General features: G+C 47.7%; 41 protein-coding genes and 1 tRNA gene (1 of these 42 only partly in view). 27 read left to right on the top strand and 15 right to left on the bottom strand.

What is annotated here, in order from left to right:
* Positions 1 to 101 precede the first annotated feature (101 nt).
* The 8 genes from Tanf_RS11335 (at position 102) to rpiB (ending at position 9,269) form a co-directional block, all read left to right on the top strand.
* A complete protein-coding gene (locus Tanf_RS11335) occupies positions 102 to 734 on the top strand; it encodes a hypothetical protein (protein ID WP_046825935.1) in 633 nt (210 codons plus the stop codon).
* Between the two features lie 32 nt (positions 735 to 766).
* Positions 767 to 1,702 (top strand): DUF4249 family protein, encoded by a 936-nt coding sequence (locus Tanf_RS11330; protein WP_046825934.1) that lies wholly within the window; start codon positions 767 to 769, stop codon positions 1,700 to 1,702.
* Entirely contained in the window at positions 1,693 to 3,822 is a 2,130-nt protein-coding gene (locus Tanf_RS11325) for a TonB-dependent receptor plug domain-containing protein (protein ID WP_046825933.1), read from the top strand. The genes Tanf_RS11330 and Tanf_RS11325 overlap by 10 nt, the downstream gene beginning before the upstream one ends.
* A 374-nt stretch (positions 3,823 to 4,196) precedes the next feature.
* Positions 4,197 to 4,270: transfer RNA gene (locus Tanf_RS11320), tRNA-Pro, on the top strand.
* Between the two features lie 239 nt (positions 4,271 to 4,509).
* Positions 4,510 to 5,172, top strand: a complete 663-nt coding sequence (locus Tanf_RS11315; protein WP_014223871.1) for an HAD family hydrolase — start codon at positions 4,510 to 4,512, stop codon at positions 5,170 to 5,172.
* A gap of 60 nt (positions 5,173 to 5,232) precedes the next feature.
* Positions 5,233 to 6,726: a butyryl-CoA:acetate CoA transferase gene (locus Tanf_RS11310; protein WP_046825932.1), complete on the top strand. Its 1,494-nt coding sequence runs from the start codon at positions 5,233 to 5,235 to the stop codon at positions 6,724 to 6,726.
* A 55-nt stretch (positions 6,727 to 6,781) separates the two neighbouring features.
* Positions 6,782 to 8,815 (top strand): transketolase family protein, encoded by a 2,034-nt coding sequence (locus tag Tanf_RS11305; protein ID WP_014223869.1) that lies wholly within the window; start codon positions 6,782 to 6,784, stop codon positions 8,813 to 8,815.
* Positions 8,816 to 8,825: 10 nt separating this feature from the next.
* Positions 8,826 to 9,269 carry a ribose 5-phosphate isomerase B gene (gene rpiB / locus Tanf_RS11300; protein WP_014223868.1) on the top strand — a complete coding sequence of 148 codons (444 nt, stop codon included), beginning with the start codon at positions 8,826 to 8,828 and terminating at the stop codon, positions 9,267 to 9,269.
* 115 nt (positions 9,270 to 9,384) lie between these two features.
* Here rpiB and glsB read toward each other — a convergent pair whose 3' ends face one another.
* Positions 9,385 to 10,362 (bottom strand): glycine N(alpha)-acyltransferase GlsB, encoded by a 978-nt coding sequence (gene glsB / locus Tanf_RS11295; RefSeq protein WP_014223867.1) that lies wholly within the window; start codon positions 10,360 to 10,362, stop codon positions 9,385 to 9,387.
* A gap of 4 nt (positions 10,363 to 10,366) precedes the next feature.
* Positions 10,367 to 11,194, bottom strand: coding sequence for a lyso-glycine lipid O-acyltransferase GlsA (glsA, locus tag Tanf_RS11290; RefSeq protein WP_046825931.1), 828 nt, complete (start codon positions 11,192 to 11,194; stop codon positions 10,367 to 10,369).
* Positions 11,195 to 11,459: 265 nt separating this feature from the next.
* Between glsA and rsmH the strand changes: the two genes are divergently transcribed.
* Genes rsmH through Tanf_RS11225 form a run of 13 tightly spaced genes read left to right on the top strand, consistent with a single transcriptional unit; the run spans position 11,460 to position 26,758 of the window.
* Positions 11,460 to 12,374, top strand: coding sequence for a 16S rRNA (cytosine(1402)-N(4))-methyltransferase RsmH (rsmH, locus tag Tanf_RS11285; RefSeq protein ID WP_014223865.1), 915 nt, complete (start codon positions 11,460 to 11,462; stop codon positions 12,372 to 12,374).
* Between the two features lie 13 nt (positions 12,375 to 12,387).
* Positions 12,388 to 12,735 (top strand): FtsL-like putative cell division protein, encoded by a 348-nt coding sequence (locus Tanf_RS11280; RefSeq protein WP_014223864.1) that lies wholly within the window; start codon positions 12,388 to 12,390, stop codon positions 12,733 to 12,735.
* Positions 12,736 to 12,741: 6 nt separating this feature from the next.
* A complete protein-coding gene (locus Tanf_RS11275) occupies positions 12,742 to 14,952 on the top strand; it encodes a PASTA domain-containing penicillin-binding protein (protein ID WP_014223863.1) in 2,211 nt (736 codons plus the stop codon).
* Between the two features lie 12 nt (positions 14,953 to 14,964).
* On the top strand, positions 14,965 to 16,428 hold the full coding sequence (locus tag Tanf_RS11270) for a UDP-N-acetylmuramoyl-L-alanyl-D-glutamate--2,6-diaminopimelate ligase (protein ID WP_046825930.1): 1,464 nt from the start codon (positions 14,965 to 14,967) through the stop codon (positions 16,426 to 16,428).
* A gap of 7 nt (positions 16,429 to 16,435) precedes the next feature.
* On the top strand, positions 16,436 to 17,701 hold the full coding sequence (gene mraY / locus Tanf_RS11265; RefSeq protein ID WP_046825929.1) for a phospho-N-acetylmuramoyl-pentapeptide-transferase: 1,266 nt from the start codon (positions 16,436 to 16,438) through the stop codon (positions 17,699 to 17,701).
* Positions 17,702 to 17,703: 2 nt separating this feature from the next.
* Positions 17,704 to 19,041 (top strand): UDP-N-acetylmuramoyl-L-alanine--D-glutamate ligase, encoded by a 1,338-nt coding sequence (murD, locus tag Tanf_RS11260; RefSeq protein ID WP_046825928.1) that lies wholly within the window; start codon positions 17,704 to 17,706, stop codon positions 19,039 to 19,041.
* A gap of 13 nt (positions 19,042 to 19,054) precedes the next feature.
* Positions 19,055 to 20,359: an FtsW/RodA/SpoVE family cell cycle protein gene (locus tag Tanf_RS11255; RefSeq protein ID WP_046825927.1), complete on the top strand. Its 1,305-nt coding sequence runs from the start codon at positions 19,055 to 19,057 to the stop codon at positions 20,357 to 20,359.
* Entirely contained in the window at positions 20,346 to 21,461 is a 1,116-nt protein-coding gene (gene murG, locus Tanf_RS11250) for an undecaprenyldiphospho-muramoylpentapeptide beta-N-acetylglucosaminyltransferase (protein WP_046825926.1), read from the top strand. Before Tanf_RS11255 ends, murG begins: the two co-directional genes overlap by 14 nt.
* Positions 21,458 to 22,837 carry a UDP-N-acetylmuramate--L-alanine ligase gene (murC, locus tag Tanf_RS11245; protein WP_046825925.1) on the top strand — a complete coding sequence of 460 codons (1,380 nt, stop codon included), beginning with the start codon at positions 21,458 to 21,460 and terminating at the stop codon, positions 22,835 to 22,837. The genes murG and murC overlap by 4 nt, the downstream gene beginning before the upstream one ends.
* Entirely contained in the window at positions 22,834 to 23,562 is a 729-nt protein-coding gene (locus Tanf_RS11240) for a cell division protein FtsQ/DivIB (RefSeq protein WP_046825924.1), read from the top strand. The genes murC and Tanf_RS11240 overlap by 4 nt, the downstream gene beginning before the upstream one ends.
* Before the next feature lie 4 nt (positions 23,563 to 23,566).
* Positions 23,567 to 24,889, top strand: a complete 1,323-nt coding sequence (ftsA, locus tag Tanf_RS11235) for a cell division protein FtsA (protein WP_046825923.1) — start codon at positions 23,567 to 23,569, stop codon at positions 24,887 to 24,889.
* Positions 24,890 to 24,913: 24 nt separating this feature from the next.
* A complete protein-coding gene (ftsZ, locus tag Tanf_RS11230) occupies positions 24,914 to 26,275 on the top strand; it encodes a cell division protein FtsZ (RefSeq protein WP_046825959.1) in 1,362 nt (453 codons plus the stop codon).
* A 33-nt stretch (positions 26,276 to 26,308) separates the two neighbouring features.
* Entirely contained in the window at positions 26,309 to 26,758 is a 450-nt protein-coding gene (locus Tanf_RS11225) for a GatB/YqeY domain-containing protein (protein WP_046825922.1), read from the top strand.
* A 204-nt stretch (positions 26,759 to 26,962) separates the two neighbouring features.
* Here Tanf_RS11225 and Tanf_RS11220 read toward each other — a convergent pair whose 3' ends face one another.
* The gene (locus tag Tanf_RS11220; RefSeq protein ID WP_046825921.1) at positions 26,963 to 28,723 is read right to left on the bottom strand and encodes a RagB/SusD family nutrient uptake outer membrane protein; all 1,761 of its coding nucleotides are present in this window, start codon (positions 28,721 to 28,723) and stop codon (positions 26,963 to 26,965) included.
* Positions 28,724 to 28,755: 32 nt separating this feature from the next.
* On the bottom strand, positions 28,756 to 32,031 hold the full coding sequence (locus tag Tanf_RS11215; protein WP_046825920.1) for a SusC/RagA family TonB-linked outer membrane protein: 3,276 nt from the start codon (positions 32,029 to 32,031) through the stop codon (positions 28,756 to 28,758).
* 281 nt (positions 32,032 to 32,312) lie between these two features.
* On the opposite strand from Tanf_RS11215, the gene Tanf_RS11210 reads away from it, so the two are divergent.
* A complete protein-coding gene (locus Tanf_RS11210; RefSeq protein ID WP_014223850.1) occupies positions 32,313 to 32,945 on the top strand; it encodes a trimeric intracellular cation channel family protein in 633 nt (210 codons plus the stop codon).
* A 174-nt stretch (positions 32,946 to 33,119) separates the two neighbouring features.
* Here Tanf_RS11210 and Tanf_RS11205 read toward each other — a convergent pair whose 3' ends face one another.
* The 11 genes from Tanf_RS11205 to Tanf_RS11140 form a co-directional block, all read right to left on the bottom strand.
* Positions 33,120 to 35,165 (bottom strand): TonB-dependent receptor, encoded by a 2,046-nt coding sequence (locus Tanf_RS11205; protein ID WP_046825919.1) that lies wholly within the window; start codon positions 35,163 to 35,165, stop codon positions 33,120 to 33,122.
* 10 nt (positions 35,166 to 35,175) lie between these two features.
* Positions 35,176 to 36,021 carry a GLPGLI family protein gene (locus Tanf_RS11200; RefSeq protein WP_046825918.1) on the bottom strand — a complete coding sequence of 282 codons (846 nt, stop codon included), beginning with the start codon at positions 36,019 to 36,021 and terminating at the stop codon, positions 35,176 to 35,178.
* A gap of 427 nt (positions 36,022 to 36,448) precedes the next feature.
* Complete coding sequence (locus Tanf_RS11190) at positions 36,449 to 39,625, bottom strand: efflux RND transporter permease subunit (RefSeq protein ID WP_046825916.1); 3,177 nt, start codon at positions 39,623 to 39,625, stop codon at positions 36,449 to 36,451.
* 33 nt (positions 39,626 to 39,658) lie between these two features.
* A complete protein-coding gene (locus Tanf_RS11185) occupies positions 39,659 to 40,795 on the bottom strand; it encodes a BF3164 family lipoprotein (RefSeq protein WP_161794965.1) in 1,137 nt (378 codons plus the stop codon).
* A 39-nt stretch (positions 40,796 to 40,834) separates the two neighbouring features.
* Complete coding sequence (locus Tanf_RS11180; protein ID WP_080948628.1) at positions 40,835 to 42,358, bottom strand: TolC family protein; 1,524 nt, start codon at positions 42,356 to 42,358, stop codon at positions 40,835 to 40,837.
* 9 nt (positions 42,359 to 42,367) lie between these two features.
* Complete coding sequence (locus Tanf_RS11175) at positions 42,368 to 45,460, bottom strand: efflux RND transporter permease subunit (RefSeq protein WP_046825915.1); 3,093 nt, start codon at positions 45,458 to 45,460, stop codon at positions 42,368 to 42,370.
* 172 nt (positions 45,461 to 45,632) lie between these two features.
* The gene (locus Tanf_RS11165) at positions 45,633 to 46,079 is read right to left on the bottom strand and encodes a transposase (RefSeq protein WP_046825913.1); all 447 of its coding nucleotides are present in this window, start codon (positions 46,077 to 46,079) and stop codon (positions 45,633 to 45,635) included.
* A gap of 15 nt (positions 46,080 to 46,094) precedes the next feature.
* Positions 46,095 to 47,195 carry a hypothetical protein gene (locus tag Tanf_RS11160; protein ID WP_046825912.1) on the bottom strand — a complete coding sequence of 367 codons (1,101 nt, stop codon included), beginning with the start codon at positions 47,193 to 47,195 and terminating at the stop codon, positions 46,095 to 46,097.
* Between the two features lie 44 nt (positions 47,196 to 47,239).
* Positions 47,240 to 48,409 (bottom strand): DUF4934 domain-containing protein, encoded by a 1,170-nt coding sequence (locus Tanf_RS11155; protein ID WP_046825911.1) that lies wholly within the window; start codon positions 48,407 to 48,409, stop codon positions 47,240 to 47,242.
* A 321-nt stretch (positions 48,410 to 48,730) separates the two neighbouring features.
* A complete protein-coding gene (locus Tanf_RS11145) occupies positions 48,731 to 49,897 on the bottom strand; it encodes a DUF4934 domain-containing protein (protein WP_046825909.1) in 1,167 nt (388 codons plus the stop codon).
* A 45-nt stretch (positions 49,898 to 49,942) separates the two neighbouring features.
* Entirely contained in the window at positions 49,943 to 51,007 is a 1,065-nt protein-coding gene (locus Tanf_RS11140; protein ID WP_046825908.1) for an efflux RND transporter periplasmic adaptor subunit, read from the bottom strand.
* Between the two features lie 369 nt (positions 51,008 to 51,376).
* Between Tanf_RS11140 and ruvB the strand changes: the two genes are divergently transcribed.
* The 5 genes in view from ruvB to Tanf_RS11115 are tightly spaced (at most 16 nt apart) and all read left to right on the top strand, a layout consistent with a single transcriptional unit that may run on beyond the window.
* Complete coding sequence (gene ruvB, locus Tanf_RS11135; protein WP_046825907.1) at positions 51,377 to 52,408, top strand: Holliday junction branch migration DNA helicase RuvB; 1,032 nt, start codon at positions 51,377 to 51,379, stop codon at positions 52,406 to 52,408.
* 5 nt (positions 52,409 to 52,413) lie between these two features.
* Positions 52,414 to 53,928, top strand: coding sequence for an oligosaccharide flippase family protein (locus Tanf_RS11130; RefSeq protein WP_046825906.1), 1,515 nt, complete (start codon positions 52,414 to 52,416; stop codon positions 53,926 to 53,928).
* On the top strand, positions 53,925 to 55,289 hold the full coding sequence (locus Tanf_RS11125; protein WP_046825905.1) for a TIGR00341 family protein: 1,365 nt from the start codon (positions 53,925 to 53,927) through the stop codon (positions 55,287 to 55,289). The genes Tanf_RS11130 and Tanf_RS11125 overlap by 4 nt, the downstream gene beginning before the upstream one ends.
* On the top strand, positions 55,286 to 57,436 hold the full coding sequence (dpp7, locus tag Tanf_RS11120) for a dipeptidyl-peptidase Dpp7 (RefSeq protein ID WP_046825904.1): 2,151 nt from the start codon (positions 55,286 to 55,288) through the stop codon (positions 57,434 to 57,436). Before Tanf_RS11125 ends, dpp7 begins: the two co-directional genes overlap by 4 nt.
* 16 nt (positions 57,437 to 57,452) lie before the next feature.
* Positions 57,453 to 57,671 carry the 5' portion of a glycosyltransferase family 2 protein gene (locus tag Tanf_RS11115; RefSeq protein WP_046825903.1) on the top strand. Its footprint extends 774 nt past the window's final position, so only the first 219 of its 993 coding nucleotides appear in the window; its start codon is at positions 57,453 to 57,455; its stop codon lies off the right edge, out of view.

The following is a 57,671-nucleotide window of genomic DNA, read 5'->3' as shown; positions in this document are numbered from 1 at the left end:
TTTTCATATCGTATGCATATCTATTCTCAAAATTTGGAATGCAAGGTCTTTGTATTACTTTTGTTCTTTTATTTGCAAAAATGTATCTATTTTGAATTATCATGATAAAAATAAAAACAACTCTTCTCTTCCTCTTTCTTCTTTTTTTATCCTTGCCTGTTGGAGCGCAGACGCAGACCGGCTTGTTGGTGGGAGGAGGTTCGGGCAGTTTCAGTTATGGCGGTATCAAGGCAAGATATGAGAATATGACCCTTAGAGACGTCGATTACAAACTGAACGGATTCGTAGGTTATCGCTTTCGTTTGCATCCGTTTACTTCGTGTAAGGCATTTGTCGATCTGGATGCTTCCGTCGGGGTAAAATCATGGGATTACCTGTATCGCCCGATTCTAAAGCAGCAACCGTCCGACAACCCGCAGGTCGGTGGAATCTATTTTCTATCATCGTCCGCCTATGCCTGTTTCGCTTCATTGGGAGGAACTATCAACTATCCTGTTTATAAAGGATTGAGTGTGGGGGCAGGTGTGGAGCCGGTCTACTATTTCGCAGGTTATGAAAAGGAGGATATGAAGCATCCGTTCGATGTGCTGTTTGTCGGAAAAATAGCATATAACTTAAAATTCATGGAGTTAGGGATCAGCTATAAACACGGTCTTTCGAATGTCATCGAGACGAAAGACTTCACCTCCGGGAAATTCCGTGACTGGCAGGTGTCCGTATGGATTCCCTTCTAAGTCACCACACCGATTCATTGCATAAAATAAAAATGAGAGAGAACCTTTTTTGGGGCCTGATCGGACTGTTTGTGAGCGCCTGTTCGGTGAATTACGATATACCGCCGTCGTCGGTGACGGAGGCGGAGCGTATCATTGTAAACAGCTATCTGAATCCGTCGGACTCGATTCGGGTGAGGCTGCACAAATTAACACATTCGGAGAAAGGCTATGCCATACACGCTTTGACGGGAGCGCATATCGTTTTGCAAGAAAACGATGCGCTACTGTTCGATGCCGTCTGTACGGATTCCGTGTTGCTGTTGCCCAGGCATCCGCAGGCGGGAGCGACTTATTCGATCCGGGTAGCTTATGCCGGTCTGCCGGAGGTCCGGGCGCATACCCGTGTGCCGGCTTCAATCCGCTGTACGGCCGCATATTCGTCCGGAGGTTACAGACAACTTGTCCGCTTGACCTCTTTCGATATCGCCCGGTGCGAAGACGAGAGTCTTTGGATAACCGCCTACCGGCAACGGCAGGATACGGTGATCGATCAATACTCCGATTTATATGCCAATAACGGATTGATCGACATGGTGAACCGTCAGGTCGGTACGGGCATGATCAACGAGCAAGTGGGCGCGATGTATCATATCGGCTTTCTGCGAGTCAAGCATAAGAATCTGTCGGCTCTGACCGAGCTTGTCTTTGCTCCGGTCTATGCGTCGAGCGGAAGGGATACCGTCCGGAGGCCCGAACCGGACAGAATACGGGTCAAGTTAATCACGGCAACTCCCGAATACGACCGGTATAACAAAACGCTGTATGAACAAAAAACGATGATCGTTACGGAAGACGATATCTCATCGATTTTTTACAAGCCTCAGCCCGTATACGGCAATGTGGAACAGGGGCTCGGTATATTTGCGGGCATGAACGAAGAGAATTACGTATTTGATTTGCCTAAGAGGGAAACGATATGGCCATGAAAAGAATCGGTTTGTTTTTTCTTCATAGTATCGTGTCCGGTTTTGTCTCGGCGCAACAACCTGTCGTTCCGACCGACAGCACGGCGGCGTCAGAAATCAGAAGGCAGGTCTTGCTCGATGAGGTAGTGGTGGAAGCGCGAAGCAGGAACATCGACAGTCGGGGATTGGGCAATATGCGAATCAATACGAATCTGCTGAAGGTCGCTCCGCTTTTTCTCGGCGAGCGCGACGTGATCAAGACATTGCAATTTCTTCCCGGCGTGTCGGCGGGTATGGAGGGCTCTTCCCAACTGAACATCCGCGGAGGCACGAACGATCAGACGCTCTACCTGACAGACGATGTGCCGATATATAATCAGAATCATACGTTTGGCCTCTTTTCCATCTTCAATGCGGATGCCATCCGTACGGCAGAAATCTATAAGGGAGGTATTCCGGCACATTATGGCGATAAGTTGTCGGGGGTGGTTTCGGTCGATGCGAAAGAAGGAGACTTCGGGAAGTACCGGCATTCGGTATCGTTGGGGCTTCTTGCCGGTACGGCAGCCTCCGAAGGTCCGATCGTCAAAGACCGGTTGAGTTATCTGATTGCGGGCCGACGTTCTTTTCTCGATTTGCTGCTTAACGGTTTGATGTCGGTCATCGATCAACGTCAAGCCGGCTATCCGATGGTTTCTTTTGCCGACTTGAACGGTAAACTTACCTGGAAACTCAACGACAGCCATCAACTATCGTGGCTCTTTTATTACGGTTACGATGATATGGGAGGAACGAATAAGAAACATAAAAAATATTCGGAAGAGAGTTCTTGGGAGAAGTTCGGCTATGGCTGGAAGACGCTCACCACATCGCTCCGTTATCAGGCGCGGCTCAAACAAGGTCTGTCATTATCCGGTCACACCTATTACACCGGACTGAACAACTTCAATTATTACAGGAACAAACAAGAATCTCCGGAATCGAAACAGGAGCTGAAAAATGAAAATGCCTCGCGTATGAACGAATTGGGGGCGAGGTTCTTGTTAAAGCATGAGATCGCGGACCATCACACGTTTTTTTACGGATGGGAAGGGGCTTATCAACGATATATGCCGGATTACGTATATAAATCGCTCAACAAGCACAAATCCGTATATCATAGCGATCATCTGACACTTTTTAAAACATCGGCCTATGTGTACGATGAGTTCAAGTACCGGAAATGGCTTTTCAGCGCAGGGCTTCGCGCCTCGTTGTATCGCAGCGAAAACATCAGTCGGTTTGCTTGGGAGCCGAGGTTGAAAATAAACACATTTATCGGCGAGAAGGACAAACTGATGCTGGCTTACGACCGAATGTATCAGCCCGTACATACGATCAATGAGATCGATTATAATGCAAAGACGGACTACTGGGTGCCATTTCGCGAAAATATTTTGCCGCAATCCGACCAAATATCCGTCGGCTGGAAAAATTATACGAACGAGCATCTGACGCTCTCGATTGAGGCTTACTACAAAAGCATGCGGAATCTTCTGTTGATCAGAAACCTGGAATATTATTTGGACGCTCATTCGGATTATGCACAGGGAAAAGGCGTTTCGATGGGGGTAGAGTTTATGGCCGAATATGGTCGAGGGGCGTTTACCGGATGGGTGTCGTATACCTTGTCACGATCGCGACGCACGTTTGGAGGTCGTTCGTATCCGTTTAAATACGATGCGCCTCACGACTTATCGGCTTTTGCCGGATACGTAGTACGCAGGAAGCCCACGAATACCCATACGCTATCCCTGCAAATGCAGTTTAAAAGCGGTTATCCCTATTATGTTCCCGAAGTATCTTACCCGGGTATGGGCTTACCTACGTTCCCGAACGGATACATCGAAACGAATGGAGATTTGTTTGAAGTTCATCATGTTCCGCCTTATCCGAATATCCGGCTGAAAAACTATTTCAGGGCCGATATCAATTATACGGTCGAAAGGAAATTGAAACACGGCGGGCTGACGTGGCAGTTTTCGTTGTTGAACGTAACGAACCGCGCTAATCCGTATGCCGTCTATAAAAAAGACGGGAGGTATAAGGCTTTCGTGTTGATACCTGTCCTCCCGTCCATATCGGTCAAAAGAAGCTTTTGAATTTTTATTAGGTTCCGATGGGTTGCTTTCGTATTGCGTTTTTCTATTGCCGAAATAGCGTCCATACATGCCCTCGGATGCCAAGCCGAGACCTGTACCGTGAGCATGCAGATCGTTCATGTCGTCTGTATAACCGGAAGAAAAGCAGCATCTTCCAAGAACGAAAAACCTCGCTGTGATAAAACGGCTTCGCGAGATGAAGAGAAAGACGTAGGATACTGTTGGGAAAAGCGTGATGTAATCGCCGAGAGCGGTCATCCATTTCGGCTTGTTAAGGCAGGATTTATACGGGAACACGAATTTTTGATTATCGGAAAAGAGAAAAAAATTTTGCAGGTTGTGAAATCTTTGTACCTTTGCAGCCGAAAAAAATACGGGATGTAGCACAGTTGGCTAGCGCGCCACGTTCGGGACGTGGAGGTCGGACGTTCGAGTCGTCTCATCCCGACTATTTAAGGGGCTGTTTCAAAATGAGGCAGCTTTTTTTTATGATGAAGATAGTTCTCGTTATGGTTTCCGGACGATCGTCTGCTTTTGATTGTAAATGGTATTTATGATGTTCGATTAGTCGTATGCAAGTCTGTTCAAATGGAGCCGAGCAGCCTGAAACTGGCGGGAGAGTCGACCGTTAAAAAAGATGATCACGTACCTTTGGCCGGTAAAAAAATCAAACGATAATAGTTATATATGAGAAGAATACAATCGGTTATATTCGATCTTGACGGTACATTGCTGAATACGGTTGCAGACCTTGCATACAGTACGAATTATGCTCTTCGGCAGAGGGGGTTCCCGACACACCCAGTTGAAGCCTACAAATCTTTTGTGGGGAATGGCATCAACAAACTGTTTGAGCGTGCACTGCCCGAAGGGGAAAAGACGCAGGACAATATTCTGCGTGTCCGCGAAGTTTTTCTCCCTTATTACGATGAACACAATGCGGACTATACGTCTCCTTACGATGGCATCTCATACCTGCTTAAGGCTTTGCAGGAGCAAGGCATCATACTGTCGGTCGCATCGAACAAGTATCAGCGTGCAACGGAAAAGCTTGTACGTACTTATTTCCCGGACATCCGTTTTGCAACCGTTTTCGGTCAACGTCAAGGGGTGCCGGTCAAGCCCGACCCGACGATTGTGCACGATATTTTGAAAATCACCGGCCGGTCGGCAGCCGAGACGCTTTATGTGGGGGATTCGGGGGTGGATATGCAAACAGCAGCAAACGCCGGGGTGACGTCCGTGGGCGTGACATGGGGATTCCGTCCTCTTAGCGAGTTGAATGCGTGTGGCGCACAGCATGTGGCAGACACGGTAGAAGAAATCCTCCGGATCATTGCCCCGGTCTGATATTATTGCTATCTTTGCCCCCATAAGAACATTAACCCATAAATAATAAAGAAGAATATCATGTCATTTAAATTCATCACGGCCGAAGAGGCTGCCTCGTATGTAAACAACGACGACCATGTCGGATTCAGCGGATTTACGCCTGCAGGCTGTCCGAAAGTTATTCCGGAAGCCATTGCCCAAAGAGCGGAAGAAGAGCATCGTAAAGGAAATCCTTTTCAGATCGGTATGTTTACCGGTGCATCGACCGGCGACCACCTTGACGGAGCCTTGGCACGTGCCCGCGCCGTTAAGTTCCGTACCCCTTATCAGTCGAATAAGGATATGCGCGCTCTGCTTAATGCCGGCGGCGCTCACTATTTCGACATGCATCTTTCCGAGTTGGCGCAGTCGCTGCGTTACGGGTTCTTAGGCAAAGTGGACGTGGCGATTGTAGAGGCTGCCGAAGTGACCGAAGATGGTGAAATCATCCCCACCGAAGGGGTCGGGATTGTCCCGACCGTCTGCCGTCTGGCCGATAAGATTTTGATTGAGTTGAACCGGTTTCATCCGAAAGAAATCCGTGGGATGCATGACATTTATGAGCCGGCTGACCCGCCGATGCGCCGCGAGATTCCGATCTATCAACCCTCCGACCGTATCGGCAAACCGTATGTTAAGGTTGACCCGAAAAAGATTGTCGGGATTGTCGAGACGAAGAACGAGCCGGACGGAAGTACTTTTGCCCCGCTGGATGACGTGACATTAGCCATCGGACGTAACGTGTCGAACTTTTTAGTGAACGAAATGAAAGCCGGACGTATCCCGGCATCGTTCCTGCCCCTGCAGAGTGGGGTCGGCAATGTAGCGAATGCCGTACTCGGATGCATGGGAGAGAATAAGGAAATTCCCGCATTTAATATTTATACGGAGGTGATTCAGGATGCCGTAATCAAGTTGATGGAGGAAGGACGTGTCATGTTTGCAAGCGGCTGTTCGTTGAGTGTCAGCAAGGAAGCTTTGAAAGAAATCTATTCGCGCCTTGACTTCTTCAAGGATAAGCTTCTGCTCCGTCCCGAGGAGATTTCAAACAATCCGGAGCTCGTGCGCCGTATGGGATTGATCACGATCAATACCGCACTCGAAGCCGATATCTTCGGAAATATTAATTCGACCCACGTACTGGGTACGAAGATGATGAACGGGATTGGCGGGTCGGGAGACTTCACGCGCTCGGCATACCTTTCGATCTTTACTACGCCTTCGACGGCGAAGGATGGAAAAATCAGTGCTTTTGTGCCGATGGTTTCGCACCTCGATCATAGTGAACACTCTGTGAAAATTATGATTTCCGAATACGGGGTGGCCGACCTGCGCGGCAAGTCGCCGATACAGCGTGCACACGAAATCATCGACAACTGTGTACATCCCGACTATCGCCCGCTGCTGAATGATTATCTCAACATGGGCATAAAAGGACATACGCCGCAGAATCTCGACTGTTGCTTTGCATTCCATAAAGAGTTTGCAAAAAGCGGAGACATGCGTAACGTGAAGTGGACATCGTATATCTGATAAAAATAACCTATCTTTGCCATGCAGTTCTTCATAACGAATCGACCAAAGAATCATGAACGAAATTAAAAACATGAATCGTGCGGCAGACAACATCCGTATTCTTGCCGCTTCGATGGTAGAAAAAGCAAAGTCCGGACATCCCGGCGGCGCAATGGGCGGAGCCGATTTTATAAACGTACTCTTCGCCGAGTTTCTCAATTATCATCCGGATCAGCCGGACTATCCCTATCGTGACCGATTTTTTCTCGATCCCGGGCATATGTCTCCCATGTTGTATGGAGTTCTGGCACTGGCGGGACTGATGCCTGCCGCAGAACTGGAGAATTTTCGCCAGTGGGGGAGTCAGACTCCCGGTCATCCCGAAGTAGATGTGCTTCACGGGATTGAGAACACCTCCGGACCGCTCGGTCAAGGCCATGCGATGGCGCTCGGCGCGGCGATTGCCGAACGTTTTATGACAGCACGCTTCGGTGAGTGGATGGCGCATAAGACCTACGTTTATATTTCCGATGGAGGGATTCAGGAAGAAGTGTCGCAGGGGGTAGGGCGAGTAGCCGGACATCTCGGACTGCATCATTTCATCATGTATTATGACGCAAACAATATCCAGCTTTCGACCAAAGTCGAGGAGGTGACTTCGGAGGATATTGCCGCCAAGTATCGCGCATGGAATTGGAATGTTCTCTCTATCGACGGTAGTTCGGTCGAAGAAATCCGCAAAGCATTGCAAGCGGCGAATGCCGAAAAAGAACGTCCGACGCTGATTATCGGTCATACGGTAATGGGTAAAGGGGCTGTCGATGCTAAGGGAGCAAGCTATGAAGATAAAGTATCGACTCACGGTCAGCCGCTCTCGGCTGCCGGCGCCGACATCGATGCGACGATCAGAAATCTTGGAGGGAATCCTGCGAAGCCGTTTGCGATCTTTCCCGAAGTGCAAAAAATCTATGCCCATCGCAAGGAAGAACTCCGCACATGGTTTTTGGCACGTCAGAAGAAGGAAGAAAAATTTCGCAAAGGCCATCCGGAATTATCGGCTAAATTAGACCTTTTCCTTAGCGGAAAGCTTCCGAAGATCAACTATTCATCGATCAAGATGAAAGAACATATTGCGACGCGTGCCGCATCTTCTACGATGCTCGGGCTCTATGCACAGCAGATTGGAAATATGGTCGTTGCATCGGCCGATCTGAGTAATTCGGACAAGACCGACGGGTTTCTGAAGCATACGCATGCTTTCCGGAAAGGGGATTTCTCCGGACAGTTTTTACAAATGGGAGTCAGTGAGTTGACCATGGCCTGCATCATGAACGGTATGGCGCTGCATGGCGGAATCATCCCCGTTTGTGGCACTTTCTTTGTCTTTTCCGACTATATGAAGCCCGCCGTCCGGTTGGCTGCACTGATGCAACTGCATGTTATTTATGTCTGGACGCATGACTCGTTTCGTGTTGGCGAAGACGGACCTACTCATCAGCCGGTTGAGCACGAAGCGCAACTACGCCTGCTGGAGCATCTGCACAATCACAAGGGGAAACGCGCTATGGTTGTTTTGCGTCCGGCCGACGCCGAAGAAACGATTTATGCATGGAAAATTGCCCTCGAAGAGAATCGCCCGACGGCGCTCATTCTCTCTCGTCAGGGTATCGTCAACCTGCCTGCCGCAAGCGGTGATCGCCGTAAAGAAGCGCGCCGGATCGTGAAAGGCGGATATATTGTCAGCGACTGTGAAGGCCAGCCTGACGTGGTGATGCTGGCCAGCGGATCGGAAGTAGCTACCCTCGTGGAAGGGGCGGCTAAACTGGCGAAAGCAGGTATTAAGACGCGTGTCGTGTCGGTACCGTCCGAAGGACTGTTCCGCGATCAGAAAGCCGATTACAGGGAGCATGTGTTACCTAAAGGTGTTCGGCGGTTCGGCCTCACTTCGGGATTGCCTGTTACATTACAAGGGCTGGTTGGTGATAACGGGGTTGTTCACGGGCTGTCCGAATTCGGTTACTCGGCGCCTTACAAGGTGCTCGACAGGAAACTGGGCTATACGGGTGAGAATGTATGCCGGCTGGTGAAAAAGATGCTGAACAGGTAACGTCGTAAGGATGGAGATAAAGACGATCGGATTTGCAAGCGACCATGCGGGATTTGCCCTTAAAAACACACTGTTGAATTACATGGTAGCTAAAGGATATGTATGTCATGACTTCGGAACTTATTCGGAAGAGAGTTGTGACTATCCCGATTATGCGCATTTGCTGGCCAGAGCGGTCGAGGGGGCGCAGGTAGACCGCGGGATAGCCCTTTGCGGTACGGGGAACGGGATTGCCATGGCACTGAACAAGCATCAGGGGATTCGCGCTGCCATTAGCTGGAACGAAGAGATGGCACGGCTGGTCCGGGCACACAACGATGCTAACATTCTGGTGCTGCCGGCACGCTTCATCACCTCCGACGAAGCTAAAACCATGGTCGATATCTTTTTCTCGACCTCATTCGACGGCGGACGACATCAACGACGTATCGATAAAATTCCGGAACCGTTTTAAGACAAACATAAGAGAACGGGGAGCTCTTGCCCCCAAACAACTGATGACATAAACGTCACAGAGGTGCTTATTGTCTTGGAAACAATAGTGGCAGGGGGGGGGGACCGTACCGTCCTTAATCCATATCCGAAGTCGAATCATCTTGCCGGGCCTTGCGGTGGGTCATTTCCTTCAGATACGTTTCAATATGGCGTTTTTTCTTTTCTTCCAGAATCTCGTCGGTGGCAATTAGGATTCCCGTTTCCTCAACATTGCCGAATTCACGGTTGATGGCTGTGCCGAACGTACGCATCTTGGGCGAAAGGCTCATATATGCACTTATCAGGGGAGGAACATTGATGCCGTATTTCCTCACCTCTTGATTTAACACTCTGAGGTTGTCTTTAAAGTGATCGTGGCAGAAGAGCTGTTTCATCTTTTCTTCGTCCATTCCCGTCTGCAGCGGGGCAATCGGCTCAACCAGCTTGTCGGGGTCCGGGAAATGCAGGCGGAGGAAGTATAGAATCATATCCCGTGCTTCCACGTTGTAAGTCGTATACATCGTGACTTTTCCGTAGAAGTATTTCATGGCCGGATCGATGACTGTCAGCGCTCCTAATCCGTCCCACAAGTTATCAAGTACAAAAATGCCTTTGCTTCGTCCGAGCGTTGCCTGATAATCGAGCGAAACGAACGAGCGTCCTAACTCGACCGTATATGGCAGGTAATCGTTCAGAAAGTGTTTCGAAAAATGAAACAGATGTGCCGTAGCCAGTATGGGCCTTCCCTGCGTATCGTATTGTACATCCGACCCGATGAGAAAACGATAGCCTCCCAGTATTTGCTCGTCTTCCGGACTCCAGACAATCAGTTGACGGTAACCGCGCTCCATGGTGTCAAACTCGTCGATGTCGATAGCTCTTCCGGTACCTCCGCCGTAATGACGAAAAGCGATCTCTCGTTGACGCCCGATTTCGCGCATGACGTTCGGAGAGTCATGCGCCGTCACAATGTAGATTTCGTTGTCCGATTTATTCGTTCGCCGCAATCGTTTTTCCGGTGTCAGTTCTTTTTTCAGTAAGGCCGTTTCGACCGGCCGGATAATTTTTTGCATACGTTTATTTTTCGCTCAACTGATATACTTTCTGTTTGACCCATTCAGCCCATTTTGCGGGTTTCCTCCCCCCGTCGAAAGTTTTCCAGGAAATAGGTTTTCCTATATAAACATGAAATGTTTTATGTTTGTTTCGAAACATCTCGTCGGGTAAATAAAGCATCTCGATATTTAATTTGATGCCCAGCTGCTTGCGGATATGTGCCAGCCGATAGAAGAAGTCGGAGTTACGTCCTTCGAAGAAGACGGGCACCACATCTCGATGGTATTTGACGGCATTTCGCACAAACGATTTTTTCCATTCCGTGTCTTCGATATGCCCGTTTTGTTTGCGTGAACAGAGGCCGGCAGGGAAAGTGAGCACCTGACAATCGGAAGCAAAGACCTCATCAAGCCGTACGGCCGCTTCTTTCGTTTGGGCTCCGTGCTTGTTGATCGGGATAAAAATGGAGCGCAGATTCGGGATAAACAGGAGCAGGTCGTTGACGAGACAACGGACTTGTTCTCCATATCGTTGGCCTATCAGTGCCGTCAGACAAATCCCGTCCAGCCCGCCTAACGGATGGTTCGACACGAACAGGTAGCGTCCCTCCGGGGACGGCAGATGTTCTTCGCCGGTGAGGCGTAGGGTCAGATCGAATTCGCGGATCAGTGCTTCCATGAATGCGACACCGTCGAGGGCGGCGTGGCATTGGAGGATACGGTTCAGTTCGTCCTGATGAATCGTGCGAATCAGATAATTCACGATACATGCAGGAATCTTTTTCGATATTCGGGGCGCTTTCTCACGTAAGACTTTGCGCACATCGATGATTGGTGTTTGTGCTTCCATCGGTCCACAAAGATAAGCAGAAGCCGTTTATAAATACGTTTTTTCGCGATTTTTTTGTGTCTTTTTTGGGGATGAGAAAGTAAAGTCCGCAGGGAAAGGCGTTAAAATTTGTGCGACGACGTCATACGACGAAACCATTTGCCGGAGAAAAACGGGGGTGTTGAAAACTTTCCTTCTCAAACGGTTAGCAAATTCTTGAGAATGTGTACTTTTACGCCTTGTTAAGCATGCTTGCAAAGCGATTGTTGACGGAAAGATATTGAAAATGAATAAAAAAGAAGGCGTTTATCATATTCCGGCTTTGTTGGATGAAAGTCTGGACGGATTAGCCGTCCGGCTCTCGGGTATTTACGTCGATGTCACCTTGGGTGGCGGCGGGCACAGCCTCGGTATTTTGAACCGTTTGGGGGATGAGGGGAGACTCTACGGGTTTGATCAGGATGCCGATGCGGAAGCAAATATTCCGGACGATCACCGTTTTGTCTTTATTCGCAGTAACTTCCGTTATTTATCCAACTTTCTTCGTTATCACAGCATATTGCAGGTTGATGGGATTTTGGCCGACCTTGGCGTATCGTCACATCACTTCGACAACGAGGCGCGAGGGTTTTCTTTTCGCTTCGACCGGACATTGGATATGCGGATGAACAATCGTGCGGGACAAACGGCTTTTGATATTCTCAATACGTATCCGGAAGAGAAACTAAGCGATCTGCTGCATCACTACGGTGAGTTGAAGGAGGCGCGAAAAATAGCGTCACTCATTGTGCGGTCGCGTGATGTGCAACCGATTTTGTCGAGTGGGACGTTGATCGAGCTGCTGCAACCGTTCGTTCGTAAAGGGAAAGAAAATAAGTTTTTAGCGCAGTTTTTTCAAGCCTTACGTATTGAGGTGAACGATGAAATGAATGCTTTGCGGGAGATGTTGCAGCAGGCGTTAGAGGTTCTGAAACCGGGCGGGCGACTGGTCATCATCACGTATCATTCGCTTGAAGACCGGTTAGTGAAACATTTTATGCGTAGCGGAAATTTTGAGGGAGAGAGCCAACAAGACTTTTTCGGTAACAGACTTAGCCCTTTTCTCTTGATAAATAATAAAGTGATCACTCCCTCGAAGACAGAGATCGACAAAAATCCTCGCGTCCGGAGTGCGAAATTACGGATTGCAGAAAAAAAATAAACACCGCATGCGCATGAATGAAACAAACAAAATACGACAGAAAAAGAAACGGCACTTATCTCCGCTCTATATTCTGGGAGGAGGTATTCTGAAAGAAGATTTTATTGTCCGGCATACGAAATTGATTGTACTAATCGTCGGTTTGATGCTTATGTTTATCAGCAATCGCTATACGTGTTTGTTGAAACTGCGCGAAATCGATAAGTTGCAACAGGAACTGAAAGATGTGAAATATGAGTCACTGGCCGTTTCGGGGCAACTGATCGGGAATAATCGCCTGTCACAGATTGAACTGTTGGTGAGAGAAAAAGGGCTGGACCTGGAAAGTCCTCAGACACCTCCTTATATCATACAGAAATAACACCGTATGGCGAGTTTTGAGAAAGAAGAAATGGAAGAAAAAGAATCGGGCGACGGACATGTTTTGGCACGTTACCTGATGGTGATGTTACTGCTTCTACCGGTCGTCATCGGGATTCTTTTCTTTACTTTCAAAATTGCTTTTGCCGAAAAAGACCAATGGAACAAGGTGGCCGAGAGCCAGAAAAAACCCAATCGGTTGGTGAACCCTAACCGCGGAAATATTTATTCGGCCGACGGAAAACTGTTAGCAACCAGTGTGCCCCGATATTACCTGTACATGGATTTTCAGGCCAGTGGGTTTCAAAAAGGAACCGGAAAATCGAAAGCCTCCATCGATACGTTCATGCATTCGTCGCGCAACGGAATCGATTCCCTTGCTTACCGTCTTTCACGCAAACTTAAAAACCGATCGGCAGCAGGTTATAAAGCCCATTTGCTGCGTGGACTCAAGTCGAAAAGCCGTCAATATCCGGTGTACGAAGGACGTGTTTCATATACTGATCTAAAGGAAATTCGCCAATATCCCTTTTTCCGGCTCGGCCGGAATGTGAGCGGACTTTACGAAAAAGAGATGGTACAACGACAGAAGTTGTTCGGTACGTTAGCTTCGCGTACTATCGGCGACATCTACAACGAGATAGAGACGGGGGGACTCTCAAAAGGTAAAAATGGTCTTGAACTCGAATACGATACGCTGCTGCACGGTCAGGTGGGTTATAACTCCGTGATGCGCGTGGGTGGCCGGTGGACCAATGTGATTGCTCAGGAGCCGGTCGATGGGTTGGATATCCAAACAACCATCGACACGCATATACAAGACTTGACTGAGAAGGCCCTGGTGAATAAGCTGAAAGAATTGGATGCGGCTTCCGGCATCGCTGTGGTCATGGAGGTGCAGACCGGTGAAATCAAGGCGATATCCAATATGGAGCGCGTACGTCCCGGTGTCTATACCGAAACGAAAAACCATGCCGTGGCCGACGAAATCGAACCCGGCTCGACCTTCAAGGTTGCCGCCATGATGGTAGCCGTTGAAGACGAGATATGTACTCCCGGAACGCCGATTGATGTCGGAAGCGGAACCTACACCATCAACGGACGCACCATCAGAGATCATAACGCTCATCGAGGAGGATACGGAACGATCACGGCGGCTCAAAGTATCTGGTACTCTTCCAATGTGGGAATTGCTAAAGTGGTGTTGAAAGGTTACGGAAGCCACCCGAAAAAATTTACGGATGGCCTCAAACGAACGGGAATAGACGCCGATCTCCGTTTGGAAATACCGGGAGCGGGACGTGCCAAGATACGTACACCGGAGAGCCCGAACTGGTCGAAACTGACCTTGCCGTGGATGTCGTTCGGCTACGAAGTGCAAATCCCCCCGATCAACACCCTGACTTTTTTCAACGCCATAGCGAACAACGGTAAGATGGTACGCCCCATGTTTGTGAAGAGTGTCACGCACAACGGTAAAGAAGTCCAATCTTTCTCGACCGAAGTCATCCGTCCGTCTATCTGTTCTCCCCGTACCCTGAAAATAATACAGGAGATGCTTTACAATGTTGTGAATTACAAAGACCCTGACGGGCGTCGTGACGGTACGGGCAAACCGGCCGGATCGGACGTCGTAACCATAGCCGGAAAAACAGGTACGGCACAGATTGCCGCGTCGAGCACGGCGCATAATGTGTCGTTTTGCGGATACTTCCCTTACGAAAACCCGAAGTATTCGTGTATTGTCGTTGTCTCGAGACCGCGTAACGGATCGCCTTCGGGCGGGTTGATGGCCGGCACGATCTTCAAAGAGATTGCGGAAAAAACATACTCGTATCAGATCACATTGAACCTTCGTGCCATGACGAAAGAGGCAGGCTGTGTGGCGGTACCTGCCGTGAAGAACGGCGATGCACGCGCCGCAAAGTATGTGATAGAGGAACTGGATATTCACGCATCGTCGAAGCGAATCGCTTCCGAATATGCCATTTACGGATGTAGTGCCGGAAAAGATACGCTTCGGGTAAGAGAACTGACAGTCCGCAAGGGATTGGTGCCGTATGTCGTGGGTATGGGAGCCAGAGATGCCGTATATGCATTGGAGAAATCAGGGCTTCGTGTCAGTCTTTCGGGCAGAGGACAGGTCGTTTCGCAGTCTGTTGCGCCCGGTCAGCGAGTCGTGAAAGGACAAACGGTCGAAATCGTATTAAAAGATTAAAGAAACAGAACAATGAAATTAAAAACATTAATAAAGCACTTACCTATAAAGCGCATTCAGGGCGATGACGTTTGCGAAATATCGGGTATTCATTCCGACTCGCGCCAAATAAGTAAAGGTATGCTCTTTGTCGCTGTCAGCGGAACGACTGTTGACGGACATGATTATATCGGAAAGGCCATAGAAAAAGGGGCGGGGGCGATTGTATGCGAGAAAATACCGGAACAGCTCGGGACATGCGACGTGCCGTTCGTTGTCGTTCCCGATACGGCGCAAGCCCTCGGCATGCTGTTGGATACATGGTATGACCATCCGTCGTCGAAGCTGACATTGATCGGGGTAACCGGAACAAATGGAAAAACAACCGTCGCAACGTTGCTCTATCATTTATTCGGTCGCTTGGGATACAAGTGCGGACTGATCTCTACGGTATGCAACTATATAGGCCAAGAAGCGATACCGACAACTCATACCACCCCCGATGCCGTGACGCTGCATGCGCTCGTGGCACAGATGGCTAAAGCCGGGTGCACCTATGTGTTCATGGAGGTCAGCTCACATGCCATCGACCAGCAACGTATCAGTGGACTGACATATCGGGGAGGTGTTTTTACAAACCTCTCCCGCGATCATTTGGACTATCATAAAACGGTTGAACATTATCTGAAAGCGAAAAAAAGATTCTTCGACGATCTGCCGGCTGCCGCATTTGCCTTAACGAATGCTGACGAGAAATCCGGGATGGTGATGCTGCAAAATACGGCCGCAACGAAACGAACGTATTCATTGCAGACCGTCGCCGATTTCAAAGGGAAAATACTGGAGACACATTTCGAAGGGACAGAGCTTCTGATTAACGATAGAGAGGTTGCCGTTCATTTTGTCGGGCGTTTCAATGCCTCGAATCTGCTGGCCGTCTACGGTACGGCCGTCACTTTGGGACAAGATCCGGAGGCGGTGCTCGTGGTACTGAGTGATCTGCGCCCCGTCACCGGACGTTTCGAGACCATCCCTTCCCTTCTCGGATATACGGCGATTGTCGACTATGCGCACACACCGGATGCTTTGACCAATGTATTGAACAGTATTCACGATGTACTACGCGGTAACGGACGCGTTATAACGGTCGTTGGCGCCGGAGGAAACCGGGACAAAGGCAAGCGTCCGCTGATGGCCAAAGAAGCCGCAAAACATAGCGACCAACTGATTCTTACCTCCGATAATCCGCGTTTCGAAGATCCGGATGCTATCATAGAAGAGATGCTGGCAGGATTGTCACCTGTCGATTCGGAGCATACGCTTTGCATTACCGATCGTAAGCAGGCTATCAAAACCGCCGTTTGTTTAGCGAAGAAAGGCGATGTGATTCTGGTAGCCGGCAAAGGTCATGAAGACTATCAGGAAATCAACGGGATAAAACATCACTTCGACGATCGCGAGATTTTACGAACTATTTTTGCAACTCAACATCCATAATATCACCATGCTTTACGAACTGTTTAACTATCTCGATCAACTTGATATTCCCGGAGCCGGCGTATTCAAATACGTCTCGTTCCGCTCCGTGATGGCGTTTATTTTGGCCTTGTTTATCTCGACAACTATCGGACGCCGGATCATCGACAAACTACAAAAATTGCAAATCGGAGAGGTCGTTCGCAATCTCGGTCTTGAAGGGCAGATGAGTAAGAAAGGTACTCCGACGATGGGAGGAATTATTATCATCATTGCGATCATTATCCCGATCCTGCTGTTTGCACGGCTTAATAATATCTATCTCATTATTATGCTGATCACGACCATGTGGCTGGGGGCTTTAGGCTTTGCCGACGATTACATCAAAGTCTTCAAAAAAGATAAAGAAGGGTTGCACGGGCGGTTTAAGATCGTTGCGCAGGTCGGTCTGGGGCTGATCGTCGGGCTGACGCTCTATTTCAGTCCGGACGCGGTGATCCGGGAAAATATGGAGATACGCAGTGCTTCGGAAAACACCCTCGAAGAAGTACGGTTTCACCCCGATATGATCAAGTCGACCAAGACGACCATTCCGTTTGTCAAAAACAATAATTTCGATTATGCTGTTTTGGCAGAGTGGGTCGGAGATTACAAAACGGAAGTGACATGGATCATTTTTATCCTGATTACCATCTTTGTCGTAACGGCTGTTTCGAATGGTACGAACCTGACTGACGGTCTTGATGGTCTGGCGGCCGGCAGCTCCGCCATCATCGGGGTGGCGCTTGGTATATTGGCATATACTTCTTCGCATTTCGAGTTTGCCTCGTTCCTGAATATCATGTTTATCCCCGGAGCGGAGGAATTGGTGATCTTTGCTTCGGCATTTATCGGAGCGACAATCGGTTTCCTTTGGTACAATGCTTACCCTGCTCAGGTGTTTATGGGAGATACGGGAAGCTTGACTTTGGGGGGAATCATCGCGGTCTTTGCCATCATTATCCATAAGGAGTTGCTTATCCCGATCCTTTGTGGCGTGTTCTTCGCCGAAACGCTCTCGGTCATGATTCAGGTAGCCTATTTCAAGTATACGAAAAAGCGATACGGCGAAGGAAGACGAGTATTTAAAATGACTCCCTTGCATCATCATTTCCAGAAACCGGGAAAGAGCGGCATACAAGCGCTGATACAAAAGCCGTATAATGTTATTCCCGAGTCTAAAATCGTTGTCCGATTCTGGCTCATCGGAATTATTTTGGCAGCTGTCGCTATCATTACGTTAAAAGTGCGGTAATCATGAAAAAGCGAATGGTTATATTGGGAGCGGGAGAGAGCGGAGCGGGAGCTTCGGTGCTGGCTAAGGCGAAAGGTTACGATGTGTTTGTTTCGGACTACGGAAGCATCTTGCCGAAATATAAACAGATCATGGATGAACGTGGGATTCTTTGGGAAGAGGGCGGACACACTGAGTCGGCCATCCTCAACGCGGATGAGATCATTAAGAGTCCCGGTATTCCGGATAAGGCACCTGTCGTGAAGAAAGCGATGGAGAGAGGTATCCCGATCATTTCCGAAATTGAATTTGCCGGGCGTTATACGGATGCGACGATGATCTGTATCACCGGAAGCAACGGCAAGACAACAACGACCTTACTTACCTACCATATCCTCAAAGAAGCCGGGCTGGACGTAGGGTTAGCAGGGAATGTCGGGAACAGTCTGGCGTTTCAGGTGGCTGAATCGCCGCACGCGTATTATGTAATAGAATTGAGCAGTTTTCAGTTGGACAACATGTATGAGTTCAAGGCCGATATTGCCGTATTGCTGAATATCACGCCCGACCATTTAGATCGCTATCAGCATTGTATGCAAAACTACATCGATGCTAAATTTCGTATTCTCCGTAATCAGACAGAGAAAGATGCGTTTATTTATTGGAACGATGACCCCATCATCCGAAAGGAAATGGAGCGGCATCGTCCGAAAGCAACAACGTATCCGTTCTCCGATACGTTTCATCCGGAGTTGAAAGGCTATATCAAAGAAAAACAAATGATAATCCAAACGTTAAACGGAACATTCACTATGGATCAAGAAGCAATCGCCCTCAGAGGAACGCATAACCTTTATAATACGATGGCTGCCGGCATCGCCGCGAAGATTCTGGACATCCGCGACGAGAAGATCAGAGCGTCTCTGAGCGGTTTCCCCGGTGTGGCGCATCGTCTGGAGATGGTTGCACGTATACGAGGCGTCGATTACATCAACGACTCGAAAGCGACCAACGTCAATTCGTGCTGGTATGCCTTGCAGAGCATCAATACCAGGATGGTGCTTATTTTGGGAGGTACGGATAAAGGCAACGATTATTCCGAGATTGAAGCGCTTGTATTAAAAAAAGTGCGTGCATTGATTTTTCTGGGAGTAGACAATCGGAAACTGCACGCCTTCTTCGATGGAAAGATCGCCCGGATAGAGGATGCCGGCTCGATGGAAGAGGCTGTTAACAAGGCTTACCGCTTAGCCGAGAAAGGTGATACCGTACTGCTTTCGCCATGCTGTGCCAGCTTCGATTTGTTCGATAATTACGAGGATCGCGGCGATCAATTCAAGAAGTGTGTACGTAACTTGTAATTCGTCAAGCAGGATGGCGCAAACGAATCTGACTAAAAAAGTGTTTCATGGTGACACATCGGTATGGATTATTTTCCTGCTGCTCTGTTGCTTTTCGCTCGTCGAAGTATTCAGTGCGACGAGTACACTCGCATATAAAACGTCGAACATCTGGATTCCGATCGTGAGGCATGCCTCTTTTCTCTTGGCAGGCTTTTTGATGATTCTGGGCATGGTACGTATTCATTACAGGTACTATTCTCTTGCGATCCTGCTGATGCCCCTCTCTATCCTGATGCTGGTGGCTACTCCCATCATCGGAGTTAGCGCCAACGACGCTTCGCGATGGCTGGAGATCTTCGGCGTACAGTTCCAGCCGTCCGAATTCGGGAAGCTTGCCTGCATTGTCTATGTGGCTTTTCTGCTTAGCAAGCGCGGAAAATTTTCCGAGAAGGCGATCTTCCAATGGATTGTTGTCGGAGTCGGTATCATTTGCTTTCTGATTCTTCTCTACAATTTTTCAACTGCTTTTCTGTTGGGCATGGTGTGTCTGCTGATGATGTTTATCGGACAGATTTCGCTTGTTAGAATCGGGAAGCTGTTGTTATATTTACTTTTGGGTGGCGTGGTGCTTATCGCGGTTGCAACCATCGCACCGAGAACGGTGGAAAAGTTCTTACCGCGTTTGGAAACGTGGAGCAATCGTCTGATCAAACATGCCGATGAAAGAGGAGAGGCAGAGAAAGAACAGACGGATAAAACGTATGTGATCACCGACGAAAACTATCAGGTTACACATGCCAAGATCGCAATTGCACGGGGCGGTCTCTTCGGTAAGATGCCCGGACGCAGCGTGCAGCGCGATTTTCTGCCGCAGGCTTATTCCGACTTTATCTTCGCCATCATCATCGAGGAACTGGGGGTTGTCGGCGGGATTGTCGTATTGCTGTTGTATATCATGCTGATGATTCGTGTCGGGATCATTGCCCGACGATGTGAAAAACTGTTCCCCAAATATTTGGTGATCGGTTGCGGGTTGCTGATCGTTATTCAGGCATTGACGAACATGGCGGTTGCCGTTAATCTGATTCCTGTTACCGGTCAGCCGCTGCCGTTAATCAGCCGTGGAGGAACGTCGACCATGCTGACATGTATCTACATAGGAATTATTCTTAGTGTAAGTCATTTTGGTGCAGGCATGGGACCGGAAGAAGAGGATGAGGAAGAGGAAGAAGAAACGGATACGGAGGAATATGTAGAAAGCTCGTCGGAAAATCCTATATTCGCTGTCGAAACGATAGAACAAACAGGGGGACAGAGAGAGTATGAACAACTATAAAATCATCGTCAGCGGAGGAGGCACGGGAGGCCATATTTTTCCGGCCATATCGATTGCCAATACGTTGAAGCAACGTTTTCCGGAAGCGGAAATACGTTTTGTCGGGGCAGACAACCGGATGGAAATGGAACGTGTACCGGCTGCCGGATATTCCATTGTCGGGTTACCGATTTGTGGCTTTGACAGGGCGCATTTGTGGAAGAATATAGAAGTGGTACGCAAATTGTTCAAAAGCCTTCGGATGGCTAAGAAGATTATTCGTGAGTTCCGTCCCGACATTGCTATCGGCGTCGGCGGTTACGCCAGCGGACCGCTACTTTGGGCGGCAGCTTCGGCAGGTATACCGACCCTTATCCAGGAGCAGAACTCGTATGCCGGCGTCACGAATAAGCTGTTAAGCAAACGCGCCTCTAAAATATGCGTGGCCTACGAAGGCATGGAGCGTTTCTTCCCTGCGGAAAAGATTGTTTTGACCGGCAACCCGGTACGGAAAGACCTTGAACACGGTCTCGAAAAAAGAGAAGAAGCATTCGGTTTCTTCCGGTTGAATCCTGCCAAACCAACCGTCTTGATGATCGGTGGAAGCCTTGGTGCACGTACGATGAATACCGGCATGCTGTACGGTCTGGACGATCTGATCGCTTCCGGTATTCAGCCCATTTGGCAAACCGGACGATATTACTACGAAGATATTAAGCGACAATTAGTGGGGAAAGATACGCGGGGGCTGCTTTGGTATTCCGACTTTATATCGCGGATGGATTATGCTTATGCCGCTGCCGACCTCGTCGTATCACGGGCCGGTGCCGGTACGATATCCGAGCTGTGTCTGCTCAAGAAACCGGCCATTCTCATCCCTTCTCCCAACGTGGCGGAAGATCATCAGACGAAAAATGCGTTGGCCGTAGTCGATCGGCAGGGAGCCGTTCTGCTTCCCGATAAAGAAGCCGGCACCCGCCTGGCCGATACGATTAAGGAACTGATGGCCGATACGCAACGTCTTCAGTCGTTCGGTGAACATATCGGGCAGCTGGCACAGCACGGAAGCGCAGAACGTATCGTCGACGAAATTGAAAAACTTATTCAAAAGCATTCATCATGAAGATAGACCAGATACAATCGATTTATTTTGTCGGTGCAGGCGGTATCGGCATGAGTTCCCTCATTCGTTATTTCCTCGCGAAAGGTTTTCGGGTGGCAGGGTATGACCGCACCCCTTCAAAACTGACGAAACATCTCTGCGACGAAGGCGCGGAGATTCATTATGCGGATGATGCAGAACAAATTCCCGAGGCATTCAGGATGCCTGAGAAAACCCTCGTCGTCTATACTCCTGCTGTCCCGGACACGCATCGTGAGCTTACCTATTTCCGGTCGCACGGCTTCGAAGTCTTGAAACGTTCGCAGCTACTCGGGCTGATTACCCGCTCGGCGCGTGGAATTTGCATTGCCGGAACCCATGGAAAGACAACCGTATCGTCTATGACGGCGCATTTGTTGAAGCAGTCGCATGTCGACGGCAACGCTTTCTTGGGAGGCATCCTGAAGAATTACGACAGCAACCTGCTGCTTTCGGAACACAGTGACCTGACGGTCATTGAAGCTGATGAGTTCGACCGTTCTTTTCATCATCTGACGCCCTATATGGCCGGAATCACTTCGGCCGACCCCGACCACCTTGACATATACGGTACGCCGGAAGCCTACCGCGAAAGTTTTGAAAAGTTTACTTCGTTGATCCGTCCCGGAGGTACACTCATCTTAAAAAAGGGAGTCGATCTCGTTCCTCGTCTCCAAAACGATGTCACTCTTTATACTTACTCCGCATCGGATGAGACGGCCGATTTTCATGCCGAACATATCCGTGTCGGAAACGGAGAAATCGTGTTCGACTTTGTGGGCCGCGACATTCGCATACCGGATATTTCGTTAGGAGTGCCGGCGCGTGTCAATATTGAAAACAGTCTTTTGGCTATTGCGCTGGCTTGGTTAAACGGAGTTCGTCCCGACGAAATTCGCGCGGCGATGCAATCATTCGCGGGGGTCGAACGGCGTTTCGATATTCGTTTGAAGAAGGAACATATCGTAGTGATCGATGACTACGCGCATCACCCGCAGGAGTTGCAGAACAGTATCGCGTCTGTCAGGGAACTGTATGCCGGGCGCAAAGTGACGGGTGTTTTTCAGCCGCACCTGTATACCCGTACACGCGATTTTGCCGATGAGTTTGCCTCAAGCCTTTCGCTCCTCGATGAGCTGATCCTGCTGGACATCTATCCGGCGCGTGAGGAACCGATTCCGGGGGTTACCTCGCAAATGATTCTCGACAAGGTGACGATCGCCGACAAACGATGCTGTACGAAAGAAGAATTGCCGGGCATCATCGCCAACGGCACGTATGAGGTCCTTCTGATGCTCGGTGCCGGCGATATCGACCGGCTGGTAGAACCTGTCTGTCAAATATTGCAAAGCCGATGAAAAAAATCCTGTCCGTCATCGTAGCCGTGGTGCTCTTTTGCTACCTTGTCTTTTCCGTTATCCTTATGAACGGTAAAGAAGAAGACGGTGTATGCCACCGGGTGACGGTCGTTGTTAAAGACAGTGCGGACAGGCATTTTATCGACAGACACGATGTCCTTTCTATCCTTAAACACACCTCGCTTTACCCGATCAATCAGCGTCTTCGAGATATCAATACCGAAACGATCGAGCGAAAAATAGCCGGCAATGAATTGATAGACCGTGTGAATGTATATAAAACGCCGTCGGGTAACATCCATATTGAAGTTACGCAAAAAACGCCTGTCTTACGCGTTTTCAGCACACAGGGGAGTTATTATGTCGATGAACGCGGACATACCATGCCCGTCAGTCCGCGTTATGCAACTTACCTTCCGATTGCCAACGGAATCATAGAAAAATCGTTTGCAACGACGGATTTATATAAATTTGCACTATTTTTGCAGAAACATGATTTTTGGAACAACCAAATCGAACAGATCTATGTTTATCCCAATAAGGAAGTAGAACTGATCCCGCGGGTAGGAGATCATCGTATCTTCCTGGGCAGTCTTGATGACTTCAGGGAAAAAATGGATCATTTGCAGCTCTTTTATGAGCAGGCAATCCCCAAAGTGGGCTGGGAGAAATACAGGATTATTAATTTGAAATACAGAAACCAGATTGTTTGTACAAAAAAATAAACTTATGGTGACAGATTATATTGTAGCGATTTACTTGGGAACTTCTCATCTGGTCGGAATAATCGGGAAGAAAAATGCTCGGGGGACATTTACGCTGGTAGCCGATGAGGTCAAAGAGTCGACCTTATGTATTCAGCGTGGGTGTATCCACAATGTAGCGGAGACAGCCATTCGTATCAAACGACTTATTCTGGAGTTGCAAAACAAACTCCCGAATTCCCGTATTGAGAAGGTGTATATCGGGATAGGAGGGCAATCTCTTCGTTCGATCGACCATTCCGAAGTGCGTACGATCAATGCCGATGCTTTCGTGACGGAAGAAGATATCCGAATCCTGAACAGCCAGTGCGGAAACTATCATCCGGATATGCTTGACGTGCTGGCTATCGCTCCTCCGGTATACTATCTCGACGACAAGCGTACAACAAACCCGGTAGGCATCCCCTGCAAACGTATTGAAGCGCGATATAAACTGATTGTGGGGCAGCCGATCATCCGCAAGTCCGTCATCAACAGCATCGAGAATCAGGCGCATATTACAGTCGCCGGCATTATTGTATCGCCTCTCGCCTTGGCCGATGCCATGCTAAGCCCCGACGAGAAAGAATTGGGATGTGCGGTGATCGACTTCGGCGCCGGTGTCACTTCCCTCGTCGTTTACAAGAACGGGGCGCTGAAACATTTGTCCGTAATCCCGCTGGGTGGCAATCTGATTACGCGCGACCTGACAAGTCTTCATCTCGTAGCCTCGGAAGCGGAGCGACTGAAAATCACGTATGGCGATGCCATGCCCGATAAGACCCAGGACGGAACAGTCTCCTTGGGAGCAATGGAAGGAACCGGTATGCGGGAGATCGATATGAGCGAGATCAATACCGTCGTTGAGGCGCGTGCCAAGGAAATTGTCGAGAATGTCTATGCACGGCTGGAAGAAAACGATCTGAAAGACGCATTAGGTGCAGGAATTGTACTCACGGGCGGTGCCTCGTCATTGAAAAATTTACAGGAGATGGTACGCGAACGTTTCAGGCTGGATGTTCGTTATTCGGCGATTCGGAAAGGGCTGATCGAAAACGAAAACGATATGGTAGGCAACCCGCGATACATGAGTGCGATCGCCGTTCTGTTACAGGGGACGGAAAATTGTATCGAACTCCTCCACCAACAACGAACGACAGACTCCGATCCCGTGACGGAAGATGATCACGACTCGGAACAGGAGGAAGAGCCGGAGAAACCGGCTCCGAAGAAGCCTTCAAAACAGAAGAAAAGCAGCCTTTTGGGTGGATTCGGAAAATTTGCCAAAGGATTTTTCGACGAAGATTAAACAGCAAAATAAATGCATACGATTATGAGTGATACGATATTACAATTCAATCTCCCGACAGATACGCGTAAGATCATCAAAGTGGTCGGTGTCGGTGGTGGCGGCGGAAACGCTGTCACACATATGTATAAGGAGGGTATCCACGATGTTTCTTTTGTGCTTTGCAATACGGACAGTCAGGCGTTGTCGCGTTCGGAAGTGCCGGTCAAGATTGCTCTGGGACGCACGGTGACCGAAGGACTTGGCGCGGGAAATAATCCGGAGCGTGCCGAACTGGCGGCCAGAGAGAGCGAAGAAGAAATCCACACGATGCTGAACGATGGTACGAAGATGGTCTTCATCACTGCCGGGATGGGAGGCGGCACCGGGACGGGGGCGGCTCCGGTGATTGCTCAAATAGCCAAAGATATGGGGATTCTGACGGTCGGTATCGTCACGATTCCGTTTCTTTTCGAAGGCCCGCCCAAAATCATTCAGGCCTTGAACGGCGTCGAAGCGATCAGCCGGAACGTGGATGCGCTGTTAGTCGTGAACAACGAGCGGCTGAACGAAATCTATGCCGATCTGACGATGCTCAATGCCTTTAAAAAAGCGGACGATACGCTGACCATCGCCGCCAAGAGTATTGCCGAGATTATCACGCTCGACGGTGTCATCAATCTCGACTTTGCCGATGTAAAGACGACCTTGCAGAATGGAGGCGTAGCGTTGATCAGCAATGGATACGGCGAAGGGGAAGGCCGGCTGGAGCAAGCCATTCAGGATGCGCTCCGGTCACCGCTGCTCAATAACAACGAGATCTCGAATGCCAAGAAGATTCTTTTCAATATCTCGTTCAGCAGTAACACTCAGGAGGCGGACGGCAACGAGCTGCGGATGGATGAGGTGCGCTATATGACGGAGTTTATGAAACAGTTCGGCGAAGACATTGAGGTGATCTGGGGAACGGCCATCGACGAATCACTGAAAGGAAAGGTTAAATTCACGGTGCTGGCCACCGGTTTCGATCTGGAATCAATCCCTGAAATCAAAGATATTCACGACAGTAAGCGCGCGCGTATGAGCGAAGCCGAGATCATGGAAGAGGAAGAACGTCTCCGGACGAAAGAGCGTGAGAAAGAGTTGATTGCGAAGTATTATGGCAAGAAATTGGGAAGTAAGCGCATCCCGCACAAGGTCATGAATGCAAGCATTGCCGTGTTGACGGCCAACGAACTGGATGACGATGCAATCATCACCTTGCTGGAAGAGAATCCGACATACAATCGCGACCCTAAGCTACTGCTTCGCGCCCGCAGCAAAAATGCCGGAGAGCATCAAGCCCACACGCCTGACACACAGTCCCCGCAGTCGGGTAAGCCTAAAATCAGTTTTAGAATAGGATAATCATTGACGCACGAACAATTTAAAATAAACAATATGAGTATATTCGATCAGGTTAGTAACGACATCAAAGCCGCCATGCTGGCGAAAGACAAAGTAAAACTGGAAGCCCTTCGTAACGCGAAGAAATACTTTCTGGAAGCCAAGACCGCTCCGGGAGCTGATGACCTGCTCACCGACGAGGCGGCATTGAAAATCCTTCAGAAGTTAGTTAAACAAGGTCGTGAATCCGCCCGCATTTATACCGAGCAGCATCGTGCCGACCTTGCCGAGGCAGAGTTGGAACAGGTGAAAGCGCTCGAAGGCTATCTGCCCAGTCAACTGTCGCCCGAAGCGCTTGAAGCGGAGGTGAAAAAAATCATTGCTCAGGTCGGTGCAACTTCACTCAAAGAAATGGGCAAGGTGATGGGGGTTGCTTCGAAAACCTTATCCGGTAAGGCCGAAGGCGGAGCCATCTCCGAGGTCGTGAAAAGGCTGCTCGCATGATTACTTTTCTTGTTCGCGGACGAACTTTGAAGGTCTGATTTTGGCCTTCGGGCGTTGGATTGTTTCTAACGGCTGAAAACGGCTGATCGCTTTTTCAAATGTTTCAATAGCTTATCGGATACCTGTGAGAGAAAAAAGGTGTGCCAAAATATTGTATTTTGGCACACCCTCTTTTTACGGATTACGTGAACGATTCAATTCGATTTACTTCCACAGATCGTTCTGAACGAGGTAAGGCTTACCGTTTTCGTCTACTCCTTTATCTTTGATCTGAGCGTCGGGCACAAAGAAATATACCTTATCAAACGTTGTCGATGCCGAAGCAAACTTCGAGAGGTACTGTTTCTCGTACATTACGTACGCTGAAGTTTCTTTCTTCATCACTTCTTTTCCCCACCGTGCATAGTCGTACCATCGTTGTCCTTCCATGGCCAGTTCCAACTTGCGCTCGAAGCGGATGGCTGTAATACACGTATTTTTGTCCGTAAACGCGGCGTGAGTAGACGGATAGGTTTTGACTACATATTTCTGTCCCTTTCCGTCGGGGAATTGAATGATATTGGCTGCGTTACCGGCACGGGTGCGAATTTTATTCACTTGCTCCATGGCAGCCGATAATTCGCCGTCGTTGGCTAAACATTCGGCATAAAGCAGAATCATATCGCGCACCGAGAGGTATTGCATGTTCAAGGCCACAGCTGGCGCCCAGCCTGCATAACGGCTGCGCGAAGCATAACCGGCCTCTTCTTCGGCTTTCGTCCAGACGTGTTTCTTGGGCAGGAAGATGCCGCCGTTTCCTTTGTCGCGGATTCCGTAACCGTCTTTAAAGCAGATGTCCCAGTCTTTATACGGCACGCCCTGACGTCCTACGGCAAAGTCGAGACGCGGGTCTACGGCAATCGTGAAGTCATTTTTAAACTGGCTGCCGGCCGGTGCGCTTCCGTCGAACACCGACACGCTGGGCTTGCTTCGGTAAGAATAGTCGAGATACGGCAGTCCGTCGGCATCGACTTGATACGAGTTGACCAGATCGTATGACGGCTGGAAAAATCCGCAGCATCCGCCCGGTGCATTTTTGTTCACGTTATGCGGGAAGTTCAGCGAATAGCCCGGTAATCCGTTGTTGTTGGCGTCGAGCGAATGCTGCACGGCGAAGATCGATTCTTTACCGTTATCCTTGAAGGCGTTGAAATTGTTGTTCAGGTCGTCTTCTAGCCCGTATTTCAATCCGTTCGATGTCTGTCCGTTGGCTAACAGGTCGGCTAAGACCGGTTTGGCTTCGGCCATTTTCCCCTGTTGCATCAGCATCTTTGCTTTCAAGGCTTTGGCAGCCCATACATTGACACGTCCTACTTCGCTCTGTTTCTCCGGCAATAACGAGATCGCCTGATCGATTTCTGCCATGATGTTCGGGTAGATATCCGTTCCGTTGTACACTTTCGGATCGTCTTCTTCATTGTCCCACGGTATCCATGCCAGTGATGCCGGTCCCATGAGTTTCACCCCTTCGAAGTAATACAGCGAACGCAGGAAGAACAGCTCGCCTTCGCGCGATTTAGCTACATCCGCGGCTATATCTTTGGCTTTCTTCAGGGCTCTCAATGCAATATTACATCGCTGTACCCCTTTATAGGTCCATTCCCATTTTTGCCGTACGTAATCGTTCGTCGTGAGCGGAGCATACGTTTCTATTTCGTTGATAACGGATTGGTCGCCGGCAGACGAGCCTTTGTTGGCATCACCGCCGATAATACTGCCGAATACCCAGTTAAAGGGCGTCGCTCCCCAGCCGTTCTCCGTCAGATTCGCATATGCGTTGGTCGTAAGCAATTCTACCCCCTGCGCGTTTTCCAACATGTCACCTGAAAAGCTGCCCTGAGGATCTTTGTAAAGAAAGTTTTCGCCGCATGAAGTCATCCCCAGAACTGCGGCTGTCAGAGTGATGGTATATATAATTCGTTTCATGATGTTATTTTTTAAGATGATACATATTTACTTCAGAATACCAGATTGACACCAAAGATAAATTTGATGCTGTTCGGAATTCCCCCTACGTCGATTCCTTTTTCCAAATCGCCACCCGAAGCCGTTTTGTCACGGTTCGTTACTTCAGGGTCGATTCCCTTATAGCCTGTGATCGTCAGTAGATTCTCCGCTTGCACGTAGAAGCGCAGGTTCTCGATCGTCGCTTTCCGGAGCCAGTTCTTCGGGAGGGTATATCCCAATGTAATATGCTTCATCCGTGCATACGTTCCATCTTCCACATAGTAGGAGTTCGCATTCGTTCCGGATTTGTTATCCTGTTTGTCAAGGATCGGCAAAATGGCATTCTTCTTGCCCGGTTCCCATGAGAGATCGCGCATACGAGACGAACGGTTCCCGTTAAACATCCAGAAGTCGGTAAAATACTTGGCTCCGTTGAAGATTTCGTTTCCGACACAGGCATACCAGAACATCGAGAAGTCAAATCCTTTATAACCCAGTCCGACATTCAACCCCGCCGTAAAATCGGGATGCGGTGAGCCAAGCACATCACGATCGTTGGTCGTAATCTTACCGTCGCCATCTACATCGCGATATTTGAATTTACCGATATACGTTTTCGGGTCGAATTTCCCGGCCGTTTCACCCAGCGGAGTCAATGCCTTTACTTCTTCTTCCGACTCATAGAATCCGTCGATCTGATATCCGTAAAATTCACCGATCGGACGACCTTTCATCGTACGCGAAACCGGGCCTGAAATACGGTCGGAGTAGCCATACTTGGCCGCCTTGTCCGAAACGCCAATTTTCAAGACCTCATTTTTATAGGTAGAAACGTTCAGATTGACATTCCACGACAGATCACCGTTTCTGTCCTGATAGTTGATCATAAAGTCGACTCCCGTATTCTTCATGTCGCCGATGTTGATGTACGGTTTGTCTGCTCCTCCGGCCAGATTTGAATAAACGGCCTCAACCAGCATATCCGTACTTTTCTTATACCACCATTCTATATTGGTCGAGAATTTACCTTCGAGGAAGGTGGCATCCAAACCGATATTCGTCGTTTCTACGCGCTCCCACTTCGTATCCGGGTTGCCGAAGGTACCCATCCGGTAACCGAGCTGAGAAGATGTTTGTCTGCCAGTGAAGTCGTAATTCGTGCGACTGGGATTGGTAGAATAAGTTGAAATAAAGTTCGTAGCTCGCGGGAAGGTCGAGTTACCGGCCTGTCCGTATCCGACACGCAGTTTCAGGTCGTCGAGCCATTCGAAGTCTTTCATAAACTCTTCGGACGAGAGACGCCATGCAGCCGAGACAGACGGGAAGGTTCCGTAACGGTTCGACTTGGAGAAACGCGATACGCCGTCGCGCCGTACCGTAGCCGTCAACAGGTATTTATCGGCAAACGAATAGTTGGCGCGTCCGAAAATACCGAACGAAGCATATTCGCCTTTGTAGTCGGATTCCGCTCTACGGAAATTATTGTATTCGCCCATATCCAAGGTCCAGGTTCTGACATCGTCTTCGTAAAGGTAATTCCGGCGATATCCCAGCATCTTCCGTCCTAATCCGTCGCGAACGGCCTCGGTCCCCACCAGTAAGTTGAGTTTGTGTACTTCGTTAAATGTCCGGTTGAATGTTAACGTATTGGTCCATACCCAGCGGAAGTTAAAGCCGGCTTCTTCGGTCAATCCGTTCGCCCCGGGCGATTCGGAGAATTCCAAATCTTTTTTCGACATGCTGTAACTGTAATTTCCGGCATAGTCGATACCGAAGCTGGTACGGAAGGTCAGGTCTTTCATGAAATCTACTTCGCCCCAGATGTTTCCGAAAATGCGGGTATTCGACCAGTAATTGTCTTTGTTTCGAATGGCATCAGCCACCGGATTGATAAAGTTTCCGGTACCGGCGATTTTCGAACCGGCAAAATGTCCCTGTATATCATAGACAGGTACCCACGGCGAAGCGCGGTACGTCCACGAATAAGGGGTTGCCTCGTCCGAATCTTCATCCAGACCGTTATCTTTTGTCCATGCGTACGTCAGGTTTTCCCCCACGCGCAACCAGTCGCGTACATTATACGACGTATTGGCGCGGATCTGATAACGACGGAAATACTGGTGAATGACCGTTCCTTCCTGATCGTAATAATTGGCCGAGAACAGGTAAGAGCCGTGGTTCGAACCGCCTTGCAAAGAGAGTTGATGGTTCTGAATCACTCCGGTACGGCTTAATTCGTTCCACCAGTCTGTTCCTTGGGCATCCCAGGGAACCATTTGATTCGCCGGATAACTGTAATCGGCAGGGTTCAGTTGCTGCCCCTCTGCTCCTTTGGTCGAGAGATAATTGGGGATGGAAGGGGTGGCTCCGGTGCCGAATTGCTTATGCGAGGGCAGATCGTTGCTGTTTCTGATTTTGTAGCCATTGGCTTGTGCCGCCCATTCCACGTTCAGACGGTCGGTGGCATTCAGAACGTCGTACTTCTTGCCAGTCGTCGATCCGCCGATGTACGCGTCGTACGTCAATTTCGGACGCTGGGCGGTTTTCAATCCTTTTTTCGTGGTGATCAGGATGACACCGTTCGAGGCCTCTGCTCCGTAGATCGCGGCCGAAGACGCATCTTTCAACACCTGCATGCTCTCGATGTCGTTCGGGTTGATGCTGTTGAGGTTCTGGTTACGGGTTGACACTCCGTCGATCACGTAAAGCGGGCCGTTATCATTGACCGTACCGATACCGCGGATACGCACCATCGACTTCGAGCCGGGCGAACCGGTGGAACCGATCACTACGCCGGCGGCACGTCCCTGCAACTGCTGAGTAGCCGAAGCCGAAGGTGTTTTCAACAACTCGTCTGCATTCACCACAGCTACCGAGCCGGTGATGTCCTTCTTCTGCTGGGTACCGTACCCTACGACTACAACCTCCTGTAGCTTTTGAGTGTCTTCTTTTAAAACCACTCTCGATAAATTGTTGGACGAGGGCAGTGTTTGGGAAATAAAACCGATGTAGGAGAACGTCAATTGTGCTCCTGCCGGTACTTCGAGTGTAAATTTGCCGTCAATGTCGGTGATCGTTCCCGTAGTTGTACCGGAAACGGATACGTTCACTCCCAGCAAAGGGACGCCCTGTTCATCCACTACCGTTCCTGAAACGGTTCTTGACTGCTGCGTAACGGCAACAGTCACATTCTCTGCATACGACGAAAAGGAAGGCACTCCTGTTGTAAGCAACAGGCCGAACGCCATGCCCATTCCGTGTTTCAATACTGATTGCTTGTGCATCATGGTACAAAATGAAAAGATTAATTAAAGATTGTGTTTATAATTCGTACTGTCTGCAAAAGACGACTTGTAGCTTTGCTTCCGTATGAACGTTTCAAAAAAAGAAAAACCACGACTCGTCTTTTTTGTAAGACGGTTCAAAGTAAAGGATATTTTTTTAAAAGTGGCATTTTTTTGAAAAGTAAAAACTATGTTATTAAACATGATTTTTCTCGTTTTATCTAATAAAAAATCATAATGTATTATATCTTTGCAACTTCAAACAAACAGAGAAGAGAAATAAAATGGAGTCGTTGCAATATGATGCCTCGCTGTTTTCGCTCAGGGATATCATCGAATATGCGGGAACGATCGTTTTTGCCATCAGCGGTATCCGGCTGGCGGCAGCGAAGGAGTTCGACTGGTTCGGGGCGTTTGTGGTCGGTCTTGTTACGGCCATCGGGGGCGGGACGCTGCGCGATTTGCTGCTCGGAGTCACTCCGTTTTGGATGCTCAGCCCGTCATACATGTACTGTACCCTGCTGGGGATGGGGATTGTGTTTATCTTCAGCAAACAGTTGGTGCGGCTCGATACGCCTTTCTTTATTTTCGACGCGATTGGTCTGGCGCTTTTTGTCGTCATCGGCGTAGAGAAGACGCTGGAGCTGAATTATCCGTTCTGGGTAGCCATTACGATGGGGACGATTACAGGCATTGCAGGCGGAGTCATGCGTGATATTTTTATCAACGAAACACCGCTCGTCTTCCGGCAGGAAGTCTATGCATTGGCCTGCGTGATGGGAGGGATTGTCTTTGCTCTTTGCTATACCATGGCATACAGCAATGAGGTGTGCGAACTGTCTTCATCGGCCACGATCCTGCTGATACGCATACTTGCCGTCAAATACCATTGGAGGCTTCCCAAAATGAAACATTGAAAGTGCTTTTCATTAACTTTTCGAGGTGTTGATCGGGGGCAATAGTATGCCAGCTTTGCCATGATACCGCTACGAATGAAAGACGTATCACGTATGTTTGACTCATTATGAAATGTACTTTTCATTCCTCAGAGAGATATATGACTGCTGAGCGGAAAATGCTTAAATCATCGATCAATGCTTAAACCGTAAACTGATCAATACTTCCGATGGACGTAACTTATCTGTTTGCGTAACCGTGTTTATCGTGTTATAATCACTGATGACATGCAGTTTCCGGTTGAAGATATTGCTCCAATCAAGGCTGAGGGTAAGATGTTGAAAATCATATTGGATACCCAAGTCGGTAAATAGTAGGTTCGATGTCGATGTATAGGGAGCTTTGATGTAGAAATGCTGCAGGTTACATGTGAAGAAAAGTCGATCGGTTGCTCCGAAATAAGTATACAACCGATGGTTGATCAGAGGAATGTATGAGTCTATAGGCCTATGATTCATGCTTATTCCCGAAAAAAAAGCATTCATCGTATAATCGAAATTTAGATTGCGTTTAGCTTTCCACTTCAACGATGGTTCCACACCGAATGAGTGTTGAGTATAATTGATGCTCGATCCTTGCTGTTCCACCACGGATTTGCTTTGATTATATGACAAATTTATACTTGCTGTGAGCGAGATTTCCATAAACAATTTAGACGCTGACAGGGTATTGAGCCAGAAGGAAGACAATCGGTCTTTTTGCTCCCACCACGAGAAAGTGTAGATGTCACGAACAAAGCTTGCTGGTATAAGATTGTCTTTATAGAGGGAATAAATAGTTAAGTAGCTCGTCTGAAGAAAGTGTGAAATGTTTTTATAAAAAACGCCAAAGTTTATGCTTTGCGAAGCATTGAACTGTAACGCCTCGATTCCTTTTGAAAACAAATTATATCGTTCGAGCACATAGCCTGTTCCCATCTCGTTGAGATCGCCGTAATGGGTAGTGTATGAATATCCGGCATTGAATTTGAAATCTCCGCTGGGGGCGAATATTAAGCGAAGGCGAGGATGGATATAGGTATATGTTGCTTTCTTTCCCGAGTAATTTGTTCGCAGGTGATTGGCGGAGGCCGACGATGAAATCGTCCAACTCCGGTAATTCATTCGGTACGAAGGCTCTACATAAAACCGAGACGTGTGCCACGTAAGATCGTTAACGAAGGTATCTGTCACCAGCGGCCATGGTGATAAATCTGATTCGATTTTTTGCCCGGTCCATGCGATACCACATTTCAATCCAAAGGATTGGTCGTGTTTTTTGTAGTTCAACGTAATATGCGTGTTGCTGAAACCTTCATTAAATCTGCAAGATTGACCGACATGGCTGGATCGAAATAGCGGCAAACTGTCGGATGAGGAGAGCATCAGCTTCTGTGGGAGGTGTGTGTATTCGGACTCATTCTCGATTCCGGCCGATACGTTGCCAAGAAGTCGGAGTATCGAGGTGTTATTTTTCAGGTGCACACGCGGAAGATGTATTTTCTGGCGTAGTGTATATGGACTGGAAAAGTCTTTCAGCTTGATGTTCAATGCGGCTTGTTCCGTCTGGCTACGGTCGCGAAGCATTTTTATCGGTTCGTGATTTTCATAAACTTGCACAGCAGCAATATCACTGGGTGACAAATTTTTGGTGGCAAGCGAATAGCGTTCTCCGAGCAAATTCATGTCTTCGATATAAAACCGGTTGATAGGTTTTCCGTCATATTGTACGCGTCCGTCACTTTGTACATGGATTCCAGGCATACGTGCCAGTACATCGGCCAGATTTCGGTCTTGCGGGCGATGAAAGTTCGACATATAGTAACTGATCGTATCTCCTTGCCGGCGGATGGGAGAGGAAATGACTTTTATCTCACGTAGCGTTAGGGACGATTCTTTGAGCAGAATCTCCGTCTGTTGGGTCTGTGCCGGTATTTTTTGCCGGTACGGTTCGTATCCCAGACGCGAAGTCGTTAGAAGGAATTCTTGTTGAGGGTCTTGTGGGCATTCGAGTATAAAGCTCCCATCCGGTTGCGAATACGAATAGGCCAGAATTCTTTTTCCATCTTCAGTCATGAGTATGATATATACATCGGGAATTGGTTGTCCCGACGTCGCACATTTTAGGATACCTCTTATTTTCTGCTGTGCAGAAAGAGAGAAGATGGTAGAGAGAAAAAAAAACAAGAAACCGTATTTCATAAAAAGATGTTTATTCCTGCTTTTCTAAGGGGATATAGGGTGTGCCACCTTTTTCACGATGCCGTTCATTTTCTCGCTCCTGCTCGGGACTAAGAAGAATTTCTCCTTTTCCTTCCAAGATAAACAGGTTGGTGAAAGTCGTAAAATCGCGATAACGAAGAGCTTCCATCTTCTGATAATCTTTTTTAGTCGTTTTTTTGTAAAGCTTTCCAAATTGTGTTTTATTTTCTATCGAAACAGGCGTTTGATCTTTCAAGGTTTCGAATCCTTGTAGTTCGAACTGAAAAAATTGCTCAGAGTCAATCGCATAAATAATTAATCCAGGCAGTCCCCATAGCTTCCATGGACCTTTATTCAGCGGTATCTCTGGTGCAAAATAAACGGTCCATTTTCTTCCCAGATATATGGCTTGCGCTTCTTTACAGGCATAACCTGCAATTGTTTTCTCTCCTGCTCCAAACGTCCAGGCCGGAAGGAATCTCTTTTCATCATAATAATAGTAATCAACTAAATGTTCTATTACATGAAATTGACCAGGTTCATCCATATTATAAATCGTGGTCTTTGTACCTTTCTTAAACCGGCGATTATCCTCAACCACATCGTAAGCAGATAGCCCTTTCTTCAATCCTGCGATTTTATTTGAATCCCTGACTTGCGTATAACGGCTGTAATACTTAGATGAATTATTGCCAATATCCAAATATATCAGATCGGTCTCTACAAAATCTTTTTGCAGCGGATCTGTTTTATAAGAGAATGTATAGCTTGCCCGAAATAGGAACTGGTCTGTTGTTTTCTGTGGGAAAACAGGCTGAAAAAATAGCCATAGTATAAGTATGTGTATGGATTTCATTGATTTTGTTGTTGTGTTTTTTTAAAGATGTCTTGTCTGCCAATCAAGTCAAGTTATTTTGATATAATCTTAATACACATAGAAGTATTTACCTTCTTGACTTTTCACATTCTTCCTCTGCAACATCAAGGTGGTCAGCAGCTCTTTCTGAATTTTTAAAACTTTCATGACAGATCGTACCTCGGCATGTTGTAATGACGCAATATGCATCTATTTTCTTCTTTGCAGCACCACTATCTATAGGTAAGAAACCGGCTGCTATTACACAAAGCAATAAAATAAAAAACACTTTTCTCATGAGAGAAAAAATTTAAAATGAAACTAATTGCAAAGATATAAGGAGGTTTCTTGAATGGAAATTTTTTTTGTTAAAAAAGTGGTGGATATGTTGTATAACATAAATATTCTATCAAAAGAGGCTTGTGGTTTATTTGATGGCTTTCTTTCCTCTTATGGTCATAAGCGGCAGGAAGATCCAGATGCCGAGGATCGACATGGCTAATCCGCCGATCGTGCCGGCAGCCAACGGAAACCAGAAGGCCTCTTTTTCCGTACCTGCCATAAACGGGACGAAACCGAGCATCGTAGAAACGACAGTCAGGAAGATGGGGATGATTTTGGCGTTCCATGCTTTGAGATATGCGTGTATCGGAGTCAGGCGCGGACGGAGTCGGCGCACACGATTGTACTCGTTCAGGATATAGATGCTGGCATTGACGGTGATACCCGAAAGCAGGATAAACGATGCGAACCCACCCTGATCGAAGTTCAGTCTAAACCAGTAAAACGTCAGAAATACCCCGATAAACGAGACAGGAATCACGAAGATGACGGCCAGCGGCTGCCTGATGGAGTTGAACAGCACTGACGAGGTGAAGAAAATGATAATAATCAGCAGCCCGAGTAGTCCGTATTGTTTTTTGTCTTTGTGTTCCCATCCCCATTGGGTGTCTCGCTGTTCGACGGTGTAGCCCATCGGCAGACGTTCACTGAGCGCCTTTACTTCACGTTCGAGCATCTTCCGCCCCTGTGTCCCCGAACCGATATAGTCGTACTGTAACGTGAGGCGATATTGCTGGTTTTCCTTAGCCACTTCCTGCGGTGCCTGTCCCTGCGAAATGTCGGCCAGCTCGTCCAATTTGTACATACGCCCTCCCATGCGATGTGCGACGTGTCGCAAGGCCCAGATGTCGTAATGTTTCCCCTGATGACTTGCCAGCTTGATGTCTTCGCGTTCACCTTCGATAATCAGCGAACCCGCCCACATGTCTCTTGCAAAGATGGGTTGCAGCGACGCGAACAGGTCGCCCGGAAGAATACCGTCGGCGGCGAGGCGTTCCTTTTTCAGATCGAAAGAGAACTCGCGGTAGTCATCTTTGTACCACGAGAAGTCGGAATTGATCGTTACCTCCTTGATGCGCCGGTTGAGCAGGAGCGTGTTTTTGAGCGTATCGGCCCACGCGGCCAGCTCGTCGTAATTATATCCGTAGAATTTCACGCCATAGTTGCCCGCAAATTCCCTCACGCTGTTATCGAAGCCCTGATCCTGCAATCCGTAGACGCTCCAACTGCCTCCGCCCAGCTCCAGCGCTTTGGTGATGACATTACTTTTGAGCAGGTAAGGAAAACCGCTTCGTTCAGCTGCTTTGGTAAAAAATACCCGGATGGATGCACGGCGAGGATCGGGAATATGGGTCTGAAACTGTCGTATTTCGGAGAAACTGCTTAGATAATGCTCCATCTTCTCGACGAGCGCGTTCATTTGCGCCAGTGTGGTACCGTTTGGCATCGAAGCGGTGATGGTCAAAATCAACTCTTCGTTACGGGTGAAGTAACTGCCTTGATACACTTTGTCGACAAAAAGCCGCAATGTGCCACCCAGTACTTTGTTGACAATGGGTTTGACTTTTTCCTTATACGTGGCGTTGTCAAAAATTCGGTTGTATTGTTCTGCGAATTTCGTTTCTTTTTCAATCTTGTCGGGAATCAGGAAGACAGGCAGTCCGAAAGTCAGTACGATGGCAGTGAAAGGAATCCATTTGCGACGTGAGAGCAGGCGGATCATCGCACCGTAAAAACGGTTAAACCATACGATCAGTCGCTTGGAACGCAGAGGAAACCACCGTAGAATACGCGTGCGGGAGATGCGTTTTTTCAGGCGTATTTTCTCAGCCATGGCGGGAACGAAGAACAAGGCTACCGCGAGCGACACACACAAGTTGACCATCACTACGGCAGCGAAATCCTGCAGGTTCAGGCGTATTTTCTCGTCGAGGAAAAAGATGATCGAGAGGGCACCTACGGTTGTCATCGTCGCCGCTAACACGGGCATGAAAACGTTACGGTTGCCGTGGTGCATGAGGTGGTCGGTCATGATGATCGTATTGTCGATGATCAGGCTTAATGAAATGGTAATCCCGGCCAGCGAATAGAGTTGAATCTCCAATCCGAGGAGATAGTAGAAAATTACGGCAATAGCCAGATTGATGGTCAGACTTACGGTGATAAGGAACAGATAGCGCACGTTTCGGGTAATCAGAAGGACGAAGAGCAGCAGGATAAGGACGGTCAGGCCGCTGCGCAGGTAGATTTTGTTCAGTTCGGCATGGATATATTCGGTGGCATCGTAGCTGCTGTGTATCTCGTATCCGGGCGGAAGCAGGCGACGGATTTCGTCCATAGTCTCTTGAACGCGTTCACTGAGGCGGAGCTGGTTGGCGCTTTCTTCGGCCGTGAGCGAGATGTAAATCGAATTCAAGCCGTTGATGCGGTAATAGCTTTGCGGTTCCTGTTCGGTATGCACTACTTCGACGAGCTGATCCAAGCGAATCAGTGCGCCGTCGCAGTTTTTTACGGTGATGGCGGTGGCATCAAAAGCATCGCTTCGACTGCCTGACATCAGCATGATACGCATCCATGCCGCTGTGCCGTCGGCGCTGCGCGTCTCGGCCATACCCAGAAAGTCGGTCGTGTAGTGTTGCGAAACGGCTTCACGGATGTCGTTGACGGTCACACCGAGGGCTTGCAACCGGTCATTGTCGTACATTAGTTGCCATTCCATCGGTGTGGCGCCGTGTACTTCGATCTTGTAAAGTCCGGCAATATCGTTGAGCCGGGGTTTGATATGGTTCTCGGCATATTGCTGGATGACGACAGGTACTGCGGCAGAGTTGACCGTAAAAGTCATGAAGGGGCGCGCCGCATTTTCGTCGGGGCGACGCACGGAGATGTAGGGGTACGAGACTTCGCGCGGCAGGTCGTGCCATGTTTGCCGAACGATGGTCGATGCTTCGAAGCGGGCGGCATCGATGGGCGTATGTTTGTCCAATTCGAGGGTGACGCTTCCCCATCCGTTACCCGATGTAGAATAAATGTTCTTGACACCTTTGATACGTGCCAGCATCGCTTCGAGCTTCGAAGTCGCCGTCATCTCGATTACACGGGCGGAGTTATTGGGCATCGAGAAGTAGACTGTCAGACCGGGCAACGTGTGTGAGGGCGCAAGTTTGACGGGCAACAGCGGAACAAGCGCCAGTCCCATGAGCGCCACACTCAGAAACGCTACGATAACGGTAAAAGCGGATATGGATTGCGTCTTTTTCATTCAAAACAAGGCTTGGGATTCGTCACGTATGCATTAGTTATCTGTTTTGTCTATTCCGTTTAAATTATATTCAAAAAAAGGATCATCATGATTGGTTGATGTTAAATACAATTTTTCGTTTTTTTCGTCGACTGTGAAGTATCCCCACTGATCTAATTTGTATTTTCTAATAGGGATGCCATTCCAATCATATTGTTCGACATAGATATAGTAGTTTTCTTTTTGAGCAGCTCGCACGACTTCGTACGGTGTACGACCACTATACAGGAAATAGACATAATTCTCCTGTGCACAGGCACCCCAGTAATGTGTTATATTCTGATCCAAGCCATCTATAATATAAGGGGTTTTATCATCAAAATCATCACGTGCAAAATTAATGGTACGAACGGTTTCTGCTTCTAAATCCATAAACTTGATGATCTTGAAATATTTGTAAGCATACGCCATACGGTTTTTAGCAGGATTTACCGCGAAACTTCCGATATATGCGAAAGGTGATTTGCAACGGGCATTTAAAGCCAGATTAAAGACCTCTCGTCGGGAAAGAGAATCGCCGTGTTGTGTCGTTCGGTAAATGCTTTTTCCGGTAGGACTGTTCGCGACAAAGGCAAAATCGTTTTTCTCTATATGAGCAAGTTTCATTTCTTCGCCAAATTGATTTCGCTTCTGTTGAGCGTTAAATACAGAAGGACAATAGATGATTGTTCCATCTTCATGCAGTTTATACAATTTTTGATTGGTCGCTTCAAAAAGATAACATAGCTTATCGGTTTCGGATGTCGGCACAAGCGTTGGAAAAAGAAATTCGTCAGGACCGTTACCGTACATTCCTGTTCCTTTTTGTTGTGTCAGGTTGGGCAGACCGAAAATACGAAAAGGCTGTCTGATGTTTTTCATGATCAGACGATCGTCTTTAATCAACATCTCGCATTCGCCGGGTTTGAAAACGACCGTATCTCCTGTGATGTTTTTTCCTGTCAGTTCGACCGTTTCACCAAAAGGATTTTGCTTCTTGTAGAATATTTCGCCCGCCTCAAGTTCCGGAAACGGCAAGACGGTTACTACCGTGTCAATCGAACCGGTATCAACGGTGATCGGTTTCTGCTTATGGGTGCATGATCCGCATAAAATGATCGTAACGATCAATAAAACACTTTTCTTTTCCATAGGTATATTTATTTTTTCGATTATTGAATATGTTTCCATTCATTTTCTGATCGCGTTAAAGTCTATTTCGATGGTGCGGTTCTTTTCAAAATCGAAAAGGGTGAGTTTACGCAACTTGAAATAGCTTTGCCAATAGTTTTTCAGGGCGGCGATATAGTTGCGCTGCGCTTCCTGCCGACGGTTCGTTGAAAGAGTGAGACTGCTGATGTCTGCTTTGCCGATAATAAACCGTTCCTGCGTCTGTTCGTAGGCGACTTTTGCCAATTCGACGGCTTCTTCGGCGCTGCGGATCATCTGTTGCTGCATGGTGAAATCGCCAACGGTCATAATGATGTCTTCCTCGAGGCGAAGTTCGTCTTGCTGCGCGGTGAGTTGCACGATATTGAGGTTGCTTTTGGCCATATTGTACTGTCCCTTGCGCACGCCCCAGTCGACGAGGGGAATGGAAAGCGTAAGCTCCACAAATTCCCGCTGCGAAGGATTACGATAGACATCGCGGAAGGTATTGGCAATTTGATTAAAGCCGATACTGGCCGAGAAGCCGGCGTTAAACAGCGCTTCCTTTCGTGTTTTGTCCAACTTTTGTTGAGATTCGAGCAGTTGGCGCTTCGATTCGAGGTAGCGGGGATTATTTTGGCGGGCGTGCATGAGTGCATCGTCTGTCGAGATGGCGAATGTTTTGGGGTAGTCGGGTAATTGCAGCGTAATTTTCGTGTTTTTGTCGAAGTTCAGGTAAGCAGCGAGCGCGAACATGGCACGTTTGAGACGAATCTCGGCATTCTGAAACGAATTTTGCGCATTTACGCGGTCGAGCTTCAACGTAAACAGTTCGGCCTGTCCGATGGATGCGATTTTGTATTTCTCTTCGCCGATACGGTACAGTTTTTCGGTATTGCTGCGATTTTCTTCGGCCAGCTCATATTCAGCTTGCGCCATCGCCAAGTCGAAAAAATAACCCGCGGCGACTTCGGCCGTTTCTTCCAACTGTGCAATCAATTCTTTCTGCGCCTTTTCAAATTTGAGGGGCGCAATTTTTCTTTCCCAGCGGAAACGATTGTAACCGATCAGCTCCTGATTATATCCGATACTGACAGGAATACTGCTAAACTGACTTTTTTCGTTCTTCCCGAAATTCTGAATATAACCTAATCCCGTATGGATGGAAAATGTTCCTCCCGTAAGGTCAAAATTTTGCTTCGCGGATAAATTACCGTAAGAAGCAAGCGTCTGTTGCCGGCGATAGATGTCGATATCCTGCTGCGAATCGTACCGGTTGGTGAAAGAATGTTTATAGCTCAGCGGAGTCATGCCGAGGCTCAGCGAAGGTAAGCGATCGGCCCGGAAAGAACGATATTCCCAATAGTTAGCCATGTACATGTTCTTGGCACGAAAGGCGGACAGGGAGCTGTCGCCGGCAAGGCGCACGGTTTCTTCGAGGTTAAGGGTGACCGTGCCGGGTTGTTGCGCCGATAAACGGAAGCCGCACAGCCCGCATAGCAGAACTGCGAACGTGATAAAGCCGCACTTTTTGATTAAATCTTCGTATTTCTTTAGCGTTTTCATATCCGTTTTTTATTTTTTGATTTCGTGATACCGATGATCTGCTTTCCGATAGATTGCCCAATAAACCAACGGGATAATAAACAGACTGACGAGCACTCCGATGACCATTGTCCCGATCATGGCGAGCGCAAGAGGCTTTTGCAATTCGGAGCCCAAATCGAACGAGAAAAGTAGGGGGACCATGGCGAAAATGGTGGTCAGTGATGTCATGATAATGGCACGCAAGCGTTTGACCCCCGCTGTATGAATGGCTTCCATCAGAGGGATGCCTTTTTTGCGCAATTCATTGATCATGTCGAGCTTCAAGATACTGTCGTTGATGATGATTCCGCTGGTAACGATCAGTCCGATGGCGCTCATCAGGTTGAGCGTATGACCGGTGAGCCGGAGCAAAACGAGCGCGAAACCGATGTCGATGGGGATTTCGGCCAGTACGATGAGCGGTTGCAGGAAACTTTCGAACTGCGAAGAAAGGATAAAGTACATGAGCAGCATAGATACGAGCAAAATCACGACCAATTCGCCCAGCATCTGTTGATTGGAGAAAAAACTTCCTCCGAAAACGGCTTCCCACGACGCGTCACTGCGAATCGCCTCGTCGGCTTTTTTAATCAAGGCTTCGGGATCTTTTACGTCGTAATAATTTATGGGAACGTATTCGCCGTTTTTGCCGGCAACGATGGTTTTAACGTCTTCGCCGCGACTGATGCTTACCAGTGCCTGTAACGGAATGAACATGGAGGCGCGACCGGTGGCCGGAACGGTCTGCACAAGCGTTTCACGCAAGACTTCTTCGACAGTCTGCTGCTTACCTGCGAGCGAGATCGGGAGATATTGCTGATAGGAGCGCAGCGTAGCGATCCGATTCTCGCGAAAAGCGGTGCGCAACGTGCGATATACTTCGTTATAATCGACATCATAAAGCAGCAACTTCTCCTTATCGATGGCAACGGTGAACTGCTGCTCAAAGGGAATGCCTTCGGCTTCGACCTCGGTGGCCGACTTCAGCCGCTGCTCGATATGACGGATCGCAGCGGCGTCAGGGATGTGATCGCGCTTGACAGGATAAAGCTGCGCGACGACATCGGCTTCGGAGGTGTCGAATATTTTCTCGAAGATGTTTTCGGGAGGAGAAAATGTGATGACAGCTTGCGGATAGTTCGCTTTCGTCCATTCGGCGAGGTGGCCTTTTAATTTGTCGATATCCAACGCTTTGGCCGTGCGGAAGTAAAGTCGCGCTTCGGACGGGGACAAGTCATTTTCTTTGTCGAGAAGATATTGACGGTGACCGACATAACCGGCATGTTCGATCGTCAACGTATCGGCATACTTCATCAGTTCGCAAATCCTCCGGTTATTTTCGTCTACGTGAATGTTTTCGTTCCATTCTACCATGACCATCGTTTCGGTGTGGTCGATATGAGGCATGGTAGACTTCGGCATAATGCGGAACATCAGCACGCAAAAAGGAATGGAGAGCAGCAAAAACAAAAAGGTGACGGTTTTATGACGGAAGACCCATTCAATCCCCCGGTCGTACCAACGAAAGGCCCAACGGTCGATGCCTTCTTGCACGCGCACGAAGAAATTACCGGCCGACAACTTCCGAAAACGTATGCCGTAGATGATTTTATACAGCACCGGCAACAGCATAATGCCCGTAAAGTATGACACAAGCAACCCAACGCTGACGGCAAAGGCCTGCGCAAAGAAGATAGCACCCGCGATGCCGCTCATAAATACAAGAGGCACGAATACGGCGATAGTAGTGAACGTCGAACTGAGAATGGGGGTAATTACTTCGTTCGTACCGCGTATACAGGCTTCTTCGAGGGAGGTTCCTTGCATACGGTACTGACTGATAATATCGGTCACGATAATGGAACTGTCGATCATCATTCCCAAGGCGAGGATAAGCCCGGATAAAGAAATGATGTTGAGCGACTGTCCGAAAAGATAGAAAAAGATAAACGAAGTCACGAGCGAAGTTACCATACTGATGCCGATTACAATAGGCGACTGGGCATCGCCCAAAAAGAGCAGGGCGACGATAAACACAAGCAGGAAGCCGAGCGAAAGATTTTCCTTGAGGTTGGAAATCGTGTAGTCGAGCAATTCGGTCTGGTTGCGGTTAATCGTAAATTCTACGTCGGGATAACTGCGCTCAAGGTCGGTAATGGTTTCGCCGAGGGAGTTTTTAAGATTTTTCATCGTTTCGTCGGCTTGCTTGATGATGCCGAGTGTGACAGCACGCTTGCCGTTAATAAGCGAAAGGCCTGTCTCGGCTTGACGCACGACGTTAATTTTTGCCAAATCTTTGAGCTGAAAAATACGTTCGTCCTTACGCAAATAAATGTTGCGGACATCATCGGGCGTGCGCAGCAGCGATGAGAATTTAATGTTGTATTCATAATAACCGTCGCGCACAATCATGCTGCCGGGCTCGATATTGTTGGCTGCCAACGTCCTTTCAATATCGTTCAAGTTGATAGAAGCGGATTTCAACTTGTCGATATCGGGAACAATCTGTACATGACGGTGCATCAAGCCTGTCATATCGGCCATCGCGACTTCGGATAACTGCTCAATCCGGCGCTTAACGACGTTATCGGCGAACTCGGAAAGGTCGAGGAACTTTTGTTCGTCGGTCACGGTATAAGGTTTGTCGTCCTTCAACGTAAGATTGAGGTAGAAGACGGGAATATCGGCGGCGCTGGCTTTGATAACGCGAGGGCGGCGGAAGTCGCGCGGAAGGTTGTTCATCGCCGCGTCGATTTTCTCGTTTACTTCGATAAAGGCGAGGTCGGTATGGGTGCCGTAGTCGAATTTTAAGCGAATAATGGCGGATCCGTCGCGAGTCTCGCTACGAATATCGCGGAGTTTGCCGGTCTGCATGAGTTGACGGCGAACGGGTTTGACGGCGGTGTTTTCCAATTCGCGGGCGGACATGTTGTCGCCGGTTATCTGCACGGTGATTTCGGGGATGGCAATGTCGGGCAAGAGCGACACGGGCAGCGTGGCGTAGGTGATGATGCCGATAATCACACAAGCGAGGAAAACCATCAGCACGGCAACAGGACGTTGAAGAAGAAATTTGATCATAAACAAGAAGAATTAAACGTAAATTCTTTTTACCGAAGTCTCTGCTTTATTACATATCAGACTGAAATAAGGCAGGGCTTTGTTCTTTTCACGATATTTCATTCCAATGGCGTAAGCCTTACGCATAAAGGTTTTATATAATGCAGCGCATGGAATGTCCGGATTTATTTTTTTATAGATAGTTTTCATCATATTGTATATTATATTCTTTTAGAAAAAGGAGATATTCTTCTTTAAATGTTAATCTTCGATGATGTTCTTCTTGTTTTAAAATATATTGCGTCGTTTTGTCGTACAAAGAAGGACTTACGGAAAAACCTCCATACCCTCCTTGCCATGCGAAATGATGATAGTAGTTATCTTTCCCCTTTATCCATTTACTGCTTGAACTTTTTATTTTCTCAATTAGTTTAGCTAAAGATATATTTTTTGACAGGGCACACAAAATATGAATATGATCTTCCATACCGTTAATCATAATGGGAATGGAATCCGCAGATTTAATAATGGAGCCAATATATGCATACAATTCGTGAGCATCCTGTTTTCGGATTGGGACACTCGTAGATTTTATATGGAAAATAATATGGATATAAAGTTTAGCTAATGATTGAGGCATATTTTTCTTTTTATGTCAGGCTTTCAGCCCTCCTGAATAATGTATTTGACCTTGCCCCCAACGCTCCGCTTCGCTGCACATTGGGCTGAAATAATACGGGGCTTTACCCCTTGGGTATTGATAATATATTTGATATTGCCCCCAACGCTCCGCTTCGCTGCACATTGGGCTAAAATAATGCGGGGCTTTATCCCTTTGTTGTTGATAATATACTTGATATTGCCCCCAACGCTCCGCTTCGCTGCACATTGAGTTAAAATAATGCGGGGCTTTACCCCTTTGGTATTGATAATATATTTGATATTGCCCCCAACGCTCCGCTTCGCTACACATTGGGCTGAAATAATACAGGGCTTTGCCTCTTTGTTGTTGATAATATACTTGATATTGCCCCCAACGCTCCGCTTCGCTGCACATTAGACTGAAATAATACGGGGCTTTGCCCCTTTGTTGTTGATAATATACTCGACATTGTCCCCAACGCTCCGCTTCGCTGCACATTGGGCTGAAATAATACAGGGCTTTGCCCCTTTGTTGTTGATGATATATTCGACCTTGCCCCCAACGCTTCGCTTCGCTGCACATTGGGCTGAAATAATACGGGGCTTTGCCCCTTTGGTATTGATAATGTACTCGACATTGCCCCCAACGCTCCGCTTCGCTGCACATTGGGCTAAAATAATGCAGGGCTTTGCCCCTTTGGTATTGATAATGTACTCGACATTGCCCCCAACGCTCCGCTTCGCTGCACATTGGGCTAAAATAATGCGGGGCTTTACCCCTTTGTTGTTGATAATATACTTGATATTGTCCCCAACGCTCCGCTTCGCTGCACATTGGGCTGAAATAATACGGGGCTTTGCCCCTTTGTTGTTGATAATATACTTGATATTGTCCCCAACGCTCCGCTTCGCTGCACATTGGGCTGAAATAATACAGGGCTTTGCCTCTTTGAATATATTCTTTACGGCATCTTATTCTATTTATGAATGTCTGTTTTTGGAGGACTGAAAGTCCGATATATTTCAGCCCAATGGCGTAAGCCTTGGGAAGAAAGGTATCATATAAAACAGAGGGCTGAAAGTCTGATCTAATCATCGTATAAATCATATTCATTTGATATAAAGCGTAAAAATATATACATAAACGCCGAAATCGTCTTAATTTTTCCTGTATTTCATCAGCATAATGACGGGATTGGATTCTTCGTTTAATGTCGAGGCGATTTCTTTTAATTTGCCGCTTAGCTTTTCGTTGGCTAAGGCTTCTAATAACTCGGCAGCGGGCAAAACAATGTATCCTGTTTGAGAGTCTTTGAGAGAACGGGATAAAACTCCGGGGCCAAGAATCAAATTTTTATCTTTATAATCCTTCATCCGAACAATGGCTTCGTAAATATCGCCGGAACTTTTTTCAACAAGTAGACCTTTACCGTCAAATTCGCTCGGATCATTCCAATCTATTTCGAGTTTATTAGTCGATAGAAAGAGGTATTTATCTGTTTCGAGCCAGCTGTGCAGAATAGTTTTAGGCTCCATGGTCTGAATAGAAGGCTTACGGATTAAGACGGGAATAAGCTCTTGATTTTGGGTGAAGCGATAAACCGTATCTGTCGAATAATCGGTTAATAAAAAATCGTTGCCGTTATAAACAGCGAAGTAGACGTCGGGCATGGAACCTACGAGGGCATTTCCGTCCGTTTTCTGCGTAAACATCAAACTTACTTTTTTCTCATAAGCTATTGGTATTTCTTTGGTGATGCTTCCGTCTTTCTTCGAAAGAAGAACAAATGCCGTGGGATAATCGTTTATATCTCCTTGAAAGCCGTCGTAAAACAATAAATTGTCCGAATCATAATCATAAAAAGCTTCGGGGCCTCCAAGATACGATCTTTCACGAAATTTCAGCTTGCGCTTATAAGTACCGTCTCTACCGTAGACATTTATTCCGGATGGATAGTTAAGAATAAAAAACTCGTCGTCTTTTTCCGAATAAACCGAAGCCGCCGCTAAATTGTACTCTTCCGGACCATTGCCATAGCGATTGATTTTGCTTACCGGCTTACCTGTTTCCCGACTGAAAAAGATAAAACTGTTTTCTACATGATTACCTCCGATAATAAAATTTTCACTGATGTCGAGAACATACGAAAAAAGATAATCGTCCTTTGTTTCGGGGGCTATGTACTCAATTTCCGCTATATCTTCGACGAGCATATTCTTTTCAGGATACTGTTTTGAAACATCCACCGTAATGATATGGGTCGCAGAGTCCGTATCTGTGCAACTCGCTATCAGAATTACGATAAAGGAGAGGATTATCTTTTTCATATCAACTATGTTTTTATAAAAGAGTTATAACTTACATGAAGTATGTATTTAATTATTTACTCAATATTCAACTTTTTCTTATTTAGCTGAAATAATACAGAGCTTCAACTTTTTGAATATATTCTTTACGACATCTTATTCTATTTATGAATATCTGTTTTTGAAGGACTGAAAGTCCGTTATATTTTAGCCCAATGGCGTAAGCCTTGGGAATAAAGGTATCATATAAAACAGAAGGCTGAAAGCCTGATTTAATCATCGTATGAATTATATTCATTCTATATAATGCGTAAAAACATATACGTAAACGCCAAAATCGTCTTAATTTTTCCTGTATTTCATCAGCATAATGACGGGGTTGGATTCTTCGTTTAATGTCGAGGCGATTTCTTTTAAATGTCCTTTCAGTTCATTTTTCTGATAAGCTTCTATAAGACCGGACGCTTCTAAAGCTATGCAGGCAGCGATTTTTCGATTGTTCGTGCGCCCGGATGCCGGTTTTAACGATACTTCTTTTTTATTGGTGAAATCATCATTATATATGGTACATTCAAATAATGCTTTCTCTTGTCTGTCATATACGAGATCGGTTGTCGGAAATCCTTTGAAGGTGTTTAAATCAAGTTCTTTTTTCATTGTTTGCATAAAATAATACCGGTCATCTGCGGCTGTTACGAAAAGAAATACTTCCGGATCCATCGTATAAATAGAAGGTGTTCGTATTATAAACGGACGTATGTTATCATCCGAATAATTATATATTGTATCGGACGAGGTTCTCATGAGTATACAATGCTCCGACAAAGGAAGAGTTTGACAGAATCCGGGTGTAATGACCATTTCTCCTTCTATAAATACAGGTGTTTTAATTGTTTTAATCGGGACGGAAAGTTCACGAACCACTTTTCCGTCTTGTTTGGAAATCAGAATATGATTTGCTTCTTCATTTTCTATTCCGGGCGAATAACCTTTATAAGCAATGAGATATTTCGTATCATAATCAGATATATCATGATAATAACTTGTATCTTCGAATGTAAAATCGCGTTTAAAATTTCCTTCCAAATCGTAAACTAAGATTTTTCTGGCAGGATAATCGACTATAAACATTTCATGATGCTCTTCATCTAAAACAATGCTGTTTACCTGCGAATATTCCTCCGGTCCTTGCCCTCGACGGTTTATCTTTCTTTGTCCTTTACCCGTAGTTCTTTCATAGACGAAAATATCTCCATCCATGTTCCGATTTGTTATCAGTATAAGATTTCTTCCTATGGCTTTCACAACCCCCTGCGTTGTAAACGTATCGGTTGTTTCGAGAGGGATGTACTCTACATCCATAAGATATTGAAGAGTAAATTCTTTTTTGGGGTAATTAGCTGTTACATCGACGATAATATAATCATCCGCTTTTTGTTTATTTCCTCCTGTGCATGCGGATATACAAATTGAGAAGAGGAATGCGGAAATAACGTTTATTCTTTTCATGACTTTGGTGTTTTATTTGTTTATATACCGGTTTATTTCGTTGTTTTACTCTTTATTTTTTTCGTCTTGAATGACTTTTACGGGCGATTCGTGGGCGAGATTGATGTTGCCGGTCACGATAACGGGATCACCCTCTTTCAGGGTTTCGCCGGTAACGGTATATTCCGTCGCGTTTTCCAGTCCTGTTTGAACGTAGTTCCAGACCGCTTTGCCATCGACTACGGTAAAAACAACTTGTTTACCGGTACGTAATACGACGGCCGTCTTGGGTACGACCCACTGCTTTCCTACGGAGCGGAAGGCGCTGACACGAACGTTCATACCTTCGACAAGTTGCGGGTGATAGCTAACGGTAGCTTTAATCTGTACCATACCGTTTTCGTTGACCCACGGATTGATCTCGGAGACGCGTCCTTTGATTTCAACGTCGGGCATGGAGTAGGGGACGACCTTTACATTGTCGCCTTTCCGGACAAAACCTAATTCGTTTTCGAGTACGGTAAACACGACCTCGAGACTTTGCGTGTCGATGATGTTACAAAATACTTCGGAGGGCTTCGAAAGCGTTTTGGGCTTGGCAAAAAGGTTAGCCACGATGCCGTTGACGGGAGCTACGAGAGTAGCTTGTTTCAGGTCGTAGTCGGCCATGGAATAGTTCGTTTGCGCATTGTTGAAGCCGCTTTTGATTTTGGCTAACCGCATCACCTCGTCGGGAACGGCCGAGAGATTATCTAATTTGTAGCCCTGTCCGATCAGCACGTCGTGCATTTCAAGCTTACTGCGCTCGAGCGCATCCTTGGCCTGCTCCAGTTTATTGTTTAAGGCATAGGTTTCGAGCGCGGCAATGCGTTGTCCTTTGGTTACACGGTCGCCATTGGCTACGAAGACATCGGCAATGATCTCGGAGGTTTGAAATTTTACTTCGGCAACGGTGCGTGCCGATATTTTACCGTTGCTGACAAGCTCATGCTCGAAGTCGACTGTTTTCAGTGGGATTACGGTTACTTCGGCGGGGGCGTCGGGGAGAAGCTGACGGACGTTTTCTTCTGTTTTAGCTTGCTTGTCGGCGTTGCACGCGCCGAAAAGCGCGGTGATTCCCCATGCTGTCATGCAAAAAACGGCAAGATGTTGTATGTGCCTTATATTTTTCATACGGTAGTGTTTAATTCTTTTGTCTTGAAAGTTATATAGAACCTGCATTGTATTCATATATTATATCTGCCTGTTTTATATAAATTATTTTGCAAATATAGTTTTAATATCAATAAACTACGATATTTTCGCAGGGTTTATAATTTCTTAGCATGTGTTTGACTTTGTTTTGTATTATCCCCGTTTCCACGATGTCCCATGCTGTCGCTGATGTATTTGCAGGAAACTAAAAAGGAACGTTGTTTTGTTCTAATGCGTTCTCTCTATGGGTAGTGTAAAAGTCGCATTTTTTATGTAAGTTTGCAGGCCTATTGAAGGCGTCCGACGATGAAAGAAGAGTTTGACATACATAAGGCCGGGAATACGATGCCGGAAACGGAGCGTGAATACGAAAACGCTCTGCGTCCGCTGTCGTTCGAAAGCTTCAGCGGTCAGCCTGAAGCGGTAGAGAACCTGAAGGTTTTCGTGGCGGCGGCTCGCATGCGTCAGGAGGCTTTGGATCATGTACTGTTGCACGGTCCCCCCGGGTTAGGCAAAACGACGCTATCGAATATTATCTCGAACGAGTTGGATGTCGGTTTTAAGGTGACGTCCGGCCCGGTACTCGATAAGCCCGGCGACCTGGCCGGTCTGCTCACCTCGCTCGAAAAGAACGATGTGCTTTTCATTGACGAAATACACCGGCTCAGCCCTATCGTAGAGGAATATCTTTATTCGGCGATGGAAGACTATCGAATTGATATATTGATCGACAAAGGGCCAAGTGCCCGTTCGATTCAGATCGACCTTGCTCCGTTCACGCTTATCGGAGCAACGACACGCAGCGGTCTGCTGACCGGCCCGCTTCGGGCCCGCTTTGGGATCAATCTGCACCTCGAATATTACGACACGGAGACTCTGACAAAGATTATCCTTCGCAGCGCCAACATCCTGAACATCGGTTGTGCTGTGGATGCTGCCCGAGAGATTGCAGGCCGAAGTCGCGGTACGCCCCGTATTGCCAACGCTTTGCTGCGACGTGTACGGGACTTTGCTCAGGTAAAAGGTTCCGGTAAGATTGACAAAGCCATCGCGTGTTATGCCTTGGAAGCTTTGCATATCGACCGTTACGGACTTGATCAGATCGACAATAAGATACTTACGCTCCTGATTGAGAAGTTTCATGGCGGCCCGGTCGGCTTGACTACTATCGCTACGGCACTGAGCGAAGACCCGGGTACACTCGAAGAGGTTTATGAACCATTCCTCATTCAGGAGGGATTCCTCAAACGTACACCTCGGGGGCGCGAAGTGACGGCACTTGCCTACGAACATCTGGGAAAAGCGATAGCGGGGCGTCCCGGTGATTTATTTCAATAAGCGGTATGGCGGAAGGGATGAAGCGTTTGGCGAAGGAAACCGCCATCTACGGGCTGAGCAGCATGATCGGAAGATTTCTGAACTGGATGCTTGTGCCCATGTATACGCGAGTATTGACTGACACCGGCGAATACGGGATCATCACGAATCTTTACGGATGGACTGCCCTGCTTCTCATTCTTCTTACGGGGGGGATGGAAACAGGATTTTTCCGTTTCATCCACAAAACCGACGAACGCGAGCCCATGCGCGTCTATGCGTCGACGCTTGGCTTCGTAGGAGTCACGTCATTCTTGTTCGCCCTCAGCATGTGGGTGTTTCTTTTTCCCGTCAGTGAAGCGCTCGGATATTCCGATCACCCGGAATATATCGGTATGATGGCTGGGATTGTAGCCGTCGATGCTTTTTGTTGCATCCCATTTGCCTACCTTCGCTACCGAAATAAAGCGATCCGGTTTGCAATGATCAAGCTGTTGAGCATCTTTCTGAACATTTTTCTGAACATCTTCTTCCTCGTCCTCTGTCCTCTTATCGACGCCTCGTATCCCGAATGGATCGGGTGGTTCTACCGTCCCGGCTATGGGGTAGGATACGTCATCATCGCCAACGTTTTCACAACGGTTTTTACCTTTTTGATGCTGTTGCCCGATATGATGCCCGGCTTGCGTGTCAGACCGGACATGCAACGCCTAAGGAAGATGATCGGCTATTCGTTTCCGATACTTATCCTCGGCATCGCAGGAATATTTAACCAGACCGCAGATAAAATTCTGTTTCCATTTCTGTTCGACGACAAAGCATACGCCGATTCACAGCTCGGTATTTACGGGGCATGTTTCCGAATAGCGGTGGTGATGGTTATGTTTATTCAAGCGTTTCGTTATGCCTACGAACCGTTTATTTTCGCGAAACACAAAGACGCCGATAACAAAAAATCGTATGTTGAGGCAATGAAATATTTTATCATCTTTGCACTCTTTATTTTTCTCGGAGTGATGTTCTACCTTGATTTGCTGAAACATTTCGTGGATGCGAAGTACTACGACGGTCTTCGCGTCATTCCCCTCGTGATGCTCGGCGAACTTTTTTTCGGTATCTATTTCAACCTCTCGATATGGTACAAACTTACGGACCGTACGCAATGGGGAGCTTACTTCTCCGTGGCCGGCTGCACCCTGACGATCGCCATCATTGTGCTGTTCGTTCCGTCATATGGATTTATGGCCTGCGCATGGGCTTCGTTTGCCAGCAACTTATTGATGATGTTGCTTTCTTATGCTGTCGGGCAGAAATATTATCCCGTCGCTTACGACCTGCGTTCGGCATTTACGTATGGCGCTGTTGCAGCCGTGTGCTATATGGCAGCCATGCTGCCACCCATCGATTCGGTCGTATTACGTCTGTTATATCGGACGGTGTGGTTGTTGTTTTTTACGGGAATCGTCGTGAGGAAAGATTTGCCCATAACGGAAATCCCTTATCTTAGTCGATATTTTGGTCACATAAAAAAAATCAAATGATGGAAAATACCTTGTACCGACAAATCAAAACTTATCTGACTCGTCATTTCGATGTACGACAGGAAAAAGAAGATGAAATAGAAACGATCGAGTCGCTGAAAAAAGGAGTCGAGTTCCGAGGCACAAATCTATGGGTGTTGATTTTTGCCGTGTTCCTTGCCTCTTTGGGGCTAAACACCAACTCTACGGCTGTCATCATCGGAGCCATGCTTATCTCCCCCCTGATGGGGCCGATTATGGGCTTCGGATTAGGTCTGGGGATTACCGACTTCGATCTGGTCAAGCGTTCACTTCGTCACTATTTGACAGCAACAGCCTTCAGTGTGGCTACGTCAACCGCTTTTTTTCTTATCTCGCCCATCAGCGAGGCGCAAAGTGAGTTGCTGGCGCGTACATCTCCCAGCATCTACGATGTACTGATTGCATTTTTCGGAGGGCTTGCCGGCATCGTGGCCAGCTCCACAAAATCGAAAGGAAACGTGATTCCCGGGGTGGCCATTGCTACGGCATTGATGCCTCCATTGTGTACAGCCGGCTTCGGACTGGCCAGCGGAAATTTAAGTTATTTCTTCGGCGCTTTCTACCTCTATTTCATCAACACTGTTTTTATCAGTGTCGCCACCTATATAGTTGTGCGCATCTTAAAATATCCTCGCAAATCATTCATCGATAAAAAGCGGGAAAAGACGGTGCGTCGCTATATGACCATCATTGTCATTTGCACGATCGTTCCAAGCATTTACCTCAGTTACCGCGTATTTGAAGCGACACTTTTCGATCAGCAGGTTCGCAAGTTTATCAATGAAGAGTTACACTTTCCGAATACGCAGATACTAAGCCGTTCGGTTACCAATACGGGCGATAAGAAGGAAATCAAAGTGGTACTGATTGGCCAGACGATCCCCGACATCATGATCTCGACCGCACGGTTGAAGATGTCCAACTACGGGCTGAAAGACATCGATCTGATTGTGCAACAGGGTTTCGGGAACGAGGAAGTCGATATCAATGAACTGAAGACGATGCTGATGAAAGACCTCTATAAAAACAGCGAAGACCTGCTTGAGGCGCAAGCCATTCAAATAGACTCGCTGAAGCAAAGCCTTGATCGTTACAGACATGCCTCGGATATGACACGTACGCTGCTTCCCGAGATGCGGGTGCTTTATCCGTCTATCGAACAGCTTTCGTGTACGCAGACTTACCTCATGGAAACAAACAAGTCGAAACAGGATACCGTCATGCTCGTTTATTTGAAAGCTCGGCTGAACATCGGGACGGATGATCGGAAGAAGCTGGTACAATGGTTGTCGGCTCGTACCAAAGAGAAAAATATCAAACTTATAATCGATAATAAATGAAACGGACAAACAAAATTTGGGTAACAGCTCTGCTGTTACTGGCAACCGTCGGACAAGTGTTTGCCGACGAGGGAATGTGGGTATTGAAAGAGTTGAACAGGCAGAATTTAGCGCGTATGCAGGAACTGGGACTTACGATCCCTGTCGAAACGTTATACAGTGAAACCAATCCATGCATAGCTAACGCAGTCGTTATTTTCGGAGGCGGCTGTACGGGCGTTACCGTTTCCGATCAGGGGCTGGTTTTGACCAATCATCATTGCGGATACGGAGCAATCCAAAAGTTGAGTAGCGTAGAGCACGATTATCTGAAAAACGGATTTGTCTCGCAAAACATGAGTGAAGAGCTGCCCGTCGAAGGTTTACGGATACAGTACCTCAAAGAAACCGTCGATGTCAGTGAACGCATTTTGTCACAGATCGAAGGGGTGGATGATGAGTTCAAACGCATTACCAAGGCCGATTCGATCGGTCAGGCGATCTGCGACTCGATCGGAAAAGACAATTCTTCGTTGAGCGCCAGAGTGATTCCGTTTTATAGCCGGAATAAATATTACTTAGTCGTTTATAACGTCTTCCGCGATGTGCGTTTGGTCTTTGCGCCCCCGTCTTCGCTCGGGAAGTTCGGAGGAGATACGGATAACTGGATGTGGCCGCGTCACACCTGCGATTTTTCCGCTTTCCGTGTCTATGCCGATGCCAACAACCGACCTGCCGAATACAGCGCAAGCAACCGCCCTTACCAACCGGAATACGTTGCCGAAATATCGTTGCGGGGATATGACGAAAAAGATTACGCCATGACGATCGGCTTCCCCGGGCGTACGAACCGTTACCTCTGCTCATGGGGAGTGCAGCAACGCATCGAAGACAGTAACAAACCGCGTATCGAAGTACGGGGAATCAAGCAGGACCTCTGGAAGAAAGCCATGCTGGCGAGCGATGCCGTGCGCATCAAATACGCTTCGAAATATGCCGGAAGCTCGAACTACTGGAAAAATTCGATCGGAATGAACCGCGGCCTGGCCCGGCTCAATGTCATCGACCGTAAGAAAACCGAAGAAGCAGCTTTTACGGCATGGGTCAATCAAATGCCTGCACGCAAAACGCAATACGGAGATGTGCTTCATCTTTTGGAAAAAGGCTATACCTCCTCGGCGGAATATCGGAAATATGCAACGTATCTTATGGAAGCCTTTGCCGGGGGAACCGAGATTATTCGTCTGGCACGGATTATCCGCAGTGTGGATGTGAAAAACAGTACGCCCGAAGAAATCGACGAACGGATCGATGGCGATCTCCGAGCCTTCTACAAAGATTACGAACCGGCACTCGACCGACACGTGCTGGCGGCCATGATGAAAATCGTAAAAGAACGCGTACCCGCATCGTTCCTGCCCGACATTTACGGCAAGGTAGACAAGAAATACAAGGGGGATTACGAGAAATATGCCGCCGATGTTTTCGGGAACACTGTGCTTACCTCGTTCGAGAAAGTGTCAGCCCTGTTAAAGAACCCGAAACAGTATGAAAAGGTGATGAAGAAAGACCCGGCAGCTGTATTGTCCTTGTCAGCAACGCTTGCCGTATATGACATACAACAGCAAGTGGCAGCATGGGACAACGATATCGATAAAGGCGAACGCCTCTATTGGGCCGGATTGAAGGAGATGTATCCCGACCGAAGTTTCTATTCGGATGCCAACTTCACCATGCGTATGAGCTACGGCACAATCGGAGGATATCGCCCTTACGACGCCGCGTGGTATAATTTCCATACGACCGACAGGGGAATTCTCGAAAAAGAAGACCCGATGAGCAGTGAATTCCGGGTACAGCCGGAAATCCTGAATCTGGTCAAAGCGCGTGACTTCGGTCCGTACGCCAACGAACAAGGCGAGTTGCAATTGTGCTTCCTCTCGAACAACGACATCACGGGGGGCAACTCGGGAAGTCCCGTTTTCGATAAGCACGGACGTGTCATCGGCCTGGCTTTCGACGGCAACTGGGAAGCCATGAGCGGTGACATCGCTTTCGAACCCGACCTACAGCGCACCATCAGCGTCGATATCCGTTATGTGCTTTGGATGATTGAGAAATGGGGCAAATGCACCCGGTTGATCGAGGAACTGAAACGGGTTAAATAACGGACGGGCAGAAGACATGTTTTTTTCAATCATCGTTCCCATATACAACCGCCCGGACGAAGCCCGGGAACTGCTGGAAAGCCTTGCGTCACAGACGTATAACGACTTCGAACTCGTCTTGATCGAAGACGGTTCTTCTCTTCCATGTACGGCCGAAGTCGAAGCTTTTCGCCCGAAACTCAATATTCATTACATCGTCAAAGAAAATACCGGACGAAGCGATACCCGTAACGTA

Source organism: Tannerella forsythia (assembly GCF_001006485.1).
GTDB classification, from domain to species: domain Bacteria; phylum Bacteroidota; class Bacteroidia; order Bacteroidales; family Tannerellaceae; genus Tannerella; species Tannerella forsythia.
The sequence above is the reverse complement of the archived record's forward strand: the minus strand, read 5'-3'. Positions and strand labels throughout refer to the sequence as shown.

What these genes read in the sequence shown, in the direction of transcription:
- Tanf_RS11325 (WP_046825933.1), top strand. Translation starts at nt 1,693, where the DNA reads ATGGCCATGAAAAGAATCGGTTTGTTTTTTCTTCATAGTATCGTGTCC.
- Tanf_RS11280 (WP_014223864.1), top strand. Translation starts at nt 12,388, where the DNA reads ATGAATGAAACAAACAAAATACGACAGAAAAAGAAACGGCACTTATCT.
- Tanf_RS11205 (WP_046825919.1), bottom strand. Translation starts at nt 35,165, where the DNA reads ATGAAATACGGTTTCTTGTTTTTTTTTCTCTCTACCATCTTCTCTCTT.
- Tanf_RS11140 (WP_046825908.1), bottom strand. Translation starts at nt 51,007, where the DNA reads ATGACAGCATGGGGAATCACCGCGCTTTTCGGCGCGTGCAACGCCGAC.
- Tanf_RS11270 (WP_046825930.1), top strand. Translation starts at nt 14,965, where the DNA reads ATGAAATTAAAAACATTAATAAAGCACTTACCTATAAAGCGCATTCAG.
- rpiB (WP_014223868.1), top strand. Translation starts at nt 8,826, where the DNA reads ATGGAGATAAAGACGATCGGATTTGCAAGCGACCATGCGGGATTTGCC.
- Tanf_RS11315 (WP_014223871.1), top strand. Translation starts at nt 4,510, where the DNA reads ATGAGAAGAATACAATCGGTTATATTCGATCTTGACGGTACATTGCTG.
- murD (WP_046825928.1), top strand. Translation starts at nt 17,704, where the DNA reads ATGAAAAAGCGAATGGTTATATTGGGAGCGGGAGAGAGCGGAGCGGGA.
- Tanf_RS11310 (WP_046825932.1), top strand. Translation starts at nt 5,233, where the DNA reads ATGTCATTTAAATTCATCACGGCCGAAGAGGCTGCCTCGTATGTAAAC.
- Tanf_RS11165 (WP_046825913.1), bottom strand. Translation starts at nt 46,079, where the DNA reads ATGCCTCAATCATTAGCTAAACTTTATATCCATATTATTTTCCATATA.
- Tanf_RS11305 (WP_014223869.1), top strand. Translation starts at nt 6,782, where the DNA reads ATGAACGAAATTAAAAACATGAATCGTGCGGCAGACAACATCCGTATT.
- Tanf_RS11155 (WP_046825911.1), bottom strand. Translation starts at nt 48,409, where the DNA reads ATGAAAAAGATAATCCTCTCCTTTATCGTAATTCTGATAGCGAGTTGC.
- rsmH (WP_014223865.1), top strand. Translation starts at nt 11,460, where the DNA reads ATGAATAAAAAAGAAGGCGTTTATCATATTCCGGCTTTGTTGGATGAA.
- ftsZ (WP_046825959.1), top strand. Translation starts at nt 24,914, where the DNA reads ATGAGTGATACGATATTACAATTCAATCTCCCGACAGATACGCGTAAG.
- glsA (WP_046825931.1), bottom strand. Translation starts at nt 11,194, where the DNA reads ATGGAAGCACAAACACCAATCATCGATGTGCGCAAAGTCTTACGTGAG.
- Tanf_RS11215 (WP_046825920.1), bottom strand. Translation starts at nt 32,031, where the DNA reads ATGATGCACAAGCAATCAGTATTGAAACACGGAATGGGCATGGCGTTC.
- Tanf_RS11175 (WP_046825915.1), bottom strand. Translation starts at nt 45,460, where the DNA reads ATGATCAAATTTCTTCTTCAACGTCCTGTTGCCGTGCTGATGGTTTTC.
- mraY (WP_046825929.1), top strand. Translation starts at nt 16,436, where the DNA reads ATGCTTTACGAACTGTTTAACTATCTCGATCAACTTGATATTCCCGGA.
- murG (WP_046825926.1), top strand. Translation starts at nt 20,346, where the DNA reads ATGAACAACTATAAAATCATCGTCAGCGGAGGAGGCACGGGAGGCCAT.
- Tanf_RS11185 (WP_161794965.1), bottom strand. Translation starts at nt 40,795, where the DNA reads ATGGAAAAGAAAAGTGTTTTATTGATCGTTACGATCATTTTATGCGGA.
- Tanf_RS11335 (WP_046825935.1), top strand. Translation starts at nt 102, where the DNA reads ATGATAAAAATAAAAACAACTCTTCTCTTCCTCTTTCTTCTTTTTTTA.
- Tanf_RS11180 (WP_080948628.1), bottom strand. Translation starts at nt 42,358, where the DNA reads ATGAAAACGCTAAAGAAATACGAAGATTTAATCAAAAAGTGCGGCTTT.
- Tanf_RS11145 (WP_046825909.1), bottom strand. Translation starts at nt 49,897, where the DNA reads ATGAAAAGAATAAACGTTATTTCCGCATTCCTCTTCTCAATTTGTATA.
- Tanf_RS11200 (WP_046825918.1), bottom strand. Translation starts at nt 36,021, where the DNA reads ATGAAATCCATACACATACTTATACTATGGCTATTTTTTCAGCCTGTT.
- Tanf_RS11275 (WP_014223863.1), top strand. Translation starts at nt 12,742, where the DNA reads ATGGCGAGTTTTGAGAAAGAAGAAATGGAAGAAAAAGAATCGGGCGAC.
- ftsA (WP_046825923.1), top strand. Translation starts at nt 23,567, where the DNA reads ATGGTGACAGATTATATTGTAGCGATTTACTTGGGAACTTCTCATCTG.
- Tanf_RS11330 (WP_046825934.1), top strand. Translation starts at nt 767, where the DNA reads ATGAGAGAGAACCTTTTTTGGGGCCTGATCGGACTGTTTGTGAGCGCC.
- Tanf_RS11220 (WP_046825921.1), bottom strand. Translation starts at nt 28,723, where the DNA reads ATGAAACGAATTATATATACCATCACTCTGACAGCCGCAGTTCTGGGG.
- Tanf_RS11190 (WP_046825916.1), bottom strand. Translation starts at nt 39,625, where the DNA reads ATGAAAAAGACGCAATCCATATCCGCTTTTACCGTTATCGTAGCGTTT.
- Tanf_RS11125 (WP_046825905.1), top strand. Translation starts at nt 53,925, where the DNA reads ATGATGGAAAATACCTTGTACCGACAAATCAAAACTTATCTGACTCGT.
- murC (WP_046825925.1), top strand. Translation starts at nt 21,458, where the DNA reads ATGAAGATAGACCAGATACAATCGATTTATTTTGTCGGTGCAGGCGGT.
- Tanf_RS11160 (WP_046825912.1), bottom strand. Translation starts at nt 47,195, where the DNA reads ATGAATATGATTTATACGATGATTAGATCAGACTTTCAGCCCTCTGTT.
- dpp7 (WP_046825904.1), top strand. Translation starts at nt 55,286, where the DNA reads ATGAAACGGACAAACAAAATTTGGGTAACAGCTCTGCTGTTACTGGCA.
- Tanf_RS11210 (WP_014223850.1), top strand. Translation starts at nt 32,313, where the DNA reads ATGGAGTCGTTGCAATATGATGCCTCGCTGTTTTCGCTCAGGGATATC.
- glsB (WP_014223867.1), bottom strand. Translation starts at nt 10,362, where the DNA reads ATGCAAAAAATTATCCGGCCGGTCGAAACGGCCTTACTGAAAAAAGAA.
- ruvB (WP_046825907.1), top strand. Translation starts at nt 51,377, where the DNA reads ATGAAAGAAGAGTTTGACATACATAAGGCCGGGAATACGATGCCGGAA.
- Tanf_RS11130 (WP_046825906.1), top strand. Translation starts at nt 52,414, where the DNA reads ATGGCGGAAGGGATGAAGCGTTTGGCGAAGGAAACCGCCATCTACGGG.
- Tanf_RS11255 (WP_046825927.1), top strand. Translation starts at nt 19,055, where the DNA reads ATGGCGCAAACGAATCTGACTAAAAAAGTGTTTCATGGTGACACATCG.
- Tanf_RS11225 (WP_046825922.1), top strand. Translation starts at nt 26,309, where the DNA reads ATGAGTATATTCGATCAGGTTAGTAACGACATCAAAGCCGCCATGCTG.
- Tanf_RS11240 (WP_046825924.1), top strand. Translation starts at nt 22,834, where the DNA reads ATGAAAAAAATCCTGTCCGTCATCGTAGCCGTGGTGCTCTTTTGCTAC.